A 57,671-nucleotide genomic window follows, 5' to 3' on the forward strand; every position below is an offset into this window, starting at 1 on the left:
ACGACGCGCAGGTCGGGGGCCGAGCCGGCCACCGCGGCCTGCCGCTGGTGCGGGACCCGCGCGGCCTCCGACCCCTCGGCGCCGTCCTCGCTCGCCGAGCCGACCCGCAGCACCTGCGGCGGCAGCAGCCGCCCGGCGCCCGAGGCCACGGAGGTGCGCAGGAAGCGCGACAGCGCCTGCCACGGCTCCTCCTCCTGGCCCAGTGCGGTCCGCGCCTGCTCGGTCAGCCGCGCGGTCTCCTCCTCGGCTATCCGCCGGACCAGGACGTCCTTGCTCGGGAACCGCCGGTACACGGTGCCCACTCCGACCCGCGCCCGGCGCGCCACGTCCTCCATCGGAGCGCCGTAGCCCAGCTCGCCGAAGACCTCGCGGGCGGCGCGCAGCACGTGTTCCAGGTTGCGCTGTGCGTCGACGCGCAGCGGCGTGGACCGGCCCACGCCGTGCGTGGTGGCACCGTTCGCGATGCCGCGACCGTTGCTCTCGACCGAGAGCGCGGTCGCAGACCCATGGAAATCGGAAATGTTCATATGTTTCCCCCGGTAATCATTTGTCTCCCCCCGGAGACACTCCCCGCCTTCGTGTCGAGGGGGCCACGGTCAGCTGGGCCCGGTCCTACTCCTCGACGAGATACGAACATAGTTGAGCCAGAGTCAATTCAGAAGAGGCAGCCCCGGACGGACCACCGCCCGATCGGAGCATTCACCCCCACTTTTCCGTTCCGTACCTTCGGAATGACCGATTCCGCCCCCTCTGACCTGCGGAACTCCCACCCCGTTCGAGCCCTGCCGGAACCCCGTCCCAGCACTCCCTCCGGTCACACAATGTGTCAGGCCTGTGGACAAACTCCCGGCCACGATGCGTCATGGGATGGTGAAGGCTGCTAACTCCCGGGGCGCGGCCCCCGGTACCCCGCCCCGTACGCGCATCCTCGTCGTCGGCGGCGGCTACGTCGGCATGTACACGGCCCTGCGGCTCCAGCGAAAGCTGAGAGCCGGCGAAGCCGAGGTCACGGTGGTCACCCCCGAGCCGTACATGACGTACCAGCCCTTCCTCCCCGAAGCAGCCGCCGGATCCATCTCCCCCCGCCACGTCGTCGTCCCCCTGCGCCGCATCCTCCCCACGTGCCGCATCGTCATCGGCGAGGCCCAACGCATCGATCACGCCAAACGGACCGCCACCGTCACCACCCTCGCCACCGACGAGGAAGGGGCCGGCCCGGTCGAGATCGCCTACGACGAGCTCGTCCTCGCCCCCGGCTCGATCTCCCGCACCCTCCCCGTCCCGGGGCTCGCCGACTACGGCATCGGCTTCAAGACGGTCGAGGAGGCCATCGGCCTGCGCAACCACGTCATCGAACAGATGGACATCGCCTCCTCCACCCGCGACCCCGCCATCCGCGACGCCGCCCTCACCTTCGTCTTCGTCGGCGGCGGCTACGCCGGCGTCGAGGCCCTCGGCGAGCTGGAGGACATGGCCCGCTACGCCGCCCGGTACTACCACAACGTCACACCCGAGGACATGAAGTGGGTCCTCGTCGAGGCCAGCGACCGCATCCTCCCCGAGGTCGGCCCCGAGATGGGCGTCTACACCGTCCGCGAACTGCGCCGCCGCAACATCGACGTCCGCCTGGAGACCCGCCTCGAATCCTGCGAGAACCGCGTCGCCGTGCTCAGCGACGGCACCCGCTTCCCCACCCGCACCGTCGTGTGGACCGCCGGCGTCAAACCGCACCCCGTCCTCGCCGCCTCCGACCTGCCCCGCAACGAGCACGGCCGCCTCGTCTGCACCGCCTTCCTCACCGTCGAGGGGGTCGAGCACGCCTGGGCCGCCGGCGACGCCGCCGCCGTCCCCGACATCACCGCCGCCGAACCCGGCCGCACGTGCGCGCCCAACGCCCAGCACGCCGTCCGCCAGGCACGGACCCTCGCCGACAACCTCGTCGCCGCCCTCCGCGGCGAGGTCCTCACCGAGTACGCCCACAAGTACGCCGGCTCCGTCGCCTCCCTCGGCCTCCACCAGGGCGTCGCCTTCGTCTACGGCCGCAAGCTCAAGGGCTACCCCGCCTGGTTCATGCACCGCGCCTACCACCTCAGCCGCGTCCCCACCTTCAACCGCAAGATGCGCGTTCTCGCCGAATGGACCCTCTCCGGCCTCTTCAAGCGTGAGATCGTCTCCCTCGGATCACTCGAACACCCCAGGGCAGAATTCGAACTCGCCGCGGGTGGCGGATCCGGGCCCACCCCGCCCCGCCCGACCCCCCGACCCCCGCAGGACAGCCAGGGCTGACGCCGGCAGTGCGGTCCAGCACACGGGACGTGTGACCATAGGTGGGCCCACGCCTGCACAGAGTGACATCGTCCCGTCAGTGACCGACCACGAGCGACGCAGCGACCACTTGCGACACCACGAGGCTTGAACGCAGTGAACTTCACGCGCTGGAGCGCCCGGTTCCCCGGAACACAGCGCCGCGCCGCCGCCCGGACCGAACACGCCGCCGCCCAGGCCAAGCGCGGCGAAGGCTCCGTCCCGGCAGCCCGCGGCGGCCGCGCCGACCCCGCCGCCGAGCGCTCCGCCGCCGACGGCCGCCCCGACGACCCCGCGGCCCGCGCCGGCTCCGATCCCGTCGCCGGTGCGAGCGCCGCGGCCCCCGCCCGTACGGGCGTCCTCGCCGCCGCGCCCTCCCTCGACGAGCTCTCCGTACGCGAGGTCCTCGGCCGGCTCCCGGCCCTGGTCGCCCTCGTCCACGGCCCCGAACACCGCGTCGCCTACGTCAACGACGCCTACACCGCCGGCTTCGGCGCCCGCACCCCCGGCGCCCCGGCCCACGAGGCCCTGCCCGAGCTCGGCGCCCTCGGCCTCCTCCCCCTCCTCGACCAGGTCCAGCGCAGCGGCAGACCCCGTACCGCCAAGAACCGCACCGCCCCCGGCGGCACCAGCTCGTACACCGTCACCTGCACCCCCGTCGAGTTCCCCAAGGCCGACACCGCCCAGGACCCCGACCCCCACCCCCACCACACCGGGGTCCTGATCCACCTCGCCGACGTCACCGACCACGCCGAAGCCGTAGAACGGCTCCGTGCCAGCGAGCGCCGCCAGCGCGAAGCCGCCGTCACCCTCCAGCGCTCCCTGCTGCCGCAGGAACTCGAACAGCCCGACGACCTGCGCATCGCCGCCACCTACCAGCCCGGCGGCACCGAAGCCGCCGTCGGCGGCGACTGGTACGACGTGATCACCCTCGGCGCCGGCCGCACCGCCCTCGTCATCGGCGACGTCATGGGCCGCGGGGTGCGCGCCGCCGCCGTCATGGGCCAGCTCCGCACGGCCGTCCGCGCGTACGCCCGCCTCGACCTCCCCCCGCACGAGGTGCTCCAGCTCCTCGACGGCCTCGCCGCCGAGATCGACGCCAGCCAGATCGCCACCTGCGTCTACGCCGTCCACGACCCCAACGAGGGCCTGCTCGCCTACGCCTCCGCCGGCCACCTCCCCATCCTGGTCCGCGACGAGGACGGCACCGTCCGCCGGGCCGCCGACCCCACCGGCCCGCCGCTGGGCACCGGCGGCTGGCTCCACACCTCGGGCACCATCGCGCTCGGCCCCGGCTCCACCGCCGTCCTCTACACCGACGGCCTCGTCGAACGCCGCGGCGAGGACATCGACGAGGGCGTCGCCGCCCTCGACCGCGCCCTCTCCGGCGCCCAGGGCACCCCGGCCGTCATCTGCGACCGCCTGATGCGCGCCCTCGGCGTCGACGCCGACCACGACGACGACGTCGCCGTCATGGTCGTGCAGCAGCCCGCCCGCACCGGCGCCGACGCCGAGCTCTTCCACAACGCCGCCCTGGAACTCCTCGGCGGCATCGAGGCCGCCCCCCGCGCCCGCGCCTTCGCCCAGGGCGTCCTCGCCTCCTGGCGCTTCCCGGTCGAACTGTGCGACCTCGGCGTCCTGGCCGCGAGCGAGCTCGTCGCGAACTCCCTCCAGCACGGCACCCCGCCCATGCGCCTGCGACTGCGCCGCACCGACCGCCGCCTGACCATCGAGGTCACGGACGGCGACGACCACCTGCCGCGCCGCCGTCGCGCCGAACCGGCCGACGAGACCGGCCGCGGCATCTCCATCGTCGCCACCATCGCCTCGTCCTGGGGCAGCCGCCGCACCCCGGGCGGCGGCAAGGCCGTCTGGTGCGAGTTCACCCTCCCGGACAAGTAGCGGCACGACGAAGAGGGGCCCGGTCCACCCGGACCGGGCCCCTCATCTCCCTGCACGACCCGTGCGACGTACGCGCCTACGCGCCCACGCGCTCTCCGACCGCCACGACGCCCGCACCGGAACCCGCAGCGACATCGACATCGCCATCCGCATCGGCCCGCGCACCGGCCCCCACCGCCGGCCCCTGCGCCACGATCCGGCTGGCCAGCGACGGGTTGTCCTGCACCGGGCTCAGCTGCTTCCCAAGTCGCAGCGCCAGCCACGCGATCCCCAGCGAGACCAGCACGAAGATCCCGATGTAGAGCATCGGCACCCCGGCCCCGAGCGGCACGCCCAGCGGCCCCAGCGCCAGCGCCATCTGCTTGACCAGCGCGAAGGCAGAGTTGTACTGCCCCACGGAACCCTCCGGCGCCAGGTCGGCCACCAGCGGCGCCAGGGTCGGCGACAGCATCGCCTCCCCGATCCCGAACAGGGCGTACGTGGTGATGAACGCACCGGCGGCCATCACGGCGCTCCCGTGCCCGAGCCCCGAGAACCCGGCGATCACCCACGCCACGGTCCAGATCAGCCCCACCAGCGCGATGACCCGCGACCGGCGCCGCTTCTCGACCAGCCGCAGCACGACGAACTGCGCGACGACGATGGCACCGGTGTTGGCGGCCAGCGCGAACCCCAGCGTGGAGGGCGAGATCCCGGCGGCCTCGGTACCGAAGGCGGCGAGACCCGACTCGAACTGCCCGTAACAGGCGAAGAACAGCACGAAGCCCAGCACGCACAGCTGCACCATGGCCTTGTGGCCCATCAGCCGCTTCCACGCACCGCCGCCCCCCTGCGCCGGATCCGTCGGCACCGCGTCCTTGATGACCGGCACCTGCGGCATCCGCACGGTGGCGATGACCCCCGCCAGCACCAGGAACATGACGGCCTCGATGCCGAACAGCAGGGTGAAGCTGCCGGGCCGGCTCTCGTCGACGATCTGACCGCCGATGAGCCCGCCGATGCCCAGTCCCAGGTTCTGCATGAAGAACTGCAGGGCGAAGGCACGCGTACGGGTGGACGGCGTCGAGCACCACACGATCATCGTGGCCAGCGCCGGCTGCATGACGGCCTGCCCCGCGCCCAGTGCCAGAGCGGACAGCAGGATGGGAACGACCCCGGTGGAGAGCCCGAGCGCCAACGCCCCGGCGGAGGCGACGAACGCCGCGCCGATGACCACGGGGACCGGACCGCGCCGGTCGATGACCCGTCCGGTGAGGGGCAGTGCGACGAGGGCGCCCAGGGCGAAGGCCACGAAGGCGCTCGTGGCGGCCATGGAGCCCAGATCTCGCACCTGCGCCACGTATATGTAGAGGAACGGAACCGTGAAGCCGATGCCGAACGCGGTCAGCGCGTTGCCGGCCTGGATCCGCCGCATCGCGGCGCCCATCACCTTGGTCACTTTCACCACCTTGATAACTGAAGCCTGAAGACTTCATTCCTAAACTTCGACCCTTAACTCTACACATCGAAGGAGTTAGACGCCAACGGGCTCGTGCCATACTTCGAGGCATGGGTGACACCGACGGCACGACGCCGGTCCACGAGCCGAGCCTCGACGAACAGATCGCCGTCTATCAGCGCGAGTTCCAGGACCTCGACCCCCAGGTCGAGAAGGTCGTCTCGGCCCTGAGCCGCCTGAACCGCCGGATGAACGTCGCGTACGGCCGCCAGACCGCGGCCCTGGGCATCAGCAACGCGGAGTGGGAGGTCCTCAAGGCCCTCGTGATCTCGGGTTCGCCGTACCGCATGGGCCCCAGCGAGCTCGCGAAGCAGCTGGGCCTGACGCCGGCGGCGATGACCCACCGCATCGACCGCATGACGGCGGAGGGGCTGGTCACCCGCGAGCGGGACGAGTCCAACCGGGTCCGCGTGATCGTCGAGCTGACGGACGAGGGCCGCAGCAAGTGGCTGGACGCGATGCGTGCGGCCACGGTCTTCGAGGAGGACCTCCTCCAGGACCTCTCCACGGCGGAGCGCGGGGTACTGGGCGACATGCTCACCCGGCTCCTGGACCGCGTCGAGGACCTCCAGTCCCCGAGCTGACCTGGGGCGGGCTTGCGGGGGTTGACACACCCCTCTGCGATCCGTAAGGTTCTTCGAGTTGCCCCAGAGCCGAACGGTTCCGGAGTCAACAACTCCAGCCGCCTCGTTGCGGCACCCAACTCAGCACGATCTCCCACTGGGAACGAATTTCGGCATGCCCGAATTCATTTCCGAAGGCCGATTATGAATCGCCGGGGAAATCCACTAGAGTTCAGGGAGTCGGAAGGGCCCAACAGCCCGGAAGGCAAGCCTCGCTGACTGGGGGTCGGGCCCGAAAGAGTCTGATAGAGTCGGAAACGCAAGAACAGAACGAACAGAACGAAGCGAAGCCCGGAGGAAAGCCCGAGAGGGTGAGTACAAAGGAAGCGTCCGTTCCTTGAGAACTCAACAGCGTGCCAAAAATCAACGCCAAAAGTTGATACCCCGTCCATTTCGGTGGATGAGGTTCCTTTGAAAAAGTCCTGTGGGGCACCGGTTTCGGTGTGCTTGCAGGCGACAAAACACAGCGAGGACGTTGTGGATGACCGGTCTTATTCCGACCTGGTTGTCCCGCTCTTAGTGTGTGTTGACCCGATTACGGGTAAACATTCATGGAGAGTTTGATCCTGGCTCAGGACGAACGCTGGCGGCGTGCTTAACACATGCAAGTCGAACGATGAAGCCCTTCGGGGTGGATTAGTGGCGAACGGGTGAGTAACACGTGGGCAATCTGCCCTTCACTCTGGGACAAGCCCTGGAAACGGGGTCTAATACCGGATACCACTCCTGTCTGCATGGGCAGGGGTTGAAAGCTCCGGCGGTGAAGGATGAGCCCGCGGCCTATCAGCTTGTTGGTGGGGTAATGGCCCACCAAGGCGACGACGGGTAGCCGGCCTGAGAGGGCGACCGGCCACACTGGGACTGAGACACGGCCCAGACTCCTACGGGAGGCAGCAGTGGGGAATATTGCACAATGGGCGAAAGCCTGATGCAGCGACGCCGCGTGAGGGATGACGGCCTTCGGGTTGTAAACCTCTTTCAGCAGGGAAGAAGCGAAAGTGACGGTACCTGCAGAAGAAGCGCCGGCTAACTACGTGCCAGCAGCCGCGGTAATACGTAGGGCGCAAGCGTTGTCCGGAATTATTGGGCGTAAAGAGCTCGTAGGCGGCTTGTCACGTCGGATGTGAAAGCCCGAGGCTTAACCTCGGGTCTGCATTCGATACGGGCTAGCTAGAGTGTGGTAGGGGAGATCGGAATTCCTGGTGTAGCGGTGAAATGCGCAGATATCAGGAGGAACACCGGTGGCGAAGGCGGATCTCTGGGCCATTACTGACGCTGAGGAGCGAAAGCGTGGGGAGCGAACAGGATTAGATACCCTGGTAGTCCACGCCGTAAACGTTGGGAACTAGGTGTTGGCGACATTCCACGTCGTCGGTGCCGCAGCTAACGCATTAAGTTCCCCGCCTGGGGAGTACGGCCGCAAGGCTAAAACTCAAAGGAATTGACGGGGGCCCGCACAAGCAGCGGAGCATGTGGCTTAATTCGACGCAACGCGAAGAACCTTACCAAGGCTTGACATATACCGGAAAGCATTAGAGATAGTGCCCCCCTTGTGGTCGGTATACAGGTGGTGCATGGCTGTCGTCAGCTCGTGTCGTGAGATGTTGGGTTAAGTCCCGCAACGAGCGCAACCCTTGTCCTGTGTTGCCAGCATGCCCTTCGGGGTGATGGGGACTCACAGGAGACCGCCGGGGTCAACTCGGAGGAAGGTGGGGACGACGTCAAGTCATCATGCCCCTTATGTCTTGGGCTGCACACGTGCTACAATGGCCGGTACAATGAGCTGCGATACCGTGAGGTGGAGCGAATCTCAAAAAGCCGGTCTCAGTTCGGATTGGGGTCTGCAACTCGACCCCATGAAGTCGGAGTTGCTAGTAATCGCAGATCAGCATTGCTGCGGTGAATACGTTCCCGGGCCTTGTACACACCGCCCGTCACGTCACGAAAGTCGGTAACACCCGAAGCCGGTGGCCCAACCCGTAAGGGAGGGAGCTGTCGAAGGTGGGACTGGCGATTGGGACGAAGTCGTAACAAGGTAGCCGTACCGGAAGGTGCGGCTGGATCACCTCCTTTCTAAGGAGCACAGTACCGATTGCAGACAAATGTTCTGCACGGTCAGCTCATGGGTGGAACGTTGATTATTTGGCACGGTTTCCTGGATGGAATCGCAAGTACTGCTTCGGCGTGGAAAGTGACTCTCTGATGGGGGATCGTGTCTGGCACGTTGTTGGGTCCTGAAGGTACGGCCGTGAGGTTGTGTCTTCTTGCCGGCCCCAGTGAACTCATCGGTTTGTCCGGTGGGGTGGTGGGTGGCTGGTCGTTGTTTGAGAACTACACAGTGGACGCGAGCATCTGTGGCCAAGTTTTTAAGGGCGCACGGTGGATGCCTTGGCACCAGGAACCGATGAAGGACGTGAGAGGCCGCGATAGGCCCCGGGGAGCTGCCAACTGAGCTTTGATCCGGGGGTGTCCGAATGGGGAAACCCGGCAGTCGTCATGGGCTGTCACCCACTGCTGAACACATAGGCAGTGTGGAGGGAACGCGGGGAAGTGAAACATCTCAGTACCCGCAGGAAGAGAAAACAACCGTGATTCCGGGAGTAGTGGCGAGCGAAACCGGATGAGGCCAAACCGTATGCGTGTGATACCCGGCAGGGGTTGCGCATGCGGGGTTGTGGGAATTCTTTTGATCGGTCTGCCGGCCGGTCGGCGAGTCAGAAACCGTTGATGTAGTCGAAGGACATGCGAAAGGTCCGGCGTAGAGGGTAAGACCCCCGTAGACGAAACATCAGCGGCTTGCTTAAGAATCTCCCAAGTAGCACGGGGCCCGAGAAATCCCGTGTGAATCTGGCGGGACCACCCGCTAAGCCTAAATATTCCCTGGTGACCGATAGCGGATAGTACCGTGAGGGAATGGTGAAAAGTACCGCGGGAGCGGAGTGAAATAGTACCTGAAACCGTGTGCCTACAAGCCGTGGGAGCGTCGCTGTATGTGCTTGCACATACAGTCGTGACTGCGTGCCTTTTGAAGAATGAGCCTGCGAGTTAGCGGTGTGTAGCGAGGTTAACCCGTGTGGGGAAGCCGTAGCGAAAGCGAGTCCGAATAGGGCGATTGAGTTGCACGCTCTAGACCCGAAGCGGAGTGATCTAGCCATGGGCAGGTTGAAGCGGAGGTAAGACTTCGTGGAGGACCGAACCCACCAGGGTTGAAAACCTGGGGGATGACCTGTGGTTAGGGGTGAAAGGCCAATCAAACTCCGTGATAGCTGGTTCTCCCCGAAATGCATTTAGGTGCAGCGTCGTGTGTTTCTTGCCGGAGGTAGAGCACTGGATAGGCGATGGGCCCTACCGGGTTACTGACCTTAGCCAAACTCCGAATGCCGGTAAGTGAGAGCACGGCAGTGAGACTGTGGGGGATAAGCTCCATGGTCGAGAGGGAAACAGCCCAGAGCATCGACTAAGGCCCCTAAGCGTACGCTAAGTGGGAAAGGATGTGGAGTCGCAGAGACAACCAGGAGGTTGGCTTAGAAGCAGCCACCCTTGAAAGAGTGCGTAATAGCTCACTGGTCAAGTGATTCCGCGCCGACAATGTAGCGGGGCTCAAGCGTACCGCCGAAGTCGTGTCATTGCAGCGTATAGCCCCAACGGGTGTTGTGATGGGTAGGGGAGCGTCGTGTGCCGGGTGAAGCAGCAGCGGAAGCTAGTTGTGGACGGTTCACGAGTGAGAATGCAGGCATGAGTAGCGATACACACGTGAGAAACGTGTGCGCCGATTGACTAAGGGTTCCTGGGTCAAGCTGATCTGCCCAGGGTAAGTCGGGACCTAAGGCGAGGCCGACAGGCGTAGTCGATGGACAACCGGTTGATATTCCGGTACCCGCTTTGAAACGCCCAATATCGAATCCTCTGATGCTAAGGCCGTGAAGCCGTTCCGGACCCTTCGGGGAAAGGAAAGTGGTGGAGCCGCCGATCCAAGGTGGTAGTAGGTAAGCGATGGGGTGACGCAGGAAGGTAGTCCAGCCCGGGCGGTGGTAGTCCCGGGGTAAGGGTGTAGGCCGAGGGGTAGGCAAATCCGTCCCTCATATAAGGCTGAGACCTGATGCCGAGCCGATTGTGGTGAAGTGGATGATCCTATGCTGTCGAGAAAAGCCTCTAGCGAGTTTCATGGCGGCCCGTACCCTAAACCGACTCAGGTGGTCAGGTAGAGAATACCGAGGCGTTCGGGTGAACTATGGTTAAGGAACTCGGCAAAATGCCCCCGTAACTTCGGGAGAAGGGGGGCCATCACTGGTGAGAGGACTTGCTCCTTGAGCTGGGGGTGGCCGCAGAGACCAGCGAGAAGCGACTGTTTACTAAAAACACAGGTCCGTGCGAAGCCGTAAGGCGATGTATACGGACTGACGCCTGCCCGGTGCTGGAACGTTAAGGGGACCGGTTAGTACACTTTCGGGTGTGCGAAGCTGAGAACTTAAGCGCCAGTAAACGGCGGTGGTAACTATAACCATCCTAAGGTAGCGAAATTCCTTGTCGGGTAAGTTCCGACCTGCACGAATGGCGTAACGACTTCTCGACTGTCTCAACCATAGGCCCGGTGAAATTGCACTACGAGTAAAGATGCTCGTTTCGCGCAGCAGGACGGAAAGACCCCGGGACCTTTACTATAGTTTGATATTGGTGTTCGGTTCGGCTTGTGTAGGATAGGTGGGAGACTTTGAAGCAGCCACGCCAGTGGTTGTGGAGTCGCCGTTGAAATACCACTCTGGTCGTGCTGGATGTCTAACCTCGGTCCGTGATCCGGATCAGGGACAGTGTCTGATGGGTAGTTTAACTGGGGCGGTTGCCTCCTAAAGAGTAACGGAGGCGCCCAAAGGTTCCCTCAGCCTGGTTGGCAATCAGGTGTTGAGTGTAAGTGCACAAGGGAGCTTGACTGTGAGACCGACGGGTCGAGCAGGGACGAAAGTCGGGACTAGTGATCCGGCGGTGGCTTGTGGAAGCGCCGTCGCTCAACGGATAAAAGGTACCCCGGGGATAACAGGCTGATCTTCCCCAAGAGTCCATATCGACGGGATGGTTTGGCACCTCGATGTCGGCTCGTCGCATCCTGGGGCTGGAGTCGGTCCCAAGGGTTGGGCTGTTCGCCCATTAAAGCGGTACGCGAGCTGGGTTTAGAACGTCGTGAGACAGTTCGGTCCCTATCCGCTGTGCGCGTAGGAATATTGAGAAGGGCTGTCCCTAGTACGAGAGGACCGGGACGGACGAACCTCTGGTGTGCCAGTTGTCCTGCCAAGGGCATGGCTGGTTGGCTACGTTCGGGAGGGATAACCGCTGAAAGCATCTAAGCGGGAAGCCTGCTTCAAGATGAGTATTCCCACCTCCTTGAGAGGGTAAGGCTCCCAGTAGACGACTGGGTTGATAGGCCAGATGTGGAAGCCCGGTAACGGGTGAAGCTGACTGGTACTAATAGGCCGAGGGCTTGTCCTCAGTTGCTCGCGTCCACTGTGTTAGTTCTGAAATAACGAACGGCTGTGAAAACACCAGCGTTCAAATTTCATAGTGTTTCGGTGGTCATAGCGTTAGGGAAACGCCCGGTTACATTCCGAACCCGGAAGCTAAGCCTTTCAGCGCCGATGGTACTGCAGGGGGGACCCTGTGGGAGAGTAGGACGCCGCCGAACAATCATTGTGGGAAAGCCCCGCACCTTATGGTGCGGGGCTTTTCTGCGTTCCAGGACAGTTTCTGCGAAGGATGGGTATCCTGGCCGCGTTCCAGAGGAGGACGCGATGACAGCACAGCAGCTGGAAGACGGCGGGCCGCTCATCCCCCAGCCGGCCATGACGCGGGAAGCCCTGCGGGACGCCGTGCGCCGGATCGACATGGCAAGCCTCGCCTCGCTGGACAGGGAGTGCAACGAGGCGTTCGACCGTGCCGCGGAGACGGGCGCGATCAACCCGCTGCGGTTCTTCCTCATCAAGTGGGCCACCCACGTGGCCATCCACCGCTGGCCGGCCCGAGCCGCGGCCCTCCACGCAGCAGAACGCGTCGCCGGGGACCCGAGCGCCACCGAGGAACAGTTCCGGGCGGCCATGGAGACGAGCAGCCGTATCCTCGCCGAGGCCCAGCGGGAGATCGGTCAGTGACCCTGCGGGGCGAGGGCGTCGAGAACGACACCGGCTGGGCGTGGGAATGCGACCCCGGCCGGCAGTGGGTCCTGGGAGACATGGCCGCCGAGCACCAGCACCTGGTGGGCGCGGTTATGGACGGCCTGGTCGACCTGGCGGCGATGGCCATCGACCCGAAGGACGGCAGCCTCTACGAGGATCCGCAGCCGATGCGTCTGCGGACGTACGAGGACGAACACCTGATGCTCTGGTACCAGACCATCCCCCACCGCAGCCGCGTCTACCTCAAACGGGTCAACCTCTGACGTACGAAGCCTGGTTGGGGCCGGTGAGCTGCTTCGCAGTGGGGAGGCAGCAGCTGCTGCCGCGAGGTGCACCCGGATGAACACCGGCCGCTCGGTGGAAGACCTGTCCGGAGATCCGCGGGACCACCTGGTGCGCCACGCGGGGCCCGACGGCTCTCCGCGGCGGCTCGACCAGGTCGCCATCGCGCGGGGCAGCTGCGGAGGGTCCCGGACGCGTTGGTGTCGAGGAAGACGGTTGATCTTTCCGCCTGGTGATGCTCACCGTGAACGCGAACCGGTTCGGACCGGGCGCCGCATCTGGGCATTGCCCGAGGGTGCGGCGTACGAGGGCGGCGCGGCGGTGGCCAGAGGGCTCATGGCGGCGGTGTTCGGGAGGAAGGGCATCGAGGGAGGCGTGGGGAGACTGGAGGCGATCCAGTAGCCGACTGCGGAACACCTCGAGCTGTCCGGCGAATACCGAAACAGATCCGGGGAACCCCGCTCTTCGCTGTACGGGCCTCCGATCCGAAGGCTTTGAGCAGGTCATCGACCGAGCGGGTGGACACGCCGTGGACGCAAGCCTCTGCGGCCACCGCCTGGAGGGCCTGGTGGTCGAGACGTGGCCGGCGCTGGCGAGGGCTGGCGAGGGGTGGGGATGGCGCATCGCCGGCCTGCGTGGCCATCGCCTTGTCCCGGTGCCCGTCGCGCCAGTGGGTGCGGGCGCCGGTGTTTTCCGCCCCACCCTGCCTCGATCCGTGCGGTGGCCTCGGCTTCGATCAGCTTCCTCCAGCAGGCGCCCGGCTACCTCACGGACGAGCTCACGGCTTCCAGCCGAACGGCGTGACTCACGCAGACGAGGCATGTCGTGCCGGGACACGGAGGACTGCTTGTTCTCAGGGGAGCATTCAATGGCAGCCGATGCCCGGCGCCAGATCCCTTGAGCACCCGCCGGTTTTCCAGTACTTGCTGCAAGACCCGTAGCTGAGAACTCCGTCCACTCGCCGGGCCCGCTCTGTTCGGCTGACGGGTGCCAGGCGCCGCAGTGGTGCCCCACCCCGTCACCTTTTTCGTGGCTTCGCAAGGGAGTTCTGGCCTTCGGGTCCGGCACGACTTCCCCCCCTTGTGGTTGATGGTCCGGTGGAGGTGGTGTCACCGGGCCCGGAGGCATCGACGGAACGCTGATGAGGGACTTGAGCAACGGCTTCACCCGAGCCGGAGGAGCTCTCCGTAACGTGGGTGTGGCAGCTCGGTGCCGAGGCAAGGCCGGACGAAAGCGTGACCGGAGGGGCTCGCACGTGACCGACACCAGCGGCATCGACGTCTTCCTCGGCCTGGACGTCGGCAAGGGCGAACACCACGCCACCGCCGTCATCCCGGCCGGCAAGAAGGCCTTCGACAAGCGGTTGCCCAACACCGAACCCAAGCTCCTCGGGCTCTTCGCCAAGCTGCAGGCCAAGCACGGGACGGCGCTGGTCGTCGTCGAGCGACCGGCCTCCATCGGCGCTCTGCCGCTAGAGGTCGCAAATGGCATGGGCTGCCCTGCTGCTTTCTGCCGGGGCTGACGATGCGGCGGATCATCGAGCTCTATCCGGCGAGGCCAGGACGGACGTGAAGGACGCGTTCACCATCGGGGAGGCCGCCCGCGCGATGCCGCACATGCTGCGGGCCATCGACGGCGAGGACGAGACGATTGCTGAGCTGGAGATGATCGTCGGCTTCGACGACGACCTGGCCGGCGAGGCCACCAGGGTCGAGAACCGGCTGCACGGCCTGCTGACCCAGATCCCTCCATCGCTGGAGCGGGTGCTGGGCCGCCCACGGCTGCATCATCCGGCCGTCCTCACCCTGCTGGAGCGGTTCGGGTCTCCGGCCCAGATCCGCAAGGCCGGCAGGCGTTGACTGGTCACCCTGTTAAGGCCGAAGGCACCGAGGATGGCCGAGCGACTGGTCGAGGAGGACTTCGCCACGACAAGAAGATCGCCCAGGGCAAACACCACACCCAGGCCTGCTCTGCCTCGCCCGACGACGATCTGAAGTCACCCAGGTCGAACACCGGGATCTCGGAACGCCACCGCCAAACAGAGTGACCTGGCAGTTCGAGGCCCCGACACCCCTGCGGGCTGGACCTCCGCATACACGGGCGTCCACACGGAGGCGCATGGCTGACGCACGCTCCGCCGCCACCGGGGCACACCCACAGCTTCACCCAAGAGATCGGGGCCCCGCGACTGAGAGCGAGGGGGCGCAGGGCTACGTGTTCTGCCGCGTGGTTGAGGGCCTCGGTGTGTTCTGGAGCGGTATGTCTGTGGGTGGGGGCCGATCGTGACGTGGAGCAGGCCGTCTTCGCGAGCTCGGGCTGGGCGGGGGCGTTGCGGACGCCCGTCGTAGGGCGGGCGGGAGGCTGTGGGCAGTCTGCGGGGCGTGGCTTCGCGGGGCTGCGTCGGAGGGTGGTTCGGGGTGGGGTGGAGGCGCTGTGGGGACCTCTCCTTCCCCGTTTTGACACTGCTCCAACCCGGCTTGTAGAGTCCAACGGTTGCCTCGAACAGGTCATGTTCGGCAACCAGACCTCAAGGAGAACATTCCTGTGGGGTGCACTCGTCTCACATTCAGGAATCTGAAGCCGGGAAATCCGGTGGAAAAGTTCTGATAGAGTCGGACTCGCCGGAAAGGGAAACGCGAAAGCCAAACCCTGGAAAGCGAATCCCGCTTCGACCGGGAATCGGGCCCGAAAGAGTCTGATAGAGTCGGAAACGCAAGAACAGAACGAAGCGAAGCCCGGAGGAAAGCCCGAGAGGGTGAGTACGAAGGAAGCGTCCGTTCCTTGAGAACTCAACAGCGTGCCAAAAATCAACGCCAAAAGTTGATACCCCGTCCATTTCGGTGGATGAGGTTCCTTTGAAAAAGTCCTGTGGGGCGCCGGTTTCGGTGTGCTTGCAGGCGACAAAACACAGCGAGGACGTTGTGGATGACCGGTCTTATTCCGACCTGGTTGTCCCGCTCTTAGTGTGTGTTGACCCGATTACGGGTAAACATTCATGGAGAGTTTGATCCTGGCTCAGGACGAACGCTGGCGGCGTGCTTAACACATGCAAGTCGAACGATGAAGCCCTTCGGGGTGGATTAGTGGCGAACGGGTGAGTAACACGTGGGCAATCTGCCCTTCACTCTGGGACAAGCCCTGGAAACGGGGTCTAATACCGGATACCACTCCTGTCTGCATGGGCAGGGGTTGAAAGCTCCGGCGGTGAAGGATGAGCCCGCGGCCTATCAGCTTGTTGGTGGGGTAATGGCCCACCAAGGCGACGACGGGTAGCCGGCCTGAGAGGGCGACCGGCCACACTGGGACTGAGACACGGCCCAGACTCCTACGGGAGGCAGCAGTGGGGAATATTGCACAATGGGCGAAAGCCTGATGCAGCGACGCCGCGTGAGGGATGACGGCCTTCGGGTTGTAAACCTCTTTCAGCAGGGAAGAAGCGAAAGTGACGGTACCTGCAGAAGAAGCGCCGGCTAACTACGTGCCAGCAGCCGCGGTAATACGTAGGGCGCAAGCGTTGTCCGGAATTATTGGGCGTAAAGAGCTCGTAGGCGGCTTGTCACGTCGGATGTGAAAGCCCGAGGCTTAACCTCGGGTCTGCATTCGATACGGGCTAGCTAGAGTGTGGTAGGGGAGATCGGAATTCCTGGTGTAGCGGTGAAATGCGCAGATATCAGGAGGAACACCGGTGGCGAAGGCGGATCTCTGGGCCATTACTGACGCTGAGGAGCGAAAGCGTGGGGAGCGAACAGGATTAGATACCCTGGTAGTCCACGCCGTAAACGTTGGGAACTAGGTGTTGGCGACATTCCACGTCGTCGGTGCCGCAGCTAACGCATTAAGTTCCCCGCCTGGGGAGTACGGCCGCAAGGCTAAAACTCAAAGGAATTGACGGGGGCCCGCACAAGCAGCGGAGCATGTGGCTTAATTCGACGCAACGCGAAGAACCTTACCAAGGCTTGACATATACCGGAAAGCATTAGAGATAGTGCCCCCCTTGTGGTCGGTATACAGGTGGTGCATGGCTGTCGTCAGCTCGTGTCGTGAGATGTTGGGTTAAGTCCCGCAACGAGCGCAACCCTTGTCCTGTGTTGCCAGCATGCCCTTCGGGGTGATGGGGACTCACAGGAGACCGCCGGGGTCAACTCGGAGGAAGGTGGGGACGACGTCAAGTCATCATGCCCCTTATGTCTTGGGCTGCACACGTGCTACAATGGCCGGTACAATGAGCTGCGATACCGTGAGGTGGAGCGAATCTCAAAAAGCCGGTCTCAGTTCGGATTGGGGTCTGCAACTCGACCCCATGAAGTCGGAGTTGCTAGTAATCGCAGATCAGCATTGCTGCGGTGAATACGTTCCCGGGCCTTGTACACACCGCCCGTCACGTCACGAAAGTCGGTAACACCCGAAGCCGGTGGCCCAACCCGTAAGGGAGGGAGCTGTCGAAGGTGGGACTGGCGATTGGGACGAAGTCGTAACAAGGTAGCCGTACCGGAAGGTGCGGCTGGATCACCTCCTTTCTAAGGAGCACAGTACCGATTGCAGACAAATGTTCTGCACGGTCAGCTCATGGGTGGAACGTTGATTATTTGGCACGGTTTCCAAAACCTTCTGTAAGTACTGCTTCGGCGTGGAAAACAGGGAGTGTCGAGGGGATCGTGTCTGGCACGTTGTTGGGTCCTGAAGGTACGGCCGTGAGGTTGTGTCTTCTTGCCGGCCCCAGTGAACTCAACGGTTTGTCCGGTGGGGTGGTGGGTGGCTGGTCGTTGTTTGAGAACTACACAGTGGACGCGAGCATCTGTGGCCAAGTTTTTAAGGGCGCACGGTGGATGCCTTGGCACCAGGAACCGATGAAGGACGTGAGAGGCCGCGATAGGCCCCGGGGAGCTGCCAACTGAGCTTTGATCCGGGGGTGTCCGAATGGGGAAACCCGGCAGTCGTCATGGGCTGTCACCCACTGCTGAACACATAGGCAGTGTGGAGGGAACGCGGGGAAGTGAAACATCTCAGTACCCGCAGGAAGAGAAAACAACCGTGATTCCGGGAGTAGTGGCGAGCGAAACCGGATGAGGCCAAACCGTATGCGTGTGATACCCGGCAGGGGTTGCGCATGCGGGGTTGTGGGAATTCTTTTGATCGGTCTGCCGGCCGGTCGGCGAGTCAGAAACCGTTGATGTAGTCGAAGGACATGCGAAAGGTCCGGCGTAGAGGGTAAGACCCCCGTAGACGAAACATCAGCGGCTTGCTTAAGAATCTCCCAAGTAGCACGGGGCCCGAGAAATCCCGTGTGAATCTGGCGGGACCACCCGCTAAGCCTAAATATTCCCTGGTGACCGATAGCGGATAGTACCGTGAGGGAATGGTGAAAAGTACCGCGGGAGCGGAGTGAAATAGTACCTGAAACCGTGTGCCTACAAGCCGTGGGAGCGTCGCTCATTGAGTTTACTCAATGGGTCGTGACTGCGTGCCTTTTGAAGAATGAGCCTGCGAGTTAGCGGTGTGTAGCGAGGTTAACCCGTGTGGGGAAGCCGTAGCGAAAGCGAGTCCGAATAGGGCGATTGAGTTGCACGCTCTAGACCCGAAGCGGAGTGATCTAGCCATGGGCAGGTTGAAGCGGAGGTAAGACTTCGTGGAGGACCGAACCCACCAGGGTTGAAAACCTGGGGGATGACCTGTGGTTAGGGGTGAAAGGCCAATCAAACTCCGTGATAGCTGGTTCTCCCCGAAATGCATTTAGGTGCAGCGTCGTGTGTTTCTTGCCGGAGGTAGAGCACTGGATAGGCGATGGGCCCTACCGGGTTACTGACCTTAGCCAAACTCCGAATGCCGGTAAGTGAGAGCACGGCAGTGAGACTGTGGGGGATAAGCTCCATGGTCGAGAGGGAAACAGCCCAGAGCATCGACTAAGGCCCCTAAGCGTACGCTAAGTGGGAAAGGATGTGGAGTCGCAGAGACAACCAGGAGGTTGGCTTAGAAGCAGCCACCCTTGAAAGAGTGCGTAATAGCTCACTGGTCAAGTGATTCCGCGCCGACAATGTAGCGGGGCTCAAGCGTACCGCCGAAGTCGTGTCATTGCAGCGTATAGCCCCAACGGGTGTTGTGATGGGTAGGGGAGCGTCGTGTGCCGGGTGAAGCAGCAGCGGAAGCTAGTTGTGGACGGTTCACGAGTGAGAATGCAGGCATGAGTAGCGATACACACGTGAGAAACGTGTGCGCCGATTGACTAAGGGTTCCTGGGTCAAGCTGATCTGCCCAGGGTAAGTCGGGACCTAAGGCGAGGCCGACAGGCGTAGTCGATGGACAACCGGTTGATATTCCGGTACCCGCTTTGAAACGCCCAATATCGAATCCTCTGATGCTAAGGCCGTGAAGCCGTTCCGGACCCTTCGGGGAAAGGAAAGTGGTGGAGCCGCCGATCCAAGGTGGTAGTAGGTAAGCGATGGGGTGACGCAGGAAGGTAGTCCAGCCCGGGCGGTGGTAGTCCCGGGGTAAGGGTGTAGGCCGAGGGGTAGGCAAATCCGTCCCTCATATAAGGCTGAGACCTGATGCCGAGCCGATTGTGGTGAAGTGGATGATCCTATGCTGTCGAGAAAAGCCTCTAGCGAGTTTCATGGCGGCCCGTACCCTAAACCGACTCAGGTGGTCAGGTAGAGAATACCGAGGCGTTCGGGTGAACTATGGTTAAGGAACTCGGCAAAATGCCCCCGTAACTTCGGGAGAAGGGGGGCCATCACTGGTGAGAGGACTTGCTCCTTGAGCTGGGGGTGGCCGCAGAGACCAGCGAGAAGCGACTGTTTACTAAAAACACAGGTCCGTGCGAAGCCGTAAGGCGATGTATACGGACTGACGCCTGCCCGGTGCTGGAACGTTAAGGGGACCGGTTAGTACACTTTCGGGTGTGCGAAGCTGAGAACTTAAGCGCCAGTAAACGGCGGTGGTAACTATAACCATCCTAAGGTAGCGAAATTCCTTGTCGGGTAAGTTCCGACCTGCACGAATGGCGTAACGACTTCTCGACTGTCTCAACCATAGGCCCGGTGAAATTGCACTACGAGTAAAGATGCTCGTTTCGCGCAGCAGGACGGAAAGACCCCGGGACCTTTACTATAGTTTGATATTGGTGTTCGGTTCGGCTTGTGTAGGATAGGTGGGAGACTTTGAAGCAGCCACGCCAGTGGTTGTGGAGTCGCCGTTGAAATACCACTCTGGTCGTGCTGGATGTCTAACCTCGGTCCGTGATCCGGATCAGGGACAGTGTCTGATGGGTAGTTTAACTGGGGCGGTTGCCTCCTAAAGAGTAACGGAGGCGCCCAAAGGTTCCCTCAGCCTGGTTGGCAATCAGGTGTTGAGTGTAAGTGCACAAGGGAGCTTGACTGTGAGACCGACGGGTCGAGCAGGGACGAAAGTCGGGACTAGTGATCCGGCGGTGGCTTGTGGAAGCGCCGTCGCTCAACGGATAAAAGGTACCCCGGGGATAACAGGCTGATCTTCCCCAAGAGTCCATATCGACGGGATGGTTTGGCACCTCGATGTCGGCTCGTCGCATCCTGGGGCTGGAGTCGGTCCCAAGGGTTGGGCTGTTCGCCCATTAAAGCGGTACGCGAGCTGGGTTTAGAACGTCGTGAGACAGTTCGGTCCCTATCCGCTGTGCGCGTAGGAATATTGAGAAGGGCTGTCCCTAGTACGAGAGGACCGGGACGGACGAACCTCTGGTGTGCCAGTTGTCCTGCCAAGGGCATGGCTGGTTGGCTACGTTCGGGAGGGATAACCGCTGAAAGCATCTAAGCGGGAAGCCTGCTTCAAGATGAGTATTCCCACCTCCTTGAGAGGGTAAGGCTCCCAGTAGACGACTGGGTTGATAGGCCAGATGTGGAAGCCCGGTAACGGGTGAAGCTGACTGGTACTAATAGGCCGAGGGCTTGTCCTCAGTTGCTCGCGTCCACTGTGTTAGTTCTGAAATAACGAACAGCTGTGAAAACACCAGCGTTCAAATTTCATAGTGTTTCGGTGGTCATAGCGTTAGGGAAACGCCCGGTTACATTCCGAACCCGGAAGCTAAGCCTTTCAGCGCCGATGGTACTGCAGGGGGGACCCTGTGGGAGAGTAGGACGCCGCCGAACAATCATTGTGGGAAAGCCCCGCACCTTATGGTGCGGGGCTTTTCTGCGTTCCGGGCGTCCCAGGGGCGGGTGGTGCGGCAGTTCGTCGCCGAAGGGCCCGATGGGACCCCGGGGCACATGGTCGGGGTGTTCGGTGCGGGACGGGTATCGCGGGGCGGGTGTGGCCGACGGGTTGTGCCGGGCGGCGCTGGAGTGGGCCTGGTCGCTGGAGGAGCCGGTGCTGGAGCGCGTACGGCTCTTCGTGCACCGGGACAATCCGAGGGCCGCGGCGTTCTACCGGCGGTTCGGGTTCGTGGCCACGGGCGCCGTGCCGGCCGTGCCGGCGGAGCCGTCCGCCACGGAGCTGGAGTACGCCTACGGGCGTCCCTAGCCGGGCAGTTCCGCGTGGGGCCAGCGGGAGCGGGCCTGTTCGCGGCTGCGGCACAGGGCGAGGAGGGGGAGCGCCGGGTCCGTGAGGAGGTCCGGTAGTTGGGGGAGGGGGGCGACGGCCGCCACGTCCTCCAGGACCAGCGCGAGTGGTGGGTCGAGCCGACCGTGGGATGACCGTGCGGCCATGCGGCGGCCGTGCTCGACCACGTGCGCGGTGAGTGCGGTGAGCAGCGGCATCGCACCCGGGTGGGTTCGGGGGTCTTCGAGGGGTTCGCCCACCACGTAGAGGCTGCCCCCTTCGGCGAGGAACGATGCCAGGGTGAGCGAATCCGTTCGGTTCGGGTTGCAGGCCTCGCGGATGTGGATCGACGTCAGCCCGGTGAGTGCACGGGCCGTCAGGTGCTGGGCCTGCTCGCGGCGTTCGGCGTGGGCGGTGAGGGCGCTCTCCAGCTCGCCGGCGGCGCCGTGGGCGGCCCGGGGGTGGGTGCGCAGGATGCGGACCGGTTCCTGGGCGCCCGCTCCCTGGGCCCAGCGGTGGATCTGCTTGAACGGGCGGTTGTCGAGGGCGGCGGCCTGGAGCCAGCTGCGCAGGAGCGTTTCGGCGGTGTCGGCGACCGCGGTGTCCATGCGGGCCTGGGGGCGTACGGGCGCCAGCAGGGCGGTCGCGCGGGCGGCGGCGGTGTCGCGGTCGGCGCAGCCCTCGGCCGGGTTCCAGTGCAGTCGGGCCGGGGTGTCGCAGAGGTGGGAGGGGTCGTAGAGGAGGACCGGGCCGAGTTTGGCGCGGGCGTCCTTGGTCTCGGCCCACAGGGCGGGCGAAGAGGTGACGACGAGGACCGCGCCCTCGGCGGCGGCCACGGCCTGTGCGGCGAGGCGGTGCCGGTCGGCGGGGCCGGCGTAGGCCAGCCGGTGCGGTGCGGGGGCGAGGGGTGCGGGTGCGGTGGGGGCGTAGCCGAAGCCGTAGCGGTAGGCGTCGTCGGCCGGGGGAGCGGGGCGGTCCGCCGTCGCGACCGGGGCCGGTGGGGCCGGGGCCGCGGACAGGTGGGCGGTGGCGGGGGCCGGTCCGGGGGCCGGGACGTGCGGAGCGGGTGTCGCGGTCGGCGGGTCTGCGGGCGGGGGTGCGTACGGGGTCGGTGCGGGGCGGTGGGTGGGGGGTGGCCCGGGGTCTTCGGGCTCGGCTCCGTACGGGTGGGGGGTCGGGTCGGCCGCGGTCCGGCGGGCGAGGGCGCGGCGGGACTTGGTGCGGGCGAAGACGCCGATCGCGAAGACGGTCAGCACGAACATCACCAGGAGCTGGCTGATGAACAGGCCCCAGAACAGACCCCAGCCCGGGAGGGCCTGGGGGTCGGTGGCCGGCCAGGCGCCCGCGACGTCGTGCGGTTGCGCTATCAGGGCGCGGACGGCGTCGGGGGTCCGGGTGAAGGTGACGGAGTCCGGCCAGGCGCCCTTGGCGAAGAGGGCGGCCAGGCCGGTGGCGGTCCAGACGAGGACGGCGAGACCGAGGAGGAAGGCCAGGAGGCCGACCAGCAGGCCGTCGGGGATGCCTCCGCGGGTGGCCGGCTCCGTGCGTCGTGCGTCGGGCATGGTCAGGCCACCGTGGTCGCGGAGCCCGGGCCGGCGCGGCGGCGCTCGATGGACAGGGCGCGTTCCTCCGCCTCCAGTTCGGCGGCGAGCATGTCGTCGTGGAGGTGGGCGGGGGCGGAGGACTCGGTCATGGCGCGGTCGGTGTAGACGAGGGGGCGTTCGGCTTCGGTGATCAGGTGTTTGACGACTTGGACGTTGCCGTTGACGTCCCAGACCGCGATGCCCGGGGTGAGGGTGGGGATGATCTCCACGGCCCAGCGGGGCAGGCCGAGGACGAGTCCGGTGGCGCGGGCCTCGTCGGCCTTCTGGGCGTAGATCGTTCTGGTGGAGGCCATCTTGAGGATGGCCGCGGCTTCGCGGGCGGCCGCGCCGTCGACGACGTCCGAGAGGTGGTGGACGACGGCGACGAAGGACAGGCCGAGACGGCGGCCGAACTTCAGGAGGCGCTGGAACAGCTGCGCGACGAAGGGGCTGTTGATGATGTGCCAGGCCTCTTCGACGAGGAAGATGCGCTTCTTGCGGTCGGGGCGGATCCAGGTGTGCTCCAGCCAGACGCCGACGATGGCCATCAGGATGGGCATGGCGATGGAGTTGCGGTCGATGTGGGAGAGGTCGAAGACGATCAGCGGGGCGTCGAGGTCGATGCCGACGGTGGTCGGGCCGTCGAACATGCCGCGGAGGTCGCCGTCGACGAGGCGGTCGAGGACGAGTGCGACGTCGAGGCCCCAGGCCCGGACATCGTCTATGTCCACGTTCATCGCGAGGGCGGACTCGGGCTCGGGGTGGCGCAGCCGCTCGACGATGTCGGTGAGGACGGGCTGGCGTTCGCGGATGCCGTCCACGACGTGGGCGTGGGCGACCTTGAGGGCGAAGCCGGCGCGCTCGTCGAGGCCGTGGCCCATGGCGACTTCGATGATGGTCCGGAGCAGCGCGAGCTGGCCGGTCGTGGTGATCGCCGGGTCGAGGGGGTTGAGGCGGATCCCGTCGTCGTTGGCGGCGATGGGATCCAGGCGGATGGGGGTTATCCCCAGCTGCTGGGCGATCAGGTTCCACTCGCCGACGCCGTCTTCGCCCTGGGCGTCGAGGACGACGACCTGGCGGTCCTTGAAGCGGAGCTGGCGCAGGACGTAGGTCTTCTCCAGGGCGGACTTGCCGTTGCCGGACTCGCCGAGGACCAGCCAGTGGGGGGCCGGGAGCTGTTGTCCGTACAGCTGGAAGGGGTCGTAGATGTAGCCCTTGCCGCTGTAGACCTCGCGGCCGATGATGACGCCGGAGTCGCCGAGGCCGGGGGCGGCGGTGGGCAGGTACACGGCCTGCGCCTGCCCGGTGGAGGTGCGTACGGGCAGGCGCGTGGTTTCGACTTTGCCGAAGAGGAAGCTGGTGAAGGCGTCCGTCAGGGCGGACATGGGATCTCGCATGGGCGGCACTTCCCTCCCGCTAGCGTCGGATGCCGGTGGCGAACGGCAAGGTGTTGACGAAGGCGCGGTGGTGCTCGCGGTCGCACCATTCGAGCTTCAGGTAGGACTTGCCGGCGGAAGCGCGGATGGTGCGCTTGTCGCGGGCGAGGGCCTCCGGTGAACGCGAGGACACCGTGATGTACCCGACCAGGTTGACTCCCGCCGCACCGCTGGCGAGATCTTCACCCCTCTGGTCGAGCCGGCCGTGGGCGGCGATGTCGCGCGGGTCGACCGTGCGGTTCATCTTGGCTGCGCGGGAGGCGTCGGCCTCGTCGTTGGTCTTCTCGGTGAGCATCCGCTCGATGGCGATCTCGGTGGGCTCCAGGTCCATGGTGACGGCGACGGTGCGGATCACGTCGGGGGTGTGGACGAGGAGGGGGGCGAGGAAGTTCACGCCGACGGGCGTCATCGGCCATTCCTTGACCCAGGCGGTGGCGTGGCACCAGGGGGCTCGGGTGGAGGACTCGCGGGTCTTGGCCTGGAGGTAGGTGGGCTCCACGGCATCGAGTTCGGCGGGCCAGGCGTTGCGCTTGGTCATGGCCTGGATGTGGTCGATGGGGTGGTCGGGGTCGTACATGGAGTGCACGAGGGAGGCGAGGCGGCCCTGGCCGAGCGGCTGGCGGACGCGGATGTCGGCTTCGGCGAGGCGGGCGCAGATGTCGGTGAGTTCGCGGGCCATGACGATGGCGAGGCCGGCGTCGCGGTCGAGCTTGCGGCCCTTGTGGGGGGTGGAGGCGCGGGCGATGGTGTGGGCCTCGGCGGCGAGCTCGCGCGTGTAGTGCATGCAGGCGACGAGGTAGGCGCGGTGCTGCTCGGAGGAGGTGGACACCATCGACTGGAGCTGCTCGTAGGAGTCGCGGAGCCAGCCGGGGGCGCGGGTGTCGCCGCGCTGGGCGACGTCCTTGGCGTGGGCGTCGGGGTCGGCGGGCAGGGTGCGGGCGAGCATCTGGAGTCGGGTGACGAAGCCGTCGCCGTTGGCCACGTGCTTGAGGAGGGTGCCGAAGCGGTCGACGAGGGCCTCCTGGTCCTCGCTGTCGCGCAGGCCGACGCCGGGGCCCTCGATCTCGATGGCGGCGGTGACGGTCCGGCGGTCGGCGTGCAGCAGGACGGCGAGCTCGTCGGGGCCGAAGGGGGCGGCGAGCCAGTTGATGCGGCCGATGCCGGGGGGCGGGCCGACCTCGACCTCGCGGCCGTCGGCGCCGCGGATGCCGGCTTCCATGGCGCCGGAGCGGTAGGCGGTGCCGCGGCGCAGGATGCGCTTGTAGCTGCGGCCGATCTCGAACCAGCGGTAGAAGGTGCGGCCCTTGTACGGGACGTACACGGCGGCGAGGGCGATCATCGGGAAGCCGGCGAGGCTGACGATGCGCAGGGTGAGGTTGGGGACGAGCAGTCCGCTCATCATGCCGAAGAACGCCCCGGCGATGATCAGGGCGATCTCGCCGGTCTCGCGGTTCTTGCCGACGATCGCGTTCGGCCGGGCGCGGCCGATGAGATACGTGCGGCGGGGTGCGACCGGGTGCAGCTGGTGGGACTGGGTCGTCACCGCCCGTCACCTCCTGTGTTCCTCGTGCTCGAGCTCGTGCGGGGCGCGGGTGTGGCGGAGGGGACGGATCCGCCGCCTGTTCCGCCGCCGGAGGGGCGGCTGCTGTGGGCGGCCACGCCTCCGGAGAGGGGGTTGGCGGGGCGGGGCGCGCTGCCGCCGCCCCCGCCGTCGCCGCGGTGGGCGCCGCGGCTGCTGTGGGTCTTGATGCCCTGGGAGACGAGGGAGGCCGGGGAGCTGATGACGGCGGCGGCCTGGGCGCCGTCGGTGGCCTTGCTGCGGTTGGAGCGGGCGGAGGCGATCTCGTCGCCGAAGCCGGGGACGAAGCGGTAGATCATCGCGGAGGCGAAGATCGCCAGCAGGATGATGGCGAGGCCGGTGACGACGGCGGAGAAGGCGTTGGGGCCCTTTTCGCCGGCCAGGGCTCCTGCGAGGCCGAGGACGATGACGATGACGGGCTTCACGAGGATGACGGCGATCATGATGCCGGCCCAGCGGCGGACGTGTCCCCAGAGGTTGCGGTCGACGAGGCCGGCGTAGACGACGACGCCGAGGAGGGCGCCGACGTAGAGCAGGGCGGCCCGGATGAACAGCTCCAGGAAGAGGATGCCGGCGGCGAGGACGGTGACGAGGGCGACGACGATCAGCATGATGGGGCCGCCGCCGATCTCGTCGCCCTTCTTGAGGGCCTCGGCGAAGGATCCGAAGAAGACGTCGGTCTGGCCGCCGGTGGCGGAGGCGATGACCTCGGTGACGCCGTCGGTTGCGGAGACGACGGTGTAGAGGATCAGGGGGGTGAAGGCGGAGGCGAGGACCGTCAGCCAGAGGAAGCCGATGGCTTCGGAGAGGGCGGTGGTGAGGGGGACGCCGCGGACGGCGCGCTTGGCGACGGCGAAGAGCCACAGGACGAGGGTGAGGATGGTGGAGGCGGCGAAGACGACGGCGTACTGCTTGAGGAACGTGGCGTTGGTGAAGTCGACGTTCGCGGTGCCCTTGACGGCTTCGCTGAGCTTGCCGACGATCCAGGCGGCGGCGTCGGCGCAGCCTTTGGCCAGGGCGGAGAGGGGGTTGAGGGCGTCGGCCGGATCGTTGGGGGCGAGGCCGGCGCCGGGGGAGCCGCCCGGTGAGCCGCGTTCGCAGTACTCCCGGGCCGGTCCGGCGATGAGCGAGCAGGGGTCGTTGCTCGCGCTCGGTGTGGCGGCCGGGGTGGGCGTCGGGGTCGGTGCGGCCGTGGCGCGCGCCGCGAACAGCCACGTCGCCGCTTGGACGGCGACCGCTGCGCCGGCGAGGCGGCGCAGCAGGGTGCGGGGGCTACCGGGCATAGGTGAACCCTCCGAACTCGTTGACTGCGCCAGCGATCTCGCCCGAGTCGGAGACGGGGTTGTCGCCGGTGACGGGAGTGGGGCCGTCCTTCTGGGCGGTCTCCACCACCTTCCAGTCCGACCCGTTCCACTTCAGTGTCATCGAGATCGTGAACCAGCTGCTGGTCACCGGCCTGGTGGACTTCTCTCCGGTCAGGCCGAACATGCCGATGCACCAGACGTCCACGGCCGCGCTGCCGTTCGCGAAGCTCTTGAGCTTCGCTCCGGCCGGGACGGTGCGGCTGACGAAGGTCGCGCCGGCGGGCGCCGTCCCGTCCTTGGTCAGACCGATCTGGGACAGGAGGGCCGGGGAGTAGTCCGCGTCGAAGTCGGCCTGCAGGGCCGATCGTGTGCCCTCGTCGGAGACGGCGTCGACGATGGCGTGGCGGCGAGGTGTGTTGAACATGCCGTCGGAACCGAGGGCCACGGCGAAGTTCGACGCCGCGGACTGCGCGCCCTGCTCGTTCTGCGCGAACCCGGACGGTACGGCCCCGTTCTTGCCGTCCACGGGCCGGGTGCCGGTCGGGGACGTCGATGACGACGACGGCCCGTCCTGGGACCGGTCGGCCTCGGGGGTGTCCGGGGTCTGGTTGGCGAAGGCGATCGCGGCGATGAGGAGGACCACCACGCCGACCACCGTGACCAGGCTGCGGGTGACGCGGGGGGGCCGGCGGGTGGGGCCGTACGGGTCGGCGGGGGAGTCCGGGAGGCGGGTGCGGGTCTGGCCCGTGCCGCCCACCTCGCCGTAGCCGCCGCCGTACTGGTCGTCGTTGCTCATGTCCGTGTCGGCCCCCTCCGCGTCGTACGACGGTAGCGCTGGTCCCGCGCAGGCGGGGTGTGGTGAGTCCTCATCAGGCAGGTGCGGCGGCGGTGGGAGCGGCTAGACGGCCATTCCGTAGACGATCGTGAAGAGGGTGCCGAGGGAGCCGATGATGAAGACGCCCGTGAGGCCGGCCACGATCAGGCCCTTGCCCTGTTCCGCGCTGAAGGTGTCGCGCAGTGCCGTCGCGCCGATGCGCTGCTTGGCCGCGCCCCAGATGGCGATGCCGAGGCACAGGAGGATCGCCACGGCCATGACCACCTCGATCATGACCTTCGCTTCGTTGCCGAGACTGCCGAAAGGCCCCCAGTTCGGGGCGATTCCGCCGATGATGGTGGTGATGTCGCCCTTTTCGGCTGCCAGGATCATGTAACTCACCGCCCCTGTATGGGTAGTTCCGGATGCCCGTGCCTGACGGCAGGGGTCACGTCCTATCTTCGCTGATGAAACCGGCGGCGTCGTCGACTTGGCCGCTCTCTTTACCCGATCTCCCGGCGGGCGCCCCGTCCGTGTGCTCTGACCTGGGCACAGGTGGCGGGTATCCGAAAGAACGTATGGTCACTCTGTGTATCACGAGGGGTGACGCCGGGCAATGATTGTCGTCTCGGCGCACGGGGGGGGGGTGGGGGGTTTTGGGATGGTTGGGCGGGATGTGTGTGATGTTCCGTCAGTCGGGTTGTCCGGTGGTCCGGTTGTCGGGGTGCCGGGGGTGGGGGAGTCGGTGTCCGGTCGTGGGTGTGGGGGACTTCTTCTGCGCGGCGGCGTTGTCAGTGGGCTGCGGCAGGCTGGGTGGATGACTGTTTCGTGGACGCTCGCCGATCTGGAGGCGGCCATCCGTGCGGGGTGGTCGGCGGAGACGAGCGAGCCGGCCGACCTCGGCAAGGTGGCCTGGAACGCCGACAATCCGGCGTGGGGGCAGTGCGACATCACGGCCCTGGTCGTGCAGGACCTCGTCGGCGGGGACCTGGTGCTGGGGGAGGTGTTCCTCGACGGCCGGCAGGAGGGCTACCACTGGTGGAACCTGCTGCCCGGCGGGATACGGGTCGACCTGACGCGGGAGCAGTTCCGGCGGGGCGAGGTGGTCACGCCCGGGCGGGTCGTGAAGCGGCCGCCGGGGCGGCTCCGGCGGCGTTGGGACGAGTACCAGCTGCTGCGGCGCCGGGTCGTCGACAAGCTGGGTCCGCTGCCCGGGGTGGTGCTCCGGGAGGACGGGCGACGGCTGGTGTACACGGACTTCGGCGGGCCGGGGGCGCCGCTGCTGGCGTTGCACGGGCACTTCCAGGACGGGCGGAGCTACGGGCCGCTGGCGCGGGAGGTGGGCCCGCGGTGGCGGGTGATCGCGCTCGACCAGCGGGGGCACGGCGACTCCGACCGGGCCCGTGCGTACGGGCGGGAGGGGTACGTCGAGGACGCGGCCGCCGTCCTGGAGCACCTGGGGCTGGGGCCCGCGGTGGTGCTGGGGCACTCGCTGGGCGGGGTCAACGCGTACCAGCTCGCGGCGCGGCGGCCGGACCTGGTGCGGGCGCTGGTCGTCGAGGACATCGGGGCGGTGGTCGACGACGACCTGTCGTACGTGCGGCAGTGGCCGGCGCGGGCCGCGACCCCGGACCGGTTCCTGGCGGGGGTGGGGAGCGCGGCGGAGTACCTGGCGGGGTCCCTGCGGGAGCATCCGGACGGGTGGGGGACGGCGGCGGACGTCGAGGACGTGCTGGAGTCCCAGCGCGGGCTGAACGGGGACCACTGGGCGGACTGGCTGCGGATGCCGACGCTGCTGGTGCGGGGCGATCGCAGCGGGGTGCTGTCCGCGGAGCACGCGCGGGAGATGGTGGCGCGCAGGGCGGGGGTGCGGCTGGTGGAGCTGCCGGCGGGGCACGCGGTGCGGGCGGGGGATCCGGAGGGGTTCGGGGGTGCGGTGGGGGAGTTCTTGGGGCGGCTGTGACCCTTTCCCTCCCGGGGTGGGTGGGGGCGCCGGTTGCGGTGCCGGGGGCGGGGTGTGCCGGTACGGGCGTGGGTGGCTGGGGTGGGAGGTGCGGGCCGCTGCTGGGGCCTGCCCCGGGCCCCGCGCCTCAAGCGCCGGTGGGGCTGAGGGGGCTGGGCTGGGGATGTGCGGGCTGCGTTGCTGAGGCTGCGCCTCAAGCCCCCGCGCCTCAGGCCCCCGCGCCTCAGGCTCCCGCGCCTCAGGCTCCCGCGCCTCAAGCTCCGGCGGGGCTGGGGTCAGGTCCAGTGGGTGGGGTGGGTGAGGGAGGGGGGGATGCGGGTGGTGGGGTCGCCCTGGGAGGCGTTCAGTTGGGGTTGGGTGAGGAAGAGCGCGTCGCGGAGGTCGGCGCCGCGGAGGTCGGCGTCGCGGAGGTCCGCGCCGATCAGGTCGGCGGTGCGGAGGTCGGCCCGGTGGAGGTCGGCGGCGATCAGGCAGGCGCCGCGGAGGTTCGCGCCGCGCAGGTCCTGGCCGGCGAGGCGGGCGCCCATCAGGTCGGTGCCGCGGTGGTTCTTCCTGCGGCCCGGCACCTTGGCCCGTACGAGCTCGCTGGCCTTCAGCAGCAGCGGGTTGAGGTCCTGCCGCAGGGCGCCGACGTCCAGGGCCGCGAGCGTCCGCGCGTCCGCGCGCGTCCACTCCTCGGTGTCCGCGAGGGCGCGGCGCAGCTCCGCGTGGACCGGGGCGGCGTCGGGGAGGGTCAGGGCCTCGGCGGCGTAGCGGAGCAGTTCGTGGAGCTGGCGCATCACGGGGAAGACGTCGAACATCTGCCGGGCGGTGCCGGGGTGGGTGCGCCAGTCGCGGCCGCCGAAGGTCACCTGGGAGACCTGCTGGCCCGCGCCGAAGCAGTCGAAGACCGTGCAGCCACGGAAACCGGAGTCGCGCAGCCGGGTGTGGATGCCGCAGCGGAAGTCCTGGCCGAGGTTCTTGCACGGGGTGCCCGCGGGCTTGTTCAGGGCGAAGTCGGTGGACTTGGCGAAGGGCAGCGAGACGCAGCAGAGGGCGAAGCAGTTCGCGCAGTCGGCCTGGAGGAGGGGGAGGGCGGGGTGGTGGGACACGTCGTCCATTGTCACCCGCGCCCGCGCCCGTGCCCGTGTCGCGCGCCGGGAGCCGGGAGCCGGGAGCCGGGAGCCTCATCCGGTGGGCGGACCAGCGCACGCCGTCGACCTCCTCCACGTCCGCGAGCACCTGCACGGTGCGGAAGCCGAGCCGCTCGTAGATGCGCAGGGCCGCCGTGTCGTGGGCCCAGACGCCGAGGCCGACCTCGGGGAGGGCGGGCTCGCCGAAGGCGAGGTCGAGCACCCGGGCGACCATGGCGGCGCCGTGGCCGCGGCCGCGCGCCGTGGGGGCGCAGGGGGGTGGGGCGGGGTTCTTTTCGCGCTTCGTTCCGTCGGCCGCGGGTCTCAACGGCCTTGCTCTACAGCCGAGATCGCGCATGTGGCAGTCTCAGGCAGATGGAGCCGCTCACAGAGGCCGATCCCGAACGGATCGGTGCGCACGTGCTGGTGGCCCGGCTGGGGGCCGGGGGGATGGGTCAGGTGTACCTGGGGCGGTCGCCCGGGGGCCGGCTCGTCGCGGTCAAGGTGGTGCGCGGGGAGATCGTCGGGCATCCGGAGGCCCTGGCGAGGTTTCGGCGGGAGGTCGAGACCGTACGGGCCGTCCGCTCGGCGTACACCGCGAGCCTGATCGACGCCTCGCTGGAGGAGGCTCCGTACTGGCTGGCCACGGAGTACGTGGCCGGGCCGACGCTGGCCGCCGCCGTACGGACGGCCGGCCCGTTCGGCTCGGGTACCTGCCGGGGGGTGGGGGCGGCGCTGGCGGAGGGGCTGGCGAGCGTGCACGCGTACGGGGTGACGCACCGGGACCTCAAGCCGCAGAACGTCATCCTGGGCGCGCAGGGGCCGCAGCTGATCGACTTCGGGATCGCGCGGGGCGTCGGGGCGACGGCGCTGACGCAGGGCGGGCAGGCGCCGGGGACGCCGGGGTTCACTGCGCCGGAGGTGTTGCTGGGAGCGGTGGCCGGTGACGCGGCGGACGTCTTCGCGCTGGGCGCGACACTGGCGTTCGCGGCGACCGGGCGGCCGCCGTACGGGGGCGGGCCGGCGGCGGGCGTCGGGTACCGGACGGTGCACGAGCCGGTGGACGTGGCGGGGGTGGAGGCGGGGCTGGCCGCGGTGATCGAGGCCTGCGTGCGGAAGGACCCGGCGGAGCGGCCGGGGCTGGCGGAGGTGATCCGGCGGTGCGCGGTCGGCGGGGCGCTGGTGGACGACCCGGGGTACGCGGCGGTGGCGTTGCGGGGCGCGGGGCCGGGGGTGGTCGGTGGGTCCGGCGGGGTGGTCGGCGCCTGGGAGGGCGACACCGTGCCCGTACCCGCGTCCGGGGCCGTGGCCGCGCCGGGTTCGGGGGGTGCGCGGGCCGGTGCGGTGGCGGACGGGGGCGAGGCCGTGCCCGTGCCGGGTGGGTCGGGTGGCTCGGCCGCGGCGGACACGGTGCCCGGGCTCGTGGCGGGGGGAGGGGAGGGGGCGGTGCGTGGTGGCGGCGCCGGTGCCGGTGCCGTCTTCGTGTCGGGCGGAGCCGGGCATTTCGGCGGGGTGGCAGCCGAGGGGGCGGCTGCGGTGGACGCCGCTCCGGGGGGTGGCTCGGGCTCCGTTCCGGCCGGGGACGCGCAGGGTTGTGACGGCGCGCCCGCGGCTGCTGCCGGCGGCGCGACGGGGGTGCGGCGGATCGAGGGGCGGCGCCGGGTGGTGTGGCCGGCCGAGTCGCCCGCCCGCAGCGACGGCCGTTCCGTGCCGGACGGGTCGGACCGCGGGAGCGGCGTCGGGACGGCGGCTCCCGGGGTGCCGGAGCCGGCCCGCACGGGCGGGGAGACGACGGCTCCGGTGGACGGGCGGAGCGGTGGGGCGGCGCTCCGGGGCCGGGACGCGGACCCTCGGGCCGGGCGGGCGTCGTCGCCGGAGGAGCCGGTTCGGCCGGGCGGCGGGTCGCAGGCTCCTGGTGGGGCCGGGCCGACCGGGTCGCTTCGGTCCGGCGGCGCCGGGGGGCCCGGCGCGGTCGTGCCCGAGGGCGAGGGGGGTGGCGGGGGCGCGTCCGGGCGGAGCGGGGCGGCAGCGGCCCGGGAGTCGGCATCCGAGCGGGCGGTGGCGCCTGAGCCGGGGGTGCGGGGTGCCCCGGGTGGCTCGGGGGCGGCCCGGCCGGTCGGCGGTGGCCGGCCGGCCGCGGCGCGGATTCCCCGGCGGCGGCGGATCGTGTGGCCGGTCGAGCCGTCGGCGGAGGGCGGGCGTCCGGGGGCCGTGACCGGGTCGGCGGCGTTCGGGGCGGCCGGGCAGCAGGTCCGTGACGGGGCGCCGGGGGCCTCGGCGACGGGGTCGCGGGGCCGGTCCGGGTCCCTCGTGACCGGTCCGGCCGTCCCGGCCGCGGGCGAGTCCGCCGCCGGGACGGCCGGGACGGCGGTGGCCGGCACCGGCACCGGCCGGCGGGCCGGGTGGCGGCGGGGGTGGGCCTGGGTGGTGGTCGGGGGTGTGTGCGTGGCGGCCGGGGTGGTCGGGGCGCGGGTGCTGGGGCTCGGTTCCGGGGAGGCGGCCGAGGGGTCGGCGGGCGGCCCGGAGGCCCGGGTCTCCGGCTCGGCCCGGCCGGGCGGCCCGGCCGGCGGCGGCAAGGGGCCCGGCACCGGCAGCGATGCCGGCGGGGTCAACGGCGACGGCAGTGGCAAGGGGAGCGGCGGGGGGAGCGGCAAGGGGGTCGTGGACTACCGGTGGAAGCTGTCCTCCGACCCCGTCATGGCGGGGTACGGGGCCGGGGAGTGCGACCGGCCCGTCGACGGGGACGCGCCCGGGGCCGGGATCGAGACGCAGACCACGACCACCCGGACCAACGGCGTGGCCGGCAGGACCGTCAAGGTGCGGATGCGGGCCACGCCCGGGCCGGAGGGGGCCGCGCGACCGGCGCCGTACCCGGTGACGGTGGTGGTCAAGCCGCCCGGTGCCCGCCAGGCGCCCACCGGGGGTCCGGCGGGGTTCGCGAGTTCTCCCGTGGACCTGTACGCCACCTGGGACAGCGGGGCGTACGGGGAGTTGACGTACCCGGACGACTTCGCGGGGGCGGTTCCGCTCGCCTCGGACCGGGGGGACTGGACGGTGGTCTTCTACCGCGTCGAGGATGGGAAGGACGGGGCGCGGAAGTTCACCGGCATCTCCTGCGGGGGATTCCGGGTGGGGTAGCCCGGACGGGCCTTCGGGTGGGGTAATACGACAGGGCGGGGTCCGGGGCGGTACTCGGTTCCAAGTGGGCTAGTCCGATAGGCGACACGGTCGAATCGCGGCGGAAAGCGCCGACGATGGGGGAGGGTTGACGGGTGCGCAGATTCTGGGTGGCCGGTGGGATCGGGTTCGGGCTGTCTCTGAGCTTCCTCGTGCTGCTCCTGGTGGGCACGTACTCGGCGGCGGCGGGCCTCGCGGGGGCCGGCGCGGGGCCGGGCGGCCGGGCCGTGGGGCTGGTGAAGGGGGCGGTGCCCGGGAAGTACCAGGCGCTGGTGGAGAAGTGGGGCAACCTGTGCCCGGCCATCAACCCCGCGCTGCTCGCCGCCCAGCTGTACTCGGAGAGCGGCTGGAACCCGAGCGCCGTGAGCCCGGCGGACGCGCGGGGCATCGCGCAGTTCATCCCGGGCACCTGGGCGGGCCACGGCATCGACGGGGACGGGGACGGGGACCGGGACATCTGGGACCCGAGCGACGCGATCCCCTCGGCGGCCTCGTACGACTGCGAACTGGCCAAGGACGTGGCGAGCGTGCCGGGGGACGCGGCGTCGAACATGCTGGCCGCCTACAACGCGGGTGCGTACGCGGTCATCAAGTACGGCGGGGTGCCCCCGTACCGGGAGACGCAGGGGTACGTGAAGACGATCACCACCCTGGCCAAGAGCTTCGCGCGGCCGGTCGGCCGGGTCGCGCCGTCCCAACAGGCGGCCGGTGCGATCTACTTCGCGCAGAAGCAGCTCGGCACCCCGTACCTGTGGGGCGGGAACGGGACGCCCGACCAGGACGGGCGGTTCGACTGCTCGGGGCTGACGAAGGCCGCGTACGAGACGGTGGGGATCGAGCTGCCGCGCGTCGCGAACGACCAGTACAACGCGGGCCCGCACCCCTCGCGGGCCGAACTCCTGCCGGGCGACCTGGTGTTCTTCTCCGATGATCTGACTAATTCGCGGGAGATCCGGCACGTCGGGCTGTACGTGGGCGGCGGCTACATGATCAACGCTCCGTACACCGGGGCCGTGATCCGCTTCGACAAGATCGACACGCCCGATTACTTCGGCGCCACGCGCGTGACGAAGGACGGCGCCCAGGCCCTGCCGCAGCGCGTCGGCGCGAGCCGGGCGCCCTAGCCACGCTCCGTGAAGCGGAGGCCCTGAGCTGCGGTGACCAGTCACTCTTCGATAACGTTGCGGTGATCATTCGGTGGAGGGTGGAACGCGTTCGCCGCAGCGTGCGTTCCATGGACACGGGGGCTGATCGACCGGGGGCGAAGGGGCGCACACAGGGGTGCGCCCGCAGGGGAACCACCGAAAGAGCAAGGGGCCGCAGCACCATGGCTGGACTCACGACCGGTGGGCCGAATGCGGACGTCAGCCTGTTGTACGAGATCAACTCCATGGCCCGGCAGGCCCCGGGCTGGTTCGACCGCACGGTGAGCGTGGTCGGCGAGTACGGGATCCCGCTCGCCCTGGTGCTCCTGATCCTGTGGTGCTGGCGCGGGACCCGACGGCAGGACGAGGCGACGGCGACCGAGTCCTTCGCGGCCCTGGTGTGGGCGCCGTTGGCCGCCGGGCTCGCCCTGTTCGTGAACGTACCGCTGCGCGAATTCGTCGGACGGCCGCGGCCGTTCCGGCAGCACGAGGGGCTCCAGGTGCTCGATCCGGGCGCCGGCGCGCCCCTGGACACGGGGCTCGGCCGCACCGACTTCTCCTTCGTCAGCGACCACGCCACGCTGGCGATGGCCCTGGCCGTGGGGCTGTTCGTGGCGAACCGGAGGTTCGGGCTCGCGGGGATCGCTCTCGCCTTGGTCGAGGGGTTCTGCCGGGTGTACACCGGTGTCCACTACCCCACCGACGTCATCGGCGGCTTCGCCCTCGGCACCGCCGTCGTCCTGGTGCTCGCCCCGCTGGCGATGGCGCTGCTGAACCCGCTGGTCGCGGCCGTGGCCCGGTCTCCGCGGGTCGGGCGGCTCGTACGGTCCCGGGCGCGGACCGCGCCCCGGCCGGTCGGGCTGGCGCACCCGCAGGCCCCGCAGGCGGGGCAGCGGACGCAGGAGAACGATCTCGCGGCCTGAGCCGCCGTACCGGGCCGGGGCGGGTCCCGCCCGGGCCGGGTCCGGGCCGGGCCCGGAGCGGGGCGAGGGGTCACCAGACGGCGAGCAGAACCGCCGCGAGCAGGCACAGCGCGGCGGCGCCGAAGCACAGGCGCACCGCCGTGGGGCGGGGCCGGGGGGTCACGGATCGCCGCCCTCGGAGCCCCGGCTACCGGGCTCCCCGCCGTCGCGGCGGTAGCGGGAGCGCAGCCACAGGCCGGTGACCGCGGACGCGGTGCCGGTGAGGCCGATCGCCAGGGCCACGTCGCCGGGGCCGTCCGCCGTCCCGACGGGCCGGGCCCAGGCCGCGGGGACGGGCACCGACACGATGAGCAGGGCCCAGAGAAGGGCCGCGAGACGGGCTGCGGGTCCTGGCATGAGTCAAGGGCATCCGCTCGCGCGCCCCCCGGCCAGCCGGGCCGTCCGAACGGGCGACACGCCGAGGCCCGGGCGGGGGCCGCGCTCGGGGGCCCGCGCGGGGCGGCCTATCCCGCCGTGTGGCGGGTGGCGTCCTTGCGGGCCAGGTCGCGGGAGCGGCGGGCGGGACCGCGCCAGCCGCAGGTGCACGCGGCCAGGCAGAACGAGCCGCGCTCGGAGGTGGAGGTGGTGTGCCCGGCGGGTGGCTGCGGGCCCTCCGGGCTCTGACGGGGCACGGAGACGAGCGGAGGGACCGGAGTCGCTTCGGTGTGCGGTTCCACGCCTCCACGGTACCCGGGCCGGGGTCCGCCGGGCACCGGCCGTGCGCGGTCCGCGGCCGTGACGCGAAACCCCGGACCTCGTTAAGCGGAGCGGGTGGGGGCCTCGGGCAATCAGCCGGTACGCGTTGGGGGTTGGCAGGCGATGGTGGTGCACCAGCACAAGCGGCGGCCCCGGCACGCGGGCGGAGCGGTGCTCTCCGCCGGCCTCGCCCTCGCGGTCTCGGCGCTGAGCGGCTGCGGGAGCGGCAGCGCCGCCGACGACCGGCCGCCGGCCGATCCGCAGGCGGTGGTCCGCGGGGCCGCCGACGCGCTGGTGCGCACCGGGAGCGCCCGGGCCCGTACGGCCATGGAGATGGCCACCGGCGGCACGCGCGTGACGATCCGGGGCGAGGGCGGGGTCGACTTCCGCAGCCGGACGGGCCAGCTGCTGGTGATGCTCCCGGCCGACGTGAAGGGCAAGGCCGAGCACCGGCCCATCACGGAGCTGCTGGCGCCGGGCGCGCTGTACATGAAGAACCGGGGCGCGGGCGTGCCCGACGACAAGTGGGTCCGGGTCGACACCACGGCCCTCGCCGACGGGAACCTGGTGACGGGCGGCGCCACCGACCCGCTGACCGCGGCCGAGCTGCTGCGGGGCGCGCAGGGGGTGACGTACGTGGGGGAGACCGAGGTCGCGGGGACCCCGGTGCGGCACTACCGGGGGACCACGGACCTGGCGCGGGCGGCGCGGAGCGCGTCGCCGGGGGTGCGGGGGGCGCTGGAGGCGGCGGCGAAAGGGTTCGCCCGGGACGCGGTGCCGTTCGACGCGTACCTCGACGCGGAGGGGCGGCTGCGCAAGGTCCGCCACCGGTTCAGCTACGTCAACCGCGGGGTGATCGATGTGTCGTCCACCACGCTGCTGTACGGGTTCGGGACGCCGGTGACCGTCGTCCTGCCCCCGAGCGAGGACATCTACGCGGGGAAGATCGCCGACTGAGCGGACGGCGACGGGTGGGGTGCGCAGGGCGCGATCGGGCCATGCCGGGTAACCGGAAATGGTCCATCCGTGTCATGCGGGGAGGGGTGGCCGCTCCCTAGGCTGGAGGGGCGGGTGCCACGCGGCGGGGGCCGGGTGGGGTTGGCGGGCGGTGCGTCGCCGGGGAGCGGGAAGGCGGCGGCGGCCCTGGTCGGGCGACCGGTGTGCGGTCGCGGGCGGCCGGTGAGCGAGCGATGACGATGTCCGGATGACGGCAGATCGAGGTGACACGCGTGACTCCCGCAGGCGGTTCGACGGTGCAGGACCACGTGGCTCTCGCGGAGATCGAACTGTGCGGTGAGCTGATCATCGCGGCGTCGGCCGCGGTCGAGGACCGGCTGAGCCAGGACCGCATCGACGAGGTGCTGATGGCCATCTGCCTCTAGCGCTGCCGCGGCCCCAGGTCCGTACGCGGTCCGTACGCGCTGCCGCGGCCCGGCCCGGCCCGAACCCCCGCGCCTCGGACGCCGGCGGAGCCGGGGTCCCGGTGGGGCCGGCGCGGGTCAGGTGCGCAGGAGGCGGGCGATGGCCTTGGTGGCCTCTTCGACCTTGGCGTCGATCTCGGCGCCGCCCTTGTGGGCCGCGTCGGCGACGCAGTGGCGCAGGTGCTCCTCCAGGAGCTGGAGGGCGAAGGACTGGAGGGCCTTCGTGCTCGCCGAGACCTGGGTGAGTATGTCGATGCAGTAGACGTCCTCGTCGACGAGGCGCTGGAGGCCGCGGATCTGGCCCTCGATCCGGCGCAGCCGCTTGAGGTGCTCGTCCTTCTGGTGGTGGTAGCCGTGCACAGGAGCGGCCGTGCCGGATTCGGCTCCCGAACCCTCCGCCTCGATGGTCGTCATGCGTCCTCCCGTGGTCCTGAACGAGGGCATATACCCCTCATGGGTATAGGATACCGGGCCGTCGCCGAAGGGGCAGGGGCCCGTGGTCCCCACTCTGCCCGATGGAGGACACTGGGGAACGGCCGGTTAGCAGTGGCCGGGGGATGCGCCTAGCATCAGCCTGACCGAATCCAATGCACCCCGAGGACCTCACGTGCGATTTCGTCTGACCCCCAGGGAGACGAGCTTCTACGACATGTTCGCCGCATCCGCGGACAACATCGTCACGGGCTCGAAGCTCCTGATGGAACTGCTCGGAGCGGATTCCTCCGCCCGGGCCGAGATCGCGGAGCGGATGCGGGCGGCGGAACACGCGGGGGACGACGCGACCCACGCGATCTTCCACCAGCTGAACTCCTCCTTCATCACGCCGTTCGACCGCGAGGACATCTACAACCTGGCGTCCTGCCTCGACGACATCATGGACTTCATGGAAGAGGCCGTCGACCTGGTCGTCCTCTACAACGTGGAGGAACTGCCCAAGGGCGTCGAGCAGCAGATCGAGGTCCTGGCGCGGGCCGCGGAGCTCACCGCCGAGGCCATGCCGCACCTGCGGACCATGGAGAACCTGACCGAGTACTGGATCGAGGTCAACCGGCTGGAGAACCAGGCCGACCAGATCCACCGCAAGCTGCTCGCCCAGCTCTTCAACGGCAAGTACGACGCCATCGAGGTGCTCAAGCTCAAGCAGATCGTCGACGTGCTCGAAGAGGCGGCCGACGCGTTCGAGCACGTTGCGAACACGGTGGAGACCATCGCGGTCAAGGAGTCCTGAACCACGTGGACACCTTTGCGCTGATCGTCACCATCGGTGTCGCGCTCGGCTTTACGTATACGAACGGCTTCCACGACTCGGCGAACGCCATCGCGACCTCGGTCTCGACGCGGGCGCTGACCCCGCGCGCGGCCCTGGCGATGGCCGCCGTGATGAACCTCGCCGGCGCCTTCATGGGCAGCGGGGTGGCCAAGACGGTCAGCGAGGGCCTGATCGAGACGCCCCACGGCAACCGGGGCATGTGGATCCTCTTCGCGGCGCTGGTCGGTGCGATCGTCTGGAACCTGATCACCTGGTACTTCGGGCTGCCCTCGTCGTCCTCGCACGCGCTGTTCGGCGGCATGGTCGGTGCGGCGCTGGCCGGCGGCACCGAGGTGATCTGGTCGGGCGTGGTCGACAAGGTCGTCATCCCGATGTTCGTCTCCCCGGTCGTCGGCCTGGTGGTCGGCTACCTGGTGATGGTCGCGATCCTGTGGATGTTCCGCCGGGCCAACCCGCACAAGGCCAAGCGCGGCTTCCGCATCGCCCAGACGGTCTCGGCCGCCGGCATGGCGCTCGGCCACGGCCTCCAGGACGCGCAGAAGACCATGGGCATCGTGATGATGGCCCTGGTCATCGCCGATGTGCAGGGTGCGGGCGACGCCATTCCGGTCTGGGTCAAGATCGCGTGCGCCGTGATGCTGTCGCTGGGTACGTACGCGGGCGGCTGGCGCATCATGCGCACCCTCGGCCGCAAGATCATCGAACTGGATCCGCCGCAGGGCTTCGCGGCGGAGACCACCGGCGCGTCGATCATGTTCGGCTCGGCGTTCCTCTTCCACGCGCCGATCTCCACCACCCACGTGATCACCTCGGCGATCATGGGCGTGGGCGCGACGAAGCGGGTGAACGCGGTCCGCTGGGGCGTCGCCAAGAACATCATCCTCGGCTGGTTCATCACCATGCCGGCCGCGGCGGCGGTCGCCGCGGTCAGTTTCTGGATCGTGAACCTGGCCTTCGTGCAGTAGGCCGCCGGCGCCGCGGCCCGCTGCCGCGGCGCGCGACCGGACACGAAAGTGGGCCGGCTCCCCCCACCCAGGGGGAGCCGGCCCTTTTCCTTCCGCCGTGCGGTGGCACCGCCATGCAGCACCGCAGGACGCGGGGGCCGCGCGGCGGGGCCGCGCGGAGTCGGTACGGTCTAGCCGAAGCGGCCCGAGATGTAGTCCTCGGTCGCCTGGACGGACGGGTTGGAGAAGATCCGGTCCGTGTCGTCGATCTCGACCAGCTTGCCGGGCTGGCCGACCGCCGAGAGGTTGAAGAAGGCGGTGCGGTCCGAGACGCGGGCCGCCTGCTGCATGTTGTGCGTCACGATGACGATCGTGAAGCGCTCCTTCAGCTCGCCGATGAGGTCCTCGATCGCGAGGGTGGAGATCGGGTCGAGGGCCGAGCAGGGCTCGTCCATCAGCAGGACCTGCGGCTCGACCGCGATGGCGCGGGCTATGCACAGGCGCTGCTGCTGGCCGCCGGAGAGGCCGGAGCCCGGCTTGTTCAGGCGGTCCTTGACCTCGTTCCAGAGGTTGGCGCCCTGGAGGGACTTCTCGACGATCTCGTTCAGCTCGGTCTTCTTGAAGCTGCCGTTCAGCCGCAGGCCCGCCGCCACGTTGTCGAAGATCGACATGGTGGGGAAGGGGTTGGGGCGCTGGAAGACCATGCCGACCGTGCGGCGGACCGCGACCGGGTCCACGCCGGGGCCGTACAGGTTCTCGTCGTCCAGCAGCACCTTGCCCTCGACGCGGCCGCCGGGGGTGACCTCGTGCATGCGGTTGAGGGTGCGCAGGAAGGTGGACTTGCCGCAGCCCGAGGGCCCGATGAAGGCGGTGACGGAGCGGGGCTCCACGGTCATCGAGATGTCGTCGATCGCCTTGTGGGCACCGTAGAAGGCGGAGAGGCCGCTGACGTCGATTCGCTTGGCCATGAGGGGTCACTTCTCTTTCGTGTGGCCGCGTCAGCGACCGGTCTTCGGGGCCTTCCACCGGGCGATGCCGCGGGCCACCAGATTGAGGATCATGACGAAGGCGATCAGGACGAGCGCAGCGGCCCAGGCCCGGTCGTAGGAGGCTTCACTGCCGACCTTGTACTGCTCCCAGATGTAGAGCGGGAGCGAGGACTGGGCACCTTCGAAGGGGTTGTTGTTGATCAGCTGGGAGCCGAAGACCAGCAGCATGATCGGTGCGGTCTCGCCGGCGATGCGGGCGATGGCCAGCATGACGCCGGTGGAGATGCCGCCGATGGCGGTGGGGAGGACGACCTTGAGGATCATGCGCCACTTCGGCACGCCGAGGGCCAGGGCGGCCTCGCGCAGCTCGTTCGGGACGAGCTTGAGCATCTCCTCGGTGGAGCGGACCACGACCGGCATCATCAGGATCGACAGGGCCATCGCGCCGGCGAAGCCGGAGGGGCCGAAGCCGAGCATCAGGTTCCACGTCGTCAGGACGAACAGGCCCGCGACGATGGAGGGGATGCCCGTCATGACGTCGACGAAGAAGGTGACGGCCTTGGCGAGCGAGCCCTTGCCGTACTCGACGAGGTAGACGGCGGTGAGCAGGCCGATGGGGGCCGCGATGGCCGTGGCGAGGGCGACCTGCTCGATGGTGCCGAGCAGCGCGTGGTAGACGCCGCCGCCCTCGTCGAAGCTGGTCACGCCGTTCATCGAGTGGGTGAGGAAGTCGGCGTCGAGGAGGCCGATGCCGCGGCTGACGGTGGTCCACATCAGCGAGAGCAGCGGGATGACCGCGAGGACGAAGCAGACCCACACGACGGAGGTCGCGACGCGGTCCTTGGCCTGGCGGCGGTTTTCGACCACCGCGCTGGCGGTGTAGGTGACGGCCACGAACAGCAGGGCGGCGAGCAGGCCCCACTGGACCTTGCTGTGCAGGTCGAAGAGGAGGCCGATGCCGCTGCCGAGGGCGACGGAGAGGACCGCGATGCCGGCCGGCGCCCAGCGGGGCAGGCCGCCGCGGGTGAGGCTGGTGGGGGCGGCGGACTTGGTGGCCCGGACGGGCCGCTGGTCCTGGAGTGCGTGGCTCATCAGGCGTTCGCCCCCGAGAAGTCCTTGCGGCGGGCGATGATCAGCCGGGCCGCGCCGTTGACCAGCAGGGTGAGGAGGAAGAGGACCAGGCCGGAGGCGATGAGCGCGTCACGGCCGAACTCGTTGGCCTCGTCGAACTTCGCGGCGATGTTCTGCGCGAAGGTGCCGCCGCCCGGGTTGAGGACGTGCAGGGAGATCAGGAAGCTCGGGGAGAGGACGGTCGCGACGGCCATGGTCTCGCCGAGGGCGCGGCCGAGGCCGAGCATCGAGGCGGAGATGACCCCGGAGCGGCCGAAGGGCAGCACCGACATGCGGATGACCTCCCACCGGGTCGCGCCGAGGGCCAGGGCGGCCTCCTCGTTCATGCGCGGGACCTGGAGGAAGACCTCGCGGCTGACGCTGGTCACGATCGGCAGGATCATGATCGCGAGCAGGATGCCGACGGTGAAGAGCGAGCGGGCGACGCCGATCTGGGTCTTCTCGAAGACGTAGGTCCAGCCCAGGTACTGGTCGAGCCAGAGGTTCAGGCCGCCCAGCTGCGGGACGAGGAAGAGGGCGCCCCAGATGCCGTAGATGATCGAGGGCACGGCGGCCAGCAGGTCGACCACGTAGGCGAGCGGCGCGGCGAGCTTGCGCGGCGCGTAGTGCGAGATGAACAGGGCGATGCCGACGGCGATCGGAACCGCGATGGCCATCGCGATGATCGAGCTGACGACGGTGCCGAAGAGCAGGACGGCGATGCCGAAGACGGGCGGGTCGGCCGAGGCGTTCCAGTCGAAGGTGGTGAGGAAGTTGCCCTCGTTCTTCGACAGGGCTATCGCGGCGCGGTAGGTGAGGAAGACGGCGATCGACGCCATGATCACCAGGAGCAGGATGCCGGAGCCCTTGGAGAGGCCCGCGAAGATCTTGTCACCGGCGCGGCCGGTGGATCCCGTGCTCCGGGAGACCGGCGGAGCCGTGTCTGTCGGGGTGGGTGTGGTGGAAGCCATGGTCTTTCCGGTCTGTGTGGGGGGCAGGCCCCCTGGCGGCGGTGCACCGGATTCCCCCGGGTGGAGGGGAAGGGCCCCGTGGCCGGTCCGCTCCCCGGACGGGGGGAGCGGACCGGCCCTCGGGGTCGGGACTAGGACAGCGCGGCGACGGCCTCGCGGACCTTGGCGTTGATCTCGGCCGGGATCGGCGCGTAGCCGTTCTCCAGGAGGACCTTCTGGCCCGCGTCCGAGGAGGTGTAGTTCAGGAAGGACTTGACCGTGGGCAGGGTCTCGGCCTTGTTGCCCTTGTCGCAGACGACCTCGTACGTCACCAGGACGAGCGGGTAGGCGCCGTCGGCCTTGGTGGTGTAGTCGAGCTTCAGGGCCAGGTCGGAGCCGGTGCCGGAGACCTTGGCGGCGGCGATGGCCTTGGAGGCGTTCTCACCGGTGGCCGCGACCGGGGCGGCGGCGCCCGTGTTCAGGTCGACCGTCTTGATGCTCTGCGAACTGGCGAAGGAGAGCTCGAAGTAGCCGATCGCACCGTCGACCTGCTTGACCTGCGCGGCGACGCTGGCGGAGCCGGAGGCGGACTGGCCGCCCGGGGCGGCCCACTTCTTCGCGGCCTCGTGCGGCCAGGCGTCGGGGGCGGCTGCCTTCAGGTACTTGGTGAGGTTCTCGGTGGTGCCCGAGTCGTCGGAGCGGTGGAAGGCCTGGATGGGGGTGGAGGGAAGCGTGACGCCGGGGTTCAGCTTCTTGATCGCCTCGTCGTCCCACTTCTTGATCTTGTCGTTGAAGATGTTGGCGACGGTGGCCGCGTCGAGGTTCAGCTTGTCCACGCCGGCGACGTTGAAGCCGAGGGCGATGGGGCCGCCGACCATCGGCAGGTCGATGCCCTGGCCGCCGGTGCAGATCTTCTTCGACTCCTCGACCTGCTCCGGCTTCAGCGCCGAGTCGGAGCCGGCGAAACCGACCGTGCCCTGGTTGAAGGCGACGATGCCCTCGCCGGAGGAGGAGGACTTGTAGTTGACCTCGACGCCGGAGCAGGCGGCCATGTAGTTCTTCACCCAGAGCTCGATCGCGTTCTTCTGCGCGGAGGAGCCCGACGCCAGGAGCTTGCCCTTGGCGCCGTCGCACTTGATGTCGCCCGCGGCGGCCGCGGAGGGCTTCCCGGAGGCGGAGCCGCTGTCCTTGGTGTTGTCGTCCGAGCCGCACGCCGTGAGGACCAGGGCGCCGGACACGACGAGAGCCCCGAGGGCGGAGGCACGAAGCCGGTTCTTGCGCTGAAGCTTCACTTTCGGGTGTTCCTTCCAGAAGCCGCCGGCCGCTTTCTGTATCGGGGCGGCGTGCGAAGAGGACTACGTCGGTGTGCACGGGGGAGCTGCTCGACGGGCGGGCCGTTCGCACCGTGCACAGCCGAAATTAGTCAGATCAGGTGAAGTGGCCGACCGGGGAGAGTGAACGGACGGTGAACCGTGGCGGACGACCCGGTGCGCTCGGGTGCGCACGCGCCCGGATGTCGACGTCCGTTACCCGTCCGTTATCTCGGCGTGATGGCGGGCTCCGGGACCCACAGGTGCCGGAAGGCGGCGCGCGCCGCCTCGACCTCGTGCCGCTGGTCCGCGTGCAGGACGCCCAGGGCGTACGCCGTGGCCGGGGCGATGCGCGGGGTGCGGGCCGCCGTCGCCGAGGCCGCCGCGGCCTCGGCCGCGGCGCGGTGGCGGTCCAGGGCCTCGCCCGCGGCCGCCGCCCGGGCCACGTCCTCGCCGAGCGCCTCCCGGGCGTAGCGGTGGACGCGCAGGAGCCGGCGCACCTCGTGCCACGGCCCGTCCTGGTCCGTGTCGTACGGGTGCGCGCCCCCGGCCGGCGGCAGCGCCGCGACCGCCGCCGACAGGCGGGTTTCGGCCACCGCCGCCAGCGGCAGGAGGACCTCGGCCACCCGCCCCCGGGCCGCGACCGCGTCCAGCGGCACCTCCGAGGCCAGCACCGCCACCGCGTCCGCCACCGCGTGGAAGCGGGCGGAGCCGAGCGCCTGGAGCGCGGCCGAGTGCGCCCGGGTCCGGGCCAGGGTCAGCTGCCGTTCCAGCAGGGCGCCCGCGCGGGCCGAGCCCACGGTGAGCGCGCCGGCCGTGCCGCGCGGCCCGGGCACCGAGCAGGCCTCCGACAGCCGGTGCAGCGCGTCCATCAGCCGGGCCAGCCGGACGGCGTACGCGTGCTCGTCGGCCAGGGTCGAGGACAGCCACACCAGCTCCGTGCGCAGCCCGTCCGCCCAGCCGGACTCGGTCACCACCCGGAAGGTCGTCAGGGAGCCGCTGATGCGGCGCGCGGCCCCCCGCAGGCCGCGCGCCGCCTCGCTCGCCTCCGCGGCGTCGGCCCCGCCCGCCGCGGTGTCGCCGTGCAGCCGCAGGGCGCGCAGGAACGCGGTGGCCTGGGAGCGCAGGTACGTGCCGAGCACGTCACCCGCGCCCGCGATCGGGTCATGGTTTGGCTGAGCCACGCCGGCGCCTCCGGGCGTCTATGAGCATCTCCTGTACGTGCCGCAGCGGCTGGCCTTCCGCGTCCGTGCTGTGCCGGGTCCACTCGCCGTCCGGGCCCAGGTGCCAGGACGAGGTGAGGTCGGACATCCCGGTTTCCAGCATCCGGTCCAGGGCCGCGCGGTGGGCCGGGTCGGCGACCCGGACCAGTGCCTCGATACGGCGGTCGAGGTTGCGGTGCATCATGTCGGCGCTGCCGATCCACACCTCGGGCTCGCCGCCGTTGCCGAAGGCGAAGACCCGGGAGTGCTCCAGGAAGCGGCCGAGGACCGAGCGGACCCGGATGTTCTCCGAGAGCCCGGGTACCCCGGGGCGCACGGCGCAGATGCCGCGCACCCAGATGTCGACCGGGACGCCCGCCTGCGAGGCCCGGTAGAGCGAGTCGATCAGTGCCTCGTCGACGATCGAGTTCATCTTCAGGCGGACGTACGCGGGGCGGCCGGCGAGGTGGTGGGCGGCCTCCTTGTCGATCCGCCCGATCAGCCCGTCGCGCAGCGAGCGCGGGGCGACCAGCAGCCGTCGGTAGGTCTCGCGGCGCGAGTAGCCCGACAGCCGGTTGAAGAGGTCGGAGAGGTCCGCGCCGACCTGCGGGTCGGCGGTGAGCAGGCCGAGGTCCTCGTAGAGCCGGGCCGTCTTGGGGTGGTAGTTGCCGGTGCCGACGTGCGAGTAGCGGCGCAGCTGGTCGCCCTCCTGGCGGACCACGAGCGACAGCTTGCAGTGGGTCTTGAGGCCCACCAGCCCGTAGACGACGTGGCAGCCGGACTCCTCCAGCTTGCGCGCCCACTTGATGTTGGCCTGCTCGTCGAAGCGGGCCTTGATCTCGACGAGGACGAGGACCTGCTTGCCGGAGTCGGCGGCGTCGATCAGGGCGTCCACGATGGGTGAGTCGCCGGAGGTGCGGTACAGCGTCTGTTTGATGGCGAGGACGTCCGGGTCGGCGGCGGCCTGCTCCAGGAAGGCCTGCACCGAGGTGGAGAAGGAGTCGTACGGGTGGTGCAGCAGCACGTCCCGTTCGCGCAGCGCGGCGAAGATGTCCGGCGCGGACGCGGACTCGACCTCGGCGAGGTCCCGGTGGGTGCCCGCGATGAACTTCGGGTACTTGAGCTCGGGCCGGTCCAGGGCGGCGATGCCGAAGAGCGCGGTCAGGTCCAGCGGGCCGGGCAGCGGGTAGACCTCGGAGGCGTTGACCTTCAGCTCCTGCACCAGCAGGTCCAGTACGCCCGGGTCGATGGACTCCTCGACCTCCAGGCGGACGGGCGGTCCGAAGCGGCGCCGCATGAGCTCCTTCTCCAGGGCCTGGAGCAGGTTCTCGGCGTCGTCCTCCTCCACCTCCAGGTCCTCGTTGCGGGTCACCCGGAACATGTGGTGCGCGAGCACCTCCATGCCGGGGAACAGCTCCTCCAGGTGTGCGGCGATGACGTCCTCCAGCGGGACGTACCGGTGCGGGGAGGCCTCCAGGAAGCGGGAGAGGAGCGGGGGGACCTTCACCCGGGCGAAGTGGCGGTGGCCGCTGACCGGGTTGCGCACGACGACGGCCAGGTTCAGGGAGAGGCCGGAGATGTACGGGAAGGGGTGCGCGGGGTCCACGGCCAGCGGGGTCAGCACCGGGAAGATCTGGTTGCGGAACAGGGTGAAGAGGCGGGCCTGCTCCTTCTCGGTGAGGTCGGGCCAGCGGATGAGGTGGACGCCCTCCTCGGCGAGGGCCGGGGAGATGTCCTGCTGGAAGCAGGCGGCGTGCCGGGCCATGAGCTCGCGCGAGCGGGTCCAGATCAGGTCCAGCACCTCACGCGGCTGGAGGCCTGAGGCCGAACGGGTGGCGACGCCGGTCGCGATGCGGCGCTTGAGGCCGGCCACGCGGACCATGAAGAACTCGTCGAGGTTGCTCGCGAAGATCGCCAGGAAGTTCGCGCGCTCCAGGAGCGGGGTCGTCGGATCCTCGGCGAGCTCCAGCACCCGCTCGTTGAAGGCGAGCCAGCTGCGCTCGCGGTCCAGGAAGCGGCCGGGGGGCAGCTCTCCGCCGTCCTTGTAGTCGTAGGCGTCCAGGTCGGCGTCGAGGTCCGGTTCCAGGTCGACGTGGGGGCGGTGCGCGGAGATGGAGCCTATCCGCGCGTGGGCGCCCGTGACGGCGTTGCCGGGGGTGCCCGGGACGCCGGACGCGCCGGGGGTGCCCGGGGTGGCCGGGGAGGTGTGAGACGGGTGCTGGGCGGGGACCTCGGTGGGGCCCGCGCTGGGCTGGTGGCTCATGACTCCATTCTTCCGCGCACGCGGGAGGACGGGCGCGTCGGACGTGTCGGCCGTCAGTCGGAGGCGGGGCTGCATTCCGGGAGGTTCGCAAGCGCGTCTTAATGCCCGGTTAATGGCGCGTGGCTTCCCGGCTCCGGCTGGCGCACGAGTCGCTCCGCGGGGCGGGAGGGGGGCCGGACGGCGCCCCGGGCGGGCCCGGCCGGGGCGTCGCCGGGTCCGGGGCCCGGGCCCCCGCCCGGCCGGGGTCAGCTTTCCGTGCGGTACATGAGGTCCACCTCGTGGGTGGTGAAGCCCAGGCCCTCGTACACGGCCAGGGCCGCCGGGTTGTCCGCGTCCACGTACAGCATGGCCGTGGGCAGGCCCTGCGCGGCGAGGTGGCGCAGGCCGGTCGCGGTGAGGGCCTTGCCGAGGCCGCCGCCCTGGGCGCCGGGGCGCACGCCCACGACGTACACCTCGCCGAGCCGCTCCTCGCGGTGGACCTTGGTCCAGTGGAAGCCGACGAGCTCCCCGTCGCGTTCCGCGAGGAAGAAGCCGGCCGGGTCGAACCACGGCTGCGCGATCCGGTCGTCGAGGTCGCGCTGCCTGAGGGAGCCCTGCTCGGGGTGGTGGGCGAAGGCGGCGGCGTTCACCGCGAGCCAGGCCGCGTCGTCGGCGCCGGGGACGAAGGTGCGCACGGTCGTGCCGGGCGGCAGCGCCGCCAAGGGCAGCGGGTCCGCGTCCGGGCCGAGGGGGCGGCGCAGCTGGCGCAGTTCGCGGAAGAGGGTGAGGCCGAGCACCTGCGCGAGGTGCCGGGCGGCGGGCTTGCCGCCGTGCGCCCAGACCCGCAGCCGCTTGCCGGAGGCGGCCAGCAGGGCGCTGCCCAGGGCCCGGCCGTGGCCGCGTCCGCGCAGCGAGGGGTGGACGAGGAGTTCGGCCGCGGGGGCCTCGACCGGGTCGGTGTCCTCCAGCTGCCCGTACCCGGCGAGCCGGCCGCCCTCGGTCAGCAGGAGGTGCCGGACGCCCTCGCGCGGGCCGCCGCGCAGCCGGAGCCGGCCCTGTTCGGAGACGGCGGTGGTGCCGTCCGTGCGGGCCGCGTCCTCGATCAGGGCGAGTACGGCTCCGGCCTGTTCCTCCGTCAGCTCGTCGAGGGTCTCAATCTGCCGTCCCGGCTCCAGGGCCGCTGCTGCGTCAGTCATGGCACGAGCCTACGACCGCGCGGGGCGTGCGGAAGGGGGCGGGCCCGGGGGCGGTCCGTCTTCTGCGCGTAACCACCTCGATACCCGTTACCCCCTGTCGTGCTACGCGCGTTGACCATAGGCTTCGGCGCACCTCCCAAAGCTGCACCGCCAGCTGTATCGCTGCCCACGAAGGGGAATAAATGTCAGCGACGCCACAACGGCACCGCCGCACCCGCCGGTTGGTCCTCACCGCCCTCGCCGCCACGGCCGGGGCCGGGGCGATGGTCGCCACCGCACTGCCGGCCGGGGCCGCGAGTGGTGGCGGCCCGGCCGCCAAGAGCCGGACCGTCGATGTGCAGATGCTGTCGTTCAACGACTTCCACGGCACCCTGGAGCCCCCGCAGGGCTCGTCGGGCACCGTGACCGAGCGTCAGGCGGACGGCACCACCAAGGCCATACCGGCGGGCGGGGTCGAGTACCTCGCGACCAGCCTCCGCGAGGCCCGCAAGGGGCACGAGTACTCCGTCACCGCCGCCGCCGGCGACATGATCGGCGGCAGCCCGATGCTGTCCGGGCTCTTCCACGACGAGCCGACCATCGAGGCGATGAACAAGCTCGGCCTCAACGTCTCCAGCGTCGGCAACCACGAGTTCGACGAGGGCAAGACCGAGCTGCGCCGCATGGCGTACGGCGGCTGCCACCCGGTCGAGGGCTGCTACGAGAACGGCAAGGACTTCAACGGCGCCGAGTTCCAGTACCTCGCGGCCAACGTGACGGACGCGAAGACCAAGCGTCCGCTGATGTCCCCCACCTTCATCTGGAAGAAGGGGGACGTGAAGATCGGCTTCATCGGCGTCACCCTGGAGGGCACGCCGGACATCGTCACCGCCGAGGGCGTCAAGGGCCTGAAGTTCGGCGACGAGGTCGAGACGATCAACAAGTACGCGGCCGAGCTGAACAAGCAGGGCGTGAAGTCGATCGTCGCGCTGATCCACGAGGGCGGACTGCCCGCGAACGGCGCGTACAACTACGACTGCGACGCCCCGGGCGCGGGCGCCGGCATCTCCGGTGCCATCGTGGACATCGCCAAGAACGTCGACGCCAAGGTCGACGCGCTGGTGACGGGCCACACGCACCAGGCGTACGCCTGCACCATCCCGGACCCGGCGGGCAACCCGCGCACGGTCACCTCGGCCGCCTCGATCGGCCGCCTGTACACGGACACCACGCTGAAGTACGACCGGCAGACCAAGGACATCGTCCGGACGAAGGTCACCTCGCCGAAGCCGGTCAACAAGCTGGTCGGCCGCGAGCAGGCCAAGGCGGCGGACATGACCGCGCTGATCCGGCGCTGGAACGAGCTGGCGGCCCCGGTCGCGAACCGGCCGCAGGGCTTCATCGCGGCCGACATCCCCGGCCGCGGTTCGCCGGAGTACGAGAAGCCGCTGGGCGACCTGATCGCCGACGCGCAACTGGAGGCCCTGGCCCCGGCCGACAAGGGCGGCGCGCAGCTGGCCCTCATGAACCCGGGCGGCATCCGCTCGGACCTCGCGTACAAGGCCTCGGGTGACGAGGGCGACGGCGTGGTGACGTACGGCGAGTCCTTCACGGTCCAGCCGTTCACCAACATGATGAACGTGGTGGACCTGACCGGCGCCCAGCTGATCACGGCCCTGCAGCAGCAGGTCAGCGGCCCGGTCAACGGGGCGAGCCCGAAGATCCTCCAGGTCTCGAAGGGCTTCACCTACACCCTGGACACGACGAGGGCGGGCGCGGACCGCATCGTCGTCGACTCGGTGCGGCTGAACGGCGCGGCCATCGACCCCGCCCGGACCTACCGGGTCGCGATGAACGAGTTCCTCGCGGGCGGCGGCGACGGCTTCACCGTCCTGAAGGAGCACAAGAACAAGCTGGTGGGCGCGTCCGACCTGGACTGCTTCAACGCCTACCTGACGAACAACTCCTCGCAGGAGGCGCCGATCGCGCCGCCGGCGGCGAACCGGATCACGGTCGTCAAGTAGCACGCCCGTACCACCCGCAGGACGCTTCCCCGGAGGGGCGGCGGGCCCCCGGCCCGCCGCCCCTCCGGCACGTCCGGCCGCTCCCGCGGCCTCCTGCCTACGGCCGCTCCCGCGGCCGCGCGGGCAGGCCGGCCAGGAACGTGCCGACGGCCGCGGCGAAGCCCGCCGGGTCCTGGAACGGGACGAAGTGTTCGGTGTCCAGCCCCGCGTACGAGGTCCCGGGCCGCCGGGCGACCATCGCGTCGGCCTGCTCCCGCGGCAGCGCCTCGCTGCGCAGGCCGTGGACCAGCAGCGCGGGGCAGCGGCTGGCGAGCCAGACGTCCCACTGGGAGCGGGAGGTCCGCTCCAGGGTGGCCAGGACGTCACCGGGGTGGAACGGCAGCCGCCAGCCGCCCCCGGGCAGCGGTCGCAGGAAGGGGCCGACGCCGGCGCCGAGCGCCCCGCAGGCGGCGACGAGCTCCTCGCGGGTCGCGGCCGTGTAGGGCAGGTCGGCGAGGAAGTCGAAGAAGCCGCCGCCGCCCGGGTTCGGGAACTCCACGCCGGCGTCGACGTCGACGAGGGCGCGGACCAGGTCGGGGCGGTCGGCGGCCAGGTGGTAGGCGTTGAGCCCGCCCAGCGAGAAGCCCAGGACGACGACCGGTCCGCCGGGGTCCAGGTGCTCCAGCAGGGCGACGGCGTCGGCGACGTACCCGGCGCGGTCGTGCGTAGGGGCCCGGTCGGAGTCGCCGTGGCCGCGCTGGTCGGGGGCGACGACCCGCCAGGCGTCGCCGAGCGCCCCGGCCAGGTCGGCGAAGTGGGCGCCCTCGGACATGCCGCCGTGCAGGGCGAGCAGCAGCTGTCCGGGGCCGCCGAAGTCCAGGTAGGACAGGGTGCGGCCGTCGATCTCCAGTGCGTGGCGCGTGGCGTTGCCCGGTTCGTGGCGCATGGCGTTTCTCCCCGTTTCATGGCTTTGCGGCGGTCGTCCGGTCGTCTTCCGGCAGCCGTCCGGTGGTCTCCCGGCGGCTCCACCCTGACAGTATTTGGGCAAGCGCGCAATACGTTCGTGTAGGGCGCTTGCCCAAATCCGGGTCGGGGGCCCCGTCGCGCCGTCCCGGCGCGGATACGATCCCGGCATGGGAAATCGCGAGGACCTGCTGGCCGGAGCGCGCCGCTGCCTGGAGGAGAAGGGGTACCTGCGCACGACCGTGCGCGACATCGCCACGGCGGCGCACGTCAGCATGGCCGCGATCGGCTACCACTTCGGCTCGCGCGAGGCACTGCTCAACCAGGCGCTCTTCGCCGCCCTCGACGAGTGGAGCGGGGCCGTCGGCGGGCTGGCCGGCGAGGGGGAGAGCCCCGAGGAGCGCTACGCGGACATGTGGGACCGCAAGGTCAGGAACTTCGGCGAGCTGCGCTGGCTGTGGATCGCCAACGTCGAGGCCTTCGTGCACGCCCAGTCCTCGCCCGAGCTGCTCGCGGCCCTCGCCGCGGGCCAGCGCGCCGCCCGCCCGCAGCTGGCCGCGCTGCTGCGCGGGGTGCCGGAGTCCGAGGTCGCCGCCGCCGACGCGCGGGGGATCGGGTCGGTGCAGATGGCCTTGATGACCGGGGTGATGGTGCAGGCCCTCACCGATCCCGAGCACGCGCCCAACGGTCGTGAAATCGCTTCGGGGCTGAGGGAGTTGGCGGATCTGGTGGAGAACGGAAAAGATGCCGGGTGAATCTCGGACCGATCGCTACCGGTGGGTAGTGTTCCTGTCGCGTGCACGCCATAATCCGCCCATCACTGGGTCGGCGAAAGGGCGGACATGGGACTGGACCGGCGGGCATTTCTGGTCGGGGCACTGGCGGCGGGCACCGGCGCGGCCATCGGACTGGGGGCGGCCCCCGCCTCCGCGCGGGCGCTCGGCACCCAGGACTGGATGGCGGGCCTCGGCGACGGCACGCCGCTCCAGCGGATGACCATCCCCGGCACCCACGACTCCGGCGCCCGCAAGGGCGGCCTCTACGTCGCCTGCCAGAACACCTCGATCGCGCAGCAGCTCGACTCCGGCATCCGCTTCCTCGACGTCCGCTGCCGGGTCACGGGCGGGTCCTTCGCCATCCACCACGCCGCCTTCTTCCAGGACCTGATGTTCGGCGACGTCCTGGTCGACTGCCGCAACTTCCTGGCCGCGCACCCCTCCGAGACCGTGCTGATGCGCGTCAAGCAGGAGTACTCCGAGGAGGGCGACGCCACCTTCCGGGCCGTCTTCGACGACTACCTCGACAACCGCGGCTGGCGCTCCCTGTTCCGCATCGCCGACACCCTGCCCGCCCTCGGCCAGGCCCGCGGCAAGGTCGTCCTGCTCGCCGACAACGGCGGCCTGCCCGGCCTGCGCTACGGCGACGGGAACGTCTTCGACATCCAGGACGACTACAACACCGAGCCGTTCGCCAAGCGAGGCCGGATCGAGAACCACTTCCGCAAGGCCGTCCAGCAGCCCGGCAAGCTGTTCGTGAACTACGTCAGCACCGCCGCCTACATGCCGCCGCGCTGGAACTCCGACCGGCTCAACCCGCAGGTCCACTCCTTCGTCGACGGCGGCGAGCTGGCCGGCCGGACCGGGCTCGGGATCGTCCCGATGGACTTCCCCAACACCCGCTCCGGCCTGGTCGACTCACTGATCCGGCACAACTGACGGCCGCTCCGGCGGGGCCTGGGGCGGCCCGGGCACCGGCGCCGGCGGCGGGGTCGGCGCCCCCGGGAGGCGGAGCACCGCCTCCGTCCCCGGGCCGCCGTCCGCCGCCGCCCGCAGCTCGGCGCCGCCGCCCGAGCGGGCCGCCGTACGGGCCACGATCGACAGGCCCAGCCCGCTGCCGGGCAGGGCGCGGGCCGACGGGGAGCGCCAGAACCGCTCGAAGACGTACGGGAGGTCCTCGGCCGGGATGCCCGGACCGTGGTCCCGTACGGTCAGTTCGCCCGCCCGCAGCGTCACCTCGACCGCGCCGCCCGGCGGGCTGAACTTCACCGCGTTGTCCAGCAGGTTGACCACCGCCCGCTCCAGCGCGGCCGCCTCGCCCCGCACGTACCAGGGCTCCAGCGCCGAGCCGAAGCGCAGCTCCGGGCCGCGCAGCCGGGCCCGGGACAGGGCCGTCCCGGCGATGTCGTGCAGGGCCACGACCTTGAGCGGGTTCCCGGCCCCGGCGTCCGGCCGGGACAGCTCCTGGAGGTCCCCGATCAGTGCGGCCAGCTCCGTCATCTGCGCCTTGACCGAGGCCAGCAGCTCCCTGCGGTCGTCGGGCGGGATGGCCCGCCCGGTCTCCTCGCTGCGCGCCAGCAGCTCGATGTTGGTGCGCAGCGAGGTCAGCGGGGTGCGCAGCTCGTGCCCGGCGTCGGCGATCAGTTGGGCCTGCCGCTCCTGCGAGGAGGCGAGCGCGGCCGTCATCGAGTTGAACGACCGCGACAGGCGGGCGATCTCGTCGTCGCCCTCGTCGGGGATGCGCACGGTCAGGTCCTCGGTCCGGGCGATGTGCTCGACGGCGCCGGTCAGCTCGTCCACCGGCCGCAGCCCCGTACGGGCCACCCACAGGCCGGCCGCGCCCGCCCCGACCACGCCGACGCCGGAGACCAGCAGCAGGACCCACGCCAGCGTGGACAGCGGCTTGTCGATGTCGGCGAGCGGCTTGGCGATCGAGATGCCGAAGACCCCGCCGGACGCGGCCTGCGCGGGCGTCGTGTAGACGCGCATCTCCACGCCCTCGGCGGTCGTCACGTCCTGGAGGGCCGCCGCCCGCTTGCCGGCCGCGATCTCCTTGTCGACGGCCGTGACGGGCAGGGTCGCCGGCCCGCTCACCCAGCAGTGCCCGCCCTGCGCCGTGACGATCTGCACGGTCGCGTTGAGGTTCCCGGCGATGTCCTGCGGCGCCTCGGAGGGCCGGGTCACGCAGCGGCCCACGTCCAGCACCCGTGCCACCTGCGGGTTCGGGTTGGTCGACATCAGGGAGCGGTCCAACTGCTCGCTCAGCTGGGCCCGCACCATCACCCAGGACACCGCCGCCACCGCGGCCACGGCCACGGCCACGGCCACCGTCACCAGCAGCGCCAGCCGCGAGCGCAGCGGCAGGGCGCGGAAGCGGGCCGCCGGGCTCACTCGGGCCCGCTCTCGCCCGCGCGCAGCACGTACCCCACCCCGCGCACCGTGTGGACCAGGCGCGGCTCCCCGCCCGCCTCGGTCTTGCGGCGCAGGTACATCACGTACACGTCGAGGGAGTTGGAACTGGGCTCGAAGTCGAAGCCCCAGACGGTCTTGAGGATCTGCTCGCGGGTCAGGACCTGCCGCGGGTGCGCGAGGAACATCTCCAGCAGCGTGAACTCGGTCCGGGTCAGCTCCACCGGCCGCCCGCCCCGCAGCACCTCCCGGGTGGCGAGGTCCATCCGCAGGTCCCCGAAGGTCAGCACGTCCTCGTGGTCCTGGGCGCCGGGCTGCCGGGCGGCGTACGAGCTGCGCCGCAGCAGGGCGCGGACGCGGGCGAAGAGCTCGTCGAGCTCGAACGGCTTGACGAGGTAGTCGTCGGCGCCCGCGTCGAGGCCGGTGACCCGGTCGCCGACCGTGTCGCGGGCGGTGAGCATCAGGATCGGGGTGACGCTGCCGGTGGCGCGCAGCCGGCGGGCGGCGGTCAGGCCGTCCATCCGGGGCATCTGGATGTCCAGCACGACGAGGTCGGGGGCGTACGAGGCCGCCTTGTCGAGGGCGTCGATCCCGTCGATCGCGGTCTGCACGGCGTACCCCTCGAAGGCGAGGCTGCGGCGCAGGGCCTCGCGGACGGCCGGCTCGTCGTCGACGACGAGGATGCGGGCTTCGCCTTCGGCGGGATTCATGGCGGGCTCCCCCAGGGTGGTCGTGGTCGGTCGTGGCGCGGCCCCCGGTGCGACCGGGTCCGGCGCCGGCGGGCTCCCGTCCAGCGTCGCACGCGCGCGGCGCCGGACCCGCCCGGTACGCGGGCTCCCGCGCCCGCGGGTCAGTACGAGGTGCCGAAGCCGTCGACGGCGGAGCCGTCGGAGCCGCTGTCGGGGGACTGCGAACCGGCGCCGCCGGGGCCGCCCTTGCGCAGCGAGTCCAGGTCGGCCTTGATCGTGTTCACCGGGATCGCGAAGCCGAGGCCGACGCTGCCGGCGCTGGAGCCGCTGCTGGAGGGGGAGTAGATCGCGGACGGCATGCCCACGATCTCGCCGTTCATGTTGACCAGGGCGCCGCCGGAGTTGCCCGGGTTGAGGGAGGCGTCCGTCTGGATGGCCTTGTAGGAGGTGGTGTTCGAACCGGTGTCGCCGTTGAACTGCCGGCCGCCGTACGAGAACGGGAAGCCGCCGCCCTGCTGCTGGCTCTGCGGGGACTGCTGCTCCGACTTCGGGACGTTCACCTCGCGCTCCAGCGCGGAGACGATGCCGCTCGTGACGGTGCCGGTCAGCCGGTCGGGGGAGCCGATGGCGACGACCTGGTCGCCGACCTTGAGGCCGCCGGAGTCGCCGAGCTTGGCCGGCTTGAGGCCGGAGGCGCCCTGCACCTTGATCAGGGCGAGGTCCTTGTCGGGATCGGTGCCGACGATCTTGGCGCTGTACTTCTTGCCGTCGCTCGTCGTCACCTGGACCTGCGAGGCGCCGTCGACGACGTGGTTGTTGGTGACGATCTCGCCGTCCGCGGTGAGCACGATGCCCGAGCCGGTGCCCTGGCCCGAACCGGTGCTGGTGTCGATGCGCACCACCGAGGGGCTGACCTGCTCGGCCACACCGGAGACGGTGCCGTTGCTGGACTGCGAGACGTTGGAGCCGCTGAACCCGCCGCCGGAGCCGCCGGCCGGGTGGGTCACGAACTGCTCGACGGCGGCCGCGGTGCCGCCGCCGATGACGGCCGCCGCGATCGCGACCGCGGCCAGCAGTGCCACCGGCCGCTTCGCGCGGGGCGCGGCCGGGGCCGGGGCCGCGTGGGCCGCGACGCCGTGGGCCGCGCCGCCGCCGAACCAGCGGGAGCCGGA

General features: G+C 69.5%; 40 protein-coding genes, 6 rRNA genes and 3 pseudogenes (2 of these 49 running past the window's edge). 24 read left to right on the forward strand and 25 right to left on the reverse strand.

The features are described 5' to 3' along the window. Nucleotides 1–527: the 5' portion of a TetR/AcrR family transcriptional regulator gene (locus CP968_RS17975; RefSeq protein WP_150518990.1), read on the reverse strand. Its footprint begins 250 nt before the window's first position; the window shows 527 of its 777 coding nt (coding positions 1–527); it begins with the start codon at nt 525–527; its stop codon lies beyond the left edge, outside the window. A 340-nt stretch (nt 528–867) separates the two neighbouring features. On the opposite strand from CP968_RS17975, the gene CP968_RS17980 reads away from it, so the two are divergent. Then, nucleotides 868–2,286 carry an NAD(P)/FAD-dependent oxidoreductase gene (locus CP968_RS17980; RefSeq protein WP_150521969.1) on the forward strand — a complete coding sequence of 473 codons (1,419 nt, stop codon included), beginning with the start codon at nt 868–870 and terminating at the stop codon, nt 2,284–2,286. 135 nt (nt 2,287–2,421) lie between these two features. Continuing rightward, nucleotides 2,422–4,206 (forward strand): ATP-binding SpoIIE family protein phosphatase, encoded by a 1,785-nt coding sequence (locus CP968_RS17985; RefSeq protein ID WP_150521970.1) that lies wholly within the window; start codon nt 2,422–2,424, stop codon nt 4,204–4,206. Between the two features lie 76 nt (nt 4,207–4,282). On the opposite strand, the gene CP968_RS17990 is transcribed toward CP968_RS17985, so the two are convergent. Then, nucleotides 4,283–5,632: an MFS transporter gene (locus CP968_RS17990; RefSeq protein ID WP_229886859.1), complete on the reverse strand. Its 1,350-nt coding sequence runs from the start codon at nt 5,630–5,632 to the stop codon at nt 4,283–4,285. A 122-nt stretch (nt 5,633–5,754) separates the two neighbouring features. On the opposite strand from CP968_RS17990, the gene CP968_RS17995 reads away from it, so the two are divergent. The 6 genes from CP968_RS17995 (at nt 5,755) to CP968_RS18025 (ending at nt 12,751) form a co-directional block, all read left to right on the forward strand. Then, nucleotides 5,755–6,288, forward strand: coding sequence for a MarR family winged helix-turn-helix transcriptional regulator (locus tag CP968_RS17995; protein WP_150518991.1), 534 nt, complete (start codon nt 5,755–5,757; stop codon nt 6,286–6,288). A 587-nt stretch (nt 6,289–6,875) separates the two neighbouring features. Next, nucleotides 6,876–8,400: ribosomal RNA gene (locus tag CP968_RS18005) — 16S ribosomal RNA — on the forward strand. A 283-nt stretch (nt 8,401–8,683) separates the two neighbouring features. Next, nucleotides 8,684–11,808: ribosomal RNA gene (locus CP968_RS18010) — 23S ribosomal RNA — on the forward strand. 76 nt (nt 11,809–11,884) lie between these two features. Next, nucleotides 11,885–12,001, forward strand: a 5S ribosomal RNA gene (gene rrf, locus CP968_RS18015). The 16S, 23S and 5S rRNA genes sit together here, the layout of an rRNA operon. Nucleotides 12,002–12,107: 106 nt before the next feature. Next, nucleotides 12,108–12,464 (forward strand): hypothetical protein, encoded by a 357-nt coding sequence (locus tag CP968_RS18020; protein ID WP_150518993.1) that lies wholly within the window; start codon nt 12,108–12,110, stop codon nt 12,462–12,464. Beyond that, nucleotides 12,461–12,751: a hypothetical protein gene (locus tag CP968_RS18025; protein ID WP_150518994.1), complete on the forward strand. Its 291-nt coding sequence runs from the start codon at nt 12,461–12,463 to the stop codon at nt 12,749–12,751. The genes CP968_RS18020 and CP968_RS18025 overlap by 4 nt, the downstream gene beginning before the upstream one ends. Before the next feature lie 353 nt (nt 12,752–13,104). Here the strand turns inward: CP968_RS18025 and CP968_RS35700 are convergent. Continuing rightward, a pseudogene (locus CP968_RS35700) lies at nt 13,105–13,455 on the reverse strand (hypothetical protein); the annotation flags it as partial. A gap of 570 nt (nt 13,456–14,025) precedes the next feature. Here CP968_RS35700 and CP968_RS18035 point away from each other — a divergent pair. The 5 genes and pseudogenes from CP968_RS18035 to CP968_RS18060 all read left to right on the forward strand — a co-directional run. Further along, a pseudogene (locus CP968_RS18035) lies at nt 14,026–14,692 on the forward strand (IS110 family transposase); the annotation flags it as partial. A gap of 1,070 nt (nt 14,693–15,762) precedes the next feature. After that, nucleotides 15,763–17,287: ribosomal RNA gene (locus tag CP968_RS18045) — 16S ribosomal RNA — on the forward strand. A gap of 282 nt (nt 17,288–17,569) precedes the next feature. Then, nucleotides 17,570–20,694: ribosomal RNA gene (locus tag CP968_RS18050) — 23S ribosomal RNA — on the forward strand. Between the two features lie 76 nt (nt 20,695–20,770). Beyond that, nucleotides 20,771–20,887, forward strand: a 5S ribosomal RNA gene (rrf, locus tag CP968_RS18055). Between the two features lie 7 nt (nt 20,888–20,894). Next, nucleotides 20,895–21,257 (forward strand): GNAT family N-acetyltransferase, encoded by a 363-nt coding sequence (locus tag CP968_RS18060; RefSeq protein ID WP_189828826.1) that lies wholly within the window; start codon nt 20,895–20,897, stop codon nt 21,255–21,257. On the opposite strand, the gene CP968_RS18065 is transcribed toward CP968_RS18060, so the two are convergent. The 6 genes from CP968_RS18065 to CP968_RS18090 form a co-directional block, all read right to left on the reverse strand. Further along, nucleotides 21,254–22,837 carry a type VI secretion protein gene (locus CP968_RS18065; protein WP_150518996.1) on the reverse strand — a complete coding sequence of 528 codons (1,584 nt, stop codon included), beginning with the start codon at nt 22,835–22,837 and terminating at the stop codon, nt 21,254–21,256. The genes CP968_RS18060 and CP968_RS18065 overlap by 4 nt on opposite strands. A gap of 2 nt (nt 22,838–22,839) precedes the next feature. After that, nucleotides 22,840–24,255, reverse strand: coding sequence for an ATP-binding protein (locus CP968_RS18070; RefSeq protein ID WP_150518997.1), 1,416 nt, complete (start codon nt 24,253–24,255; stop codon nt 22,840–22,842). 19 nt (nt 24,256–24,274) lie between these two features. After that, nucleotides 24,275–25,837: an SCO6880 family protein gene (locus tag CP968_RS18075; protein ID WP_150518998.1), complete on the reverse strand. Its 1,563-nt coding sequence runs from the start codon at nt 25,835–25,837 to the stop codon at nt 24,275–24,277. After that, nucleotides 25,834–27,156 (reverse strand): hypothetical protein, encoded by a 1,323-nt coding sequence (locus CP968_RS18080; protein ID WP_150518999.1) that lies wholly within the window; start codon nt 27,154–27,156, stop codon nt 25,834–25,836. The genes CP968_RS18075 and CP968_RS18080 overlap by 4 nt, the downstream gene beginning before the upstream one ends. Then, on the reverse strand, nt 27,146–27,973 hold the full coding sequence (locus CP968_RS18085) for a hypothetical protein (protein ID WP_150519000.1): 828 nt from the start codon (nt 27,971–27,973) through the stop codon (nt 27,146–27,148). The genes CP968_RS18080 and CP968_RS18085 overlap by 11 nt, the downstream gene beginning before the upstream one ends. Nucleotides 27,974–28,075: 102 nt before the next feature. Then, entirely contained in the window at nt 28,076–28,384 is a 309-nt protein-coding gene (locus tag CP968_RS18090; protein ID WP_008742356.1) for a hypothetical protein, read from the reverse strand. Nucleotides 28,385–28,808: 424 nt separating this feature from the next. Between CP968_RS18090 and CP968_RS18095 the strand changes: the two genes are divergently transcribed. Continuing rightward, a complete protein-coding gene (locus CP968_RS18095) occupies nt 28,809–29,954 on the forward strand; it encodes an alpha/beta fold hydrolase (protein WP_150519001.1) in 1,146 nt (381 codons plus the stop codon). Nucleotides 29,955–30,229: 275 nt separating this feature from the next. Here CP968_RS18095 and CP968_RS18100 read toward each other — a convergent pair whose 3' ends face one another. Both CP968_RS18100 and CP968_RS35705 read right to left on the reverse strand, forming a co-directional pair. Further along, entirely contained in the window at nt 30,230–31,054 is an 825-nt protein-coding gene (locus tag CP968_RS18100; RefSeq protein WP_150519002.1) for a pentapeptide repeat-containing protein, read from the reverse strand. 145 nt (nt 31,055–31,199) lie between these two features. Next, nucleotides 31,200–31,424: pseudogene (locus CP968_RS35705) on the reverse strand (GNAT family N-acetyltransferase); the annotation flags it as partial. A gap of 17 nt (nt 31,425–31,441) precedes the next feature. Between CP968_RS35705 and CP968_RS35375 the strand changes: the two are divergent. The 3 genes from CP968_RS35375 to CP968_RS18115 all read left to right on the forward strand — a co-directional run bounded on the left by CP968_RS35375 (nt 31,442) and on the right by CP968_RS18115 (nt 36,311). After that, on the forward strand, nt 31,442–34,204 hold the full coding sequence (locus tag CP968_RS35375; protein WP_268253240.1) for a serine/threonine-protein kinase: 2,763 nt from the start codon (nt 31,442–31,444) through the stop codon (nt 34,202–34,204). Nucleotides 34,205–34,338: 134 nt separating this feature from the next. Beyond that, complete coding sequence (locus tag CP968_RS18110; protein WP_229885943.1) at nt 34,339–35,367, forward strand: C40 family peptidase; 1,029 nt, start codon at nt 34,339–34,341, stop codon at nt 35,365–35,367. Nucleotides 35,368–35,570: 203 nt separating this feature from the next. Beyond that, nucleotides 35,571–36,311 (forward strand): phosphatase PAP2 family protein, encoded by a 741-nt coding sequence (locus CP968_RS18115; RefSeq protein ID WP_150519003.1) that lies wholly within the window; start codon nt 35,571–35,573, stop codon nt 36,309–36,311. A gap of 159 nt (nt 36,312–36,470) precedes the next feature. Here CP968_RS18115 and CP968_RS18120 read toward each other — a convergent pair whose 3' ends face one another. After that, on the reverse strand, nt 36,471–36,707 hold the full coding sequence (locus tag CP968_RS18120) for a hypothetical protein (protein ID WP_150519004.1): 237 nt from the start codon (nt 36,705–36,707) through the stop codon (nt 36,471–36,473). Nucleotides 36,708–36,814: 107 nt separating this feature from the next. Then, on the reverse strand, nt 36,815–37,027 hold the full coding sequence (locus tag CP968_RS18125) for a hypothetical protein (RefSeq protein ID WP_150519005.1): 213 nt from the start codon (nt 37,025–37,027) through the stop codon (nt 36,815–36,817). A 142-nt stretch (nt 37,028–37,169) separates the two neighbouring features. Between CP968_RS18125 and CP968_RS18130 the strand changes: the two genes are divergently transcribed. Both CP968_RS18130 and CP968_RS34125 read left to right on the forward strand, forming a co-directional pair. Continuing rightward, nucleotides 37,170–38,003: an SCO4651 family lipoprotein gene (locus CP968_RS18130; RefSeq protein WP_167536818.1), complete on the forward strand. Its 834-nt coding sequence runs from the start codon at nt 37,170–37,172 to the stop codon at nt 38,001–38,003. A 272-nt stretch (nt 38,004–38,275) separates the two neighbouring features. Beyond that, nucleotides 38,276–38,428, forward strand: a complete 153-nt coding sequence (locus CP968_RS34125; protein WP_167536718.1) for a hypothetical protein — start codon at nt 38,276–38,278, stop codon at nt 38,426–38,428. Nucleotides 38,429–38,545: 117 nt separating this feature from the next. On the opposite strand, the gene CP968_RS18135 is transcribed toward CP968_RS34125, so the two are convergent. Then, the gene (locus tag CP968_RS18135; RefSeq protein WP_150519006.1) at nt 38,546–38,881 is read right to left on the reverse strand and encodes a metal-sensitive transcriptional regulator; all 336 of its coding nucleotides are present in this window, start codon (nt 38,879–38,881) and stop codon (nt 38,546–38,548) included. A gap of 193 nt (nt 38,882–39,074) precedes the next feature. On the opposite strand from CP968_RS18135, the gene CP968_RS18140 reads away from it, so the two are divergent. Together CP968_RS18140 and CP968_RS18145 are read left to right on the forward strand one after the other, a co-directional pair. Continuing rightward, nucleotides 39,075–39,695: a DUF47 domain-containing protein gene (locus CP968_RS18140; protein WP_150519007.1), complete on the forward strand. Its 621-nt coding sequence runs from the start codon at nt 39,075–39,077 to the stop codon at nt 39,693–39,695. A 5-nt stretch (nt 39,696–39,700) separates the two neighbouring features. Continuing rightward, nucleotides 39,701–40,702 (forward strand): inorganic phosphate transporter, encoded by a 1,002-nt coding sequence (locus CP968_RS18145; protein ID WP_150519008.1) that lies wholly within the window; start codon nt 39,701–39,703, stop codon nt 40,700–40,702. Nucleotides 40,703–40,872: 170 nt separating this feature from the next. On the opposite strand, the gene pstB is transcribed toward CP968_RS18145, so the two are convergent. The 7 genes from pstB to mshD form a co-directional block, all read right to left on the reverse strand. Beyond that, nucleotides 40,873–41,649, reverse strand: coding sequence for a phosphate ABC transporter ATP-binding protein PstB (gene pstB, locus CP968_RS18150; RefSeq protein ID WP_150519009.1), 777 nt, complete (start codon nt 41,647–41,649; stop codon nt 40,873–40,875). Nucleotides 41,650–41,679: 30 nt separating this feature from the next. After that, nucleotides 41,680–42,762 carry a phosphate ABC transporter permease PstA gene (pstA, locus tag CP968_RS18155; RefSeq protein WP_150519010.1) on the reverse strand — a complete coding sequence of 361 codons (1,083 nt, stop codon included), beginning with the start codon at nt 42,760–42,762 and terminating at the stop codon, nt 41,680–41,682. After that, nucleotides 42,762–43,751, reverse strand: coding sequence for a phosphate ABC transporter permease subunit PstC (pstC, locus tag CP968_RS18160; RefSeq protein WP_150519011.1), 990 nt, complete (start codon nt 43,749–43,751; stop codon nt 42,762–42,764). Before pstC ends, pstA begins: the two co-directional genes overlap by 1 nt. Nucleotides 43,752–43,882: 131 nt before the next feature. Next, nucleotides 43,883–45,022 carry a phosphate ABC transporter substrate-binding protein PstS gene (gene pstS, locus CP968_RS18165; protein WP_150519012.1) on the reverse strand — a complete coding sequence of 380 codons (1,140 nt, stop codon included), beginning with the start codon at nt 45,020–45,022 and terminating at the stop codon, nt 43,883–43,885. Between the two features lie 245 nt (nt 45,023–45,267). Continuing rightward, nucleotides 45,268–46,224: a CHAD domain-containing protein gene (locus CP968_RS18170; protein WP_150519013.1), complete on the reverse strand. Its 957-nt coding sequence runs from the start codon at nt 46,222–46,224 to the stop codon at nt 45,268–45,270. Next, nucleotides 46,205–48,505 (reverse strand): RNA degradosome polyphosphate kinase, encoded by a 2,301-nt coding sequence (locus CP968_RS18175; RefSeq protein WP_189828825.1) that lies wholly within the window; start codon nt 48,503–48,505, stop codon nt 46,205–46,207. Before CP968_RS18175 ends, CP968_RS18170 begins: the two co-directional genes overlap by 20 nt. A 245-nt stretch (nt 48,506–48,750) precedes the next feature. Continuing rightward, on the reverse strand, nt 48,751–49,680 hold the full coding sequence (mshD, locus tag CP968_RS18180) for a mycothiol synthase (protein ID WP_150519014.1): 930 nt from the start codon (nt 49,678–49,680) through the stop codon (nt 48,751–48,753). A gap of 182 nt (nt 49,681–49,862) precedes the next feature. On the opposite strand from mshD, the gene CP968_RS18185 reads away from it, so the two are divergent. After that, complete coding sequence (locus tag CP968_RS18185; RefSeq protein ID WP_150519015.1) at nt 49,863–51,683, forward strand: bifunctional metallophosphatase/5'-nucleotidase; 1,821 nt, start codon at nt 49,863–49,865, stop codon at nt 51,681–51,683. Between the two features lie 97 nt (nt 51,684–51,780). Here CP968_RS18185 and CP968_RS18190 read toward each other — a convergent pair whose 3' ends face one another. Then, on the reverse strand, nt 51,781–52,608 hold the full coding sequence (locus CP968_RS18190) for an alpha/beta fold hydrolase (protein ID WP_150519016.1): 828 nt from the start codon (nt 52,606–52,608) through the stop codon (nt 51,781–51,783). A 187-nt stretch (nt 52,609–52,795) separates the two neighbouring features. Between CP968_RS18190 and CP968_RS18195 the strand changes: the two genes are divergently transcribed. Next, nucleotides 52,796–53,380: a TetR/AcrR family transcriptional regulator gene (locus CP968_RS18195; RefSeq protein ID WP_150519017.1), complete on the forward strand. Its 585-nt coding sequence runs from the start codon at nt 52,796–52,798 to the stop codon at nt 53,378–53,380. An 87-nt stretch (nt 53,381–53,467) separates the two neighbouring features. After that, nucleotides 53,468–54,340, forward strand: a complete 873-nt coding sequence (locus CP968_RS18200) for a phosphatidylinositol-specific phospholipase C (RefSeq protein ID WP_150519018.1) — start codon at nt 53,468–53,470, stop codon at nt 54,338–54,340. Here the strand turns inward: CP968_RS18200 and CP968_RS18205 are convergent. From CP968_RS18205 to CP968_RS18215, 3 genes are all read right to left on the reverse strand, one after another. Continuing rightward, on the reverse strand, nt 54,320–55,792 hold the full coding sequence (locus CP968_RS18205) for a sensor histidine kinase (RefSeq protein ID WP_150519019.1): 1,473 nt from the start codon (nt 55,790–55,792) through the stop codon (nt 54,320–54,322). The genes CP968_RS18200 and CP968_RS18205 overlap by 21 nt on opposite strands. Next, nucleotides 55,789–56,520 (reverse strand): response regulator transcription factor, encoded by a 732-nt coding sequence (locus CP968_RS18210; RefSeq protein ID WP_150519020.1) that lies wholly within the window; start codon nt 56,518–56,520, stop codon nt 55,789–55,791. The genes CP968_RS18205 and CP968_RS18210 overlap by 4 nt, the downstream gene beginning before the upstream one ends. Before the next feature lie 140 nt (nt 56,521–56,660). Continuing rightward, nucleotides 56,661–57,671: the 3' portion of a S1C family serine protease gene (locus CP968_RS18215; RefSeq protein ID WP_150519021.1), read on the reverse strand. 249 nt of this gene lie beyond the right edge of the window; only the last 1,011 of its 1,260 coding nucleotides appear in the window; the start codon falls outside the window, past its right edge; the stop codon is at nt 56,661–56,663.

Origin of the sequence: Streptomyces subrutilus, from assembly GCF_008704535.1 — a bacterium.
Lineage (GTDB): Bacteria > Actinomycetota > Actinomycetes > Streptomycetales > Streptomycetaceae > Streptomyces > Streptomyces subrutilus.

What these genes read in the sequence shown, in the direction of transcription:
- CP968_RS17980 (WP_150521969.1), top strand. Translation starts at nt 868, where the DNA reads ATGGTGAAGGCTGCTAACTCCCGGGGCGCGGCCCCCGGTACCCCGCCC.
- CP968_RS17990 (WP_229886859.1), bottom strand. Translation starts at nt 5,632, where the DNA reads ATGGGCGCCGCGATGCGGCGGATCCAGGCCGGCAACGCGCTGACCGCG.
- CP968_RS17995 (WP_150518991.1), top strand. Translation starts at nt 5,755, where the DNA reads ATGGGTGACACCGACGGCACGACGCCGGTCCACGAGCCGAGCCTCGAC.
- CP968_RS18020 (WP_150518993.1), top strand. Translation starts at nt 12,108, where the DNA reads ATGACAGCACAGCAGCTGGAAGACGGCGGGCCGCTCATCCCCCAGCCG.
- CP968_RS18065 (WP_150518996.1), bottom strand. Translation starts at nt 22,837, where the DNA reads ATGCCCGACGCACGACGCACGGAGCCGGCCACCCGCGGAGGCATCCCC.
- CP968_RS18070 (WP_150518997.1), bottom strand. Translation starts at nt 24,255, where the DNA reads ATGCGAGATCCCATGTCCGCCCTGACGGACGCCTTCACCAGCTTCCTC.
- CP968_RS18080 (WP_150518999.1), bottom strand. Translation starts at nt 27,156, where the DNA reads ATGCCCGGTAGCCCCCGCACCCTGCTGCGCCGCCTCGCCGGCGCAGCG.
- CP968_RS18085 (WP_150519000.1), bottom strand. Translation starts at nt 27,973, where the DNA reads ATGAGCAACGACGACCAGTACGGCGGCGGCTACGGCGAGGTGGGCGGC.
- CP968_RS18090 (WP_008742356.1), bottom strand. Translation starts at nt 28,384, where the DNA reads ATGATCCTGGCAGCCGAAAAGGGCGACATCACCACCATCATCGGCGGA.
- CP968_RS18095 (WP_150519001.1), top strand. Translation starts at nt 28,809, where the DNA reads ATGACTGTTTCGTGGACGCTCGCCGATCTGGAGGCGGCCATCCGTGCG.
- CP968_RS18100 (WP_150519002.1), bottom strand. Translation starts at nt 31,054, where the DNA reads ATGGACGACGTGTCCCACCACCCCGCCCTCCCCCTCCTCCAGGCCGAC.
- CP968_RS35375 (WP_268253240.1), top strand. Translation starts at nt 31,442, where the DNA reads ATGGAGCCGCTCACAGAGGCCGATCCCGAACGGATCGGTGCGCACGTG.
- CP968_RS18115 (WP_150519003.1), top strand. Translation starts at nt 35,571, where the DNA reads ATGGCTGGACTCACGACCGGTGGGCCGAATGCGGACGTCAGCCTGTTG.
- CP968_RS18120 (WP_150519004.1), bottom strand. Translation starts at nt 36,707, where the DNA reads ATGCCAGGACCCGCAGCCCGTCTCGCGGCCCTTCTCTGGGCCCTGCTC.
- CP968_RS18130 (WP_167536818.1), top strand. Translation starts at nt 37,170, where the DNA reads ATGGTGGTGCACCAGCACAAGCGGCGGCCCCGGCACGCGGGCGGAGCG.
- CP968_RS18135 (WP_150519006.1), bottom strand. Translation starts at nt 38,881, where the DNA reads ATGACGACCATCGAGGCGGAGGGTTCGGGAGCCGAATCCGGCACGGCC.
- pstB (WP_150519009.1), bottom strand. Translation starts at nt 41,649, where the DNA reads ATGGCCAAGCGAATCGACGTCAGCGGCCTCTCCGCCTTCTACGGTGCC.
- pstA (WP_150519010.1), bottom strand. Translation starts at nt 42,762, where the DNA reads ATGAGCCACGCACTCCAGGACCAGCGGCCCGTCCGGGCCACCAAGTCC.
- pstC (WP_150519011.1), bottom strand. Translation starts at nt 43,751, where the DNA reads ATGGCTTCCACCACACCCACCCCGACAGACACGGCTCCGCCGGTCTCC.
- CP968_RS18175 (WP_189828825.1), bottom strand. Translation starts at nt 48,505, where the DNA reads ATGAGCCACCAGCCCAGCGCGGGCCCCACCGAGGTCCCCGCCCAGCAC.
- mshD (WP_150519014.1), bottom strand. Translation starts at nt 49,680, where the DNA reads ATGACTGACGCAGCAGCGGCCCTGGAGCCGGGACGGCAGATTGAGACC.
- CP968_RS18185 (WP_150519015.1), top strand. Translation starts at nt 49,863, where the DNA reads ATGTCAGCGACGCCACAACGGCACCGCCGCACCCGCCGGTTGGTCCTC.
- CP968_RS18190 (WP_150519016.1), bottom strand. Translation starts at nt 52,608, where the DNA reads ATGCGCCACGAACCGGGCAACGCCACGCGCCACGCACTGGAGATCGAC.
- CP968_RS18195 (WP_150519017.1), top strand. Translation starts at nt 52,796, where the DNA reads ATGGGAAATCGCGAGGACCTGCTGGCCGGAGCGCGCCGCTGCCTGGAG.
- CP968_RS18200 (WP_150519018.1), top strand. Translation starts at nt 53,468, where the DNA reads ATGGGACTGGACCGGCGGGCATTTCTGGTCGGGGCACTGGCGGCGGGC.
- CP968_RS18210 (WP_150519020.1), bottom strand. Translation starts at nt 56,520, where the DNA reads ATGAATCCCGCCGAAGGCGAAGCCCGCATCCTCGTCGTCGACGACGAG.